This window comes from Photobacterium sp. Alg240-V54 (genome assembly GCF_900537155.1).
Classification (GTDB): domain Bacteria; phylum Pseudomonadota; class Gammaproteobacteria; order Enterobacterales; family Vibrionaceae; genus Photobacterium.
Map to the genome: position 1 here is coordinate 57,672 of NZ_UNRL01000006.1, position 57,671 is coordinate 115,342.

57 protein-coding genes and 1 other RNA gene (2 of these 58 cut by a window edge) are annotated in these 57,671 nt (G+C 43.8%); 21 read left to right on the forward strand and 37 right to left on the reverse strand.

The genetic code is table 11. The features are described from left to right. From aceF to ampD, 4 genes are all read right to left on the reverse strand, one after another. A protein-coding gene (aceF, locus tag G6R09_RS14825) for a pyruvate dehydrogenase complex dihydrolipoyllysine-residue acetyltransferase (RefSeq protein WP_163923273.1) crosses the window boundary here: on the reverse strand, positions 1-1,317 show its 5' portion. Its footprint begins 567 nt before the window's first position; only the first 1,317 of its 1,884 coding nucleotides appear in the window; the start codon lies at positions 1,315-1,317; the stop codon falls past the left edge of the window. A gap of 12 nt (positions 1,318-1,329) precedes the next feature. After that, positions 1,330-3,996, reverse strand: coding sequence for a pyruvate dehydrogenase (acetyl-transferring), homodimeric type (gene aceE, locus G6R09_RS14830; protein ID WP_065168067.1), 2,667 nt, complete (start codon positions 3,994-3,996; stop codon positions 1,330-1,332). 78 nt (positions 3,997-4,074) lie between these two features. Continuing rightward, a complete protein-coding gene (pdhR, locus tag G6R09_RS14835) occupies positions 4,075-4,848 on the reverse strand; it encodes a pyruvate dehydrogenase complex transcriptional repressor PdhR (protein WP_065168066.1) in 774 nt (257 codons plus the stop codon). A 307-nt stretch (positions 4,849-5,155) separates the two neighbouring features. Further along, the gene (ampD, locus tag G6R09_RS14840) at positions 5,156-5,701 is read right to left on the reverse strand and encodes a 1,6-anhydro-N-acetylmuramyl-L-alanine amidase AmpD (RefSeq protein WP_065177354.1); all 546 of its coding nucleotides are present in this window, start codon (positions 5,699-5,701) and stop codon (positions 5,156-5,158) included. Between the two features lie 207 nt (positions 5,702-5,908). Here ampD and nadC point away from each other — a divergent pair, with 207 nt between their 5' ends. The 10 genes from nadC to mutT all read left to right on the forward strand — a co-directional run bounded on the left by nadC (position 5,909) and on the right by mutT (position 13,985). Next, positions 5,909-6,796, forward strand: a complete 888-nt coding sequence (nadC, locus tag G6R09_RS14845; protein ID WP_163923371.1) for a carboxylating nicotinate-nucleotide diphosphorylase — start codon at positions 5,909-5,911, stop codon at positions 6,794-6,796. A gap of 329 nt (positions 6,797-7,125) precedes the next feature. Further along, on the forward strand, positions 7,126-7,509 hold the full coding sequence (locus G6R09_RS14850; protein WP_163923275.1) for a prepilin-type N-terminal cleavage/methylation domain-containing protein: 384 nt from the start codon (positions 7,126-7,128) through the stop codon (positions 7,507-7,509). 9 nt (positions 7,510-7,518) lie between these two features. Next, positions 7,519-7,920, forward strand: coding sequence for a prepilin-type N-terminal cleavage/methylation domain-containing protein (locus tag G6R09_RS14855; protein ID WP_163923278.1), 402 nt, complete (start codon positions 7,519-7,521; stop codon positions 7,918-7,920). Then, the gene (gene pilB / locus G6R09_RS14860) at positions 7,920-9,605 is read left to right on the forward strand and encodes a type IV-A pilus assembly ATPase PilB (RefSeq protein WP_065177356.1); all 1,686 of its coding nucleotides are present in this window, start codon (positions 7,920-7,922) and stop codon (positions 9,603-9,605) included. Before G6R09_RS14855 ends, pilB begins: the two co-directional genes overlap by 1 nt. 75 nt (positions 9,606-9,680) lie before the next feature. Continuing rightward, positions 9,681-10,901 carry a type II secretion system F family protein gene (locus tag G6R09_RS14865; RefSeq protein WP_163923281.1) on the forward strand — a complete coding sequence of 407 codons (1,221 nt, stop codon included), beginning with the start codon at positions 9,681-9,683 and terminating at the stop codon, positions 10,899-10,901. A 63-nt stretch (positions 10,902-10,964) separates the two neighbouring features. Then, complete coding sequence (locus G6R09_RS14870) at positions 10,965-11,843, forward strand: A24 family peptidase (RefSeq protein WP_163923284.1); 879 nt, start codon at positions 10,965-10,967, stop codon at positions 11,841-11,843. A 3-nt stretch (positions 11,844-11,846) separates the two neighbouring features. Next, positions 11,847-12,452 (forward strand): dephospho-CoA kinase, encoded by a 606-nt coding sequence (gene coaE / locus G6R09_RS14875; RefSeq protein WP_065167011.1) that lies wholly within the window; start codon positions 11,847-11,849, stop codon positions 12,450-12,452. 49 nt (positions 12,453-12,501) lie between these two features. Next, entirely contained in the window at positions 12,502-13,239 is a 738-nt protein-coding gene (gene zapD, locus G6R09_RS14880; RefSeq protein WP_065167012.1) for a cell division protein ZapD, read from the forward strand. 7 nt (positions 13,240-13,246) lie between these two features. Continuing rightward, a complete protein-coding gene (yacG, locus tag G6R09_RS14885) occupies positions 13,247-13,447 on the forward strand; it encodes a DNA gyrase inhibitor YacG (protein WP_065167013.1) in 201 nt (66 codons plus the stop codon). A 130-nt stretch (positions 13,448-13,577) separates the two neighbouring features. Then, on the forward strand, positions 13,578-13,985 hold the full coding sequence (gene mutT, locus G6R09_RS14890; protein ID WP_163923374.1) for an 8-oxo-dGTP diphosphatase MutT: 408 nt from the start codon (positions 13,578-13,580) through the stop codon (positions 13,983-13,985). 203 nt (positions 13,986-14,188) lie between these two features. On the opposite strand, the gene secA is transcribed toward mutT, so the two are convergent. Further along, entirely contained in the window at positions 14,189-16,924 is a 2,736-nt protein-coding gene (gene secA, locus G6R09_RS14895; RefSeq protein ID WP_065167014.1) for a preprotein translocase subunit SecA, read from the reverse strand. A gap of 448 nt (positions 16,925-17,372) precedes the next feature. Here secA and G6R09_RS14900 point away from each other — a divergent pair, with 448 nt between their 5' ends. Then, complete coding sequence (locus G6R09_RS14900; RefSeq protein ID WP_065167015.1) at positions 17,373-17,831, forward strand: DUF721 domain-containing protein; 459 nt, start codon at positions 17,373-17,375, stop codon at positions 17,829-17,831. 71 nt (positions 17,832-17,902) lie between these two features. On the opposite strand, the gene lpxC is transcribed toward G6R09_RS14900, so the two are convergent. From lpxC to rsmI, 17 genes are all read right to left on the reverse strand, one after another. Further along, on the reverse strand, positions 17,903-18,820 hold the full coding sequence (gene lpxC, locus G6R09_RS14905) for a UDP-3-O-acyl-N-acetylglucosamine deacetylase (RefSeq protein ID WP_065167016.1): 918 nt from the start codon (positions 18,818-18,820) through the stop codon (positions 17,903-17,905). 224 nt (positions 18,821-19,044) lie between these two features. Beyond that, a complete protein-coding gene (ftsZ, locus tag G6R09_RS14910) occupies positions 19,045-20,175 on the reverse strand; it encodes a cell division protein FtsZ (RefSeq protein WP_065167017.1) in 1,131 nt (376 codons plus the stop codon). Positions 20,176-20,207: 32 nt separating this feature from the next. Further along, complete coding sequence (gene ftsA, locus G6R09_RS14915; protein ID WP_065167018.1) at positions 20,208-21,464, reverse strand: cell division protein FtsA; 1,257 nt, start codon at positions 21,462-21,464, stop codon at positions 20,208-20,210. Between the two features lie 12 nt (positions 21,465-21,476). Beyond that, the gene (locus G6R09_RS14920) at positions 21,477-22,262 is read right to left on the reverse strand and encodes a cell division protein FtsQ/DivIB (RefSeq protein WP_065177358.1); all 786 of its coding nucleotides are present in this window, start codon (positions 22,260-22,262) and stop codon (positions 21,477-21,479) included. A gap of 273 nt (positions 22,263-22,535) precedes the next feature. Next, entirely contained in the window at positions 22,536-23,999 is a 1,464-nt protein-coding gene (gene murC / locus G6R09_RS14925; RefSeq protein WP_163923377.1) for a UDP-N-acetylmuramate--L-alanine ligase, read from the reverse strand. A 15-nt stretch (positions 24,000-24,014) separates the two neighbouring features. Then, positions 24,015-25,079, reverse strand: coding sequence for an undecaprenyldiphospho-muramoylpentapeptide beta-N-acetylglucosaminyltransferase (gene murG, locus G6R09_RS14930; RefSeq protein ID WP_163923287.1), 1,065 nt, complete (start codon positions 25,077-25,079; stop codon positions 24,015-24,017). Beyond that, on the reverse strand, positions 25,066-26,394 hold the full coding sequence (ftsW, locus tag G6R09_RS14935) for a cell division protein FtsW (protein WP_065167021.1): 1,329 nt from the start codon (positions 26,392-26,394) through the stop codon (positions 25,066-25,068). Before ftsW ends, murG begins: the two co-directional genes overlap by 14 nt. After that, positions 26,394-27,731, reverse strand: coding sequence for a UDP-N-acetylmuramoyl-L-alanine--D-glutamate ligase (gene murD, locus G6R09_RS14940; RefSeq protein WP_065177359.1), 1,338 nt, complete (start codon positions 27,729-27,731; stop codon positions 26,394-26,396). Before murD ends, ftsW begins: the two co-directional genes overlap by 1 nt. A gap of 1 nt (position 27,732) precedes the next feature. Further along, positions 27,733-28,815 (reverse strand): phospho-N-acetylmuramoyl-pentapeptide-transferase, encoded by a 1,083-nt coding sequence (gene mraY / locus G6R09_RS14945; protein ID WP_065167023.1) that lies wholly within the window; start codon positions 28,813-28,815, stop codon positions 27,733-27,735. Then, the gene (gene murF / locus G6R09_RS14950) at positions 28,815-30,197 is read right to left on the reverse strand and encodes a UDP-N-acetylmuramoyl-tripeptide--D-alanyl-D-alanine ligase (RefSeq protein WP_163923289.1); all 1,383 of its coding nucleotides are present in this window, start codon (positions 30,195-30,197) and stop codon (positions 28,815-28,817) included. Before murF ends, mraY begins: the two co-directional genes overlap by 1 nt. Further along, entirely contained in the window at positions 30,194-31,717 is a 1,524-nt protein-coding gene (murE, locus tag G6R09_RS14955) for a UDP-N-acetylmuramoyl-L-alanyl-D-glutamate--2,6-diaminopimelate ligase (protein WP_065177361.1), read from the reverse strand. The genes murF and murE overlap by 4 nt, the downstream gene beginning before the upstream one ends. An 8-nt stretch (positions 31,718-31,725) precedes the next feature. Continuing rightward, a complete protein-coding gene (locus G6R09_RS14960) occupies positions 31,726-33,465 on the reverse strand; it encodes a penicillin-binding transpeptidase domain-containing protein (RefSeq protein WP_065167026.1) in 1,740 nt (579 codons plus the stop codon). 3 nt (positions 33,466-33,468) lie between these two features. After that, positions 33,469-33,786 (reverse strand): cell division protein FtsL, encoded by a 318-nt coding sequence (gene ftsL, locus G6R09_RS14965; RefSeq protein ID WP_163923291.1) that lies wholly within the window; start codon positions 33,784-33,786, stop codon positions 33,469-33,471. Continuing rightward, positions 33,783-34,730, reverse strand: a complete 948-nt coding sequence (rsmH, locus tag G6R09_RS14970) for a 16S rRNA (cytosine(1402)-N(4))-methyltransferase RsmH (RefSeq protein WP_065167027.1) — start codon at positions 34,728-34,730, stop codon at positions 33,783-33,785. The genes ftsL and rsmH overlap by 4 nt, the downstream gene beginning before the upstream one ends. Positions 34,731-34,744: 14 nt before the next feature. Next, positions 34,745-35,203 (reverse strand): division/cell wall cluster transcriptional repressor MraZ, encoded by a 459-nt coding sequence (gene mraZ, locus G6R09_RS14975; protein ID WP_060998297.1) that lies wholly within the window; start codon positions 35,201-35,203, stop codon positions 34,745-34,747. Between the two features lie 271 nt (positions 35,204-35,474). Continuing rightward, positions 35,475-35,863: RNase P RNA component class A (rnpB, locus tag G6R09_RS14980), an RNA gene on the reverse strand. Positions 35,864-36,017: 154 nt separating this feature from the next. Then, on the reverse strand, positions 36,018-36,878 hold the full coding sequence (rsmI, locus tag G6R09_RS14985; RefSeq protein WP_065167028.1) for a 16S rRNA (cytidine(1402)-2'-O)-methyltransferase: 861 nt from the start codon (positions 36,876-36,878) through the stop codon (positions 36,018-36,020). A gap of 61 nt (positions 36,879-36,939) precedes the next feature. Between rsmI and G6R09_RS14990 the strand changes: the two genes are divergently transcribed. Genes G6R09_RS14990 through G6R09_RS15005 form a run of 4 tightly spaced genes read left to right on the forward strand, consistent with a single transcriptional unit; the run spans position 36,940 to position 40,290 of the window. After that, entirely contained in the window at positions 36,940-38,799 is a 1,860-nt protein-coding gene (locus G6R09_RS14990) for a penicillin-binding protein activator (RefSeq protein WP_163923293.1), read from the forward strand. Next, positions 38,780-39,151 (forward strand): YraN family protein, encoded by a 372-nt coding sequence (locus G6R09_RS14995; protein ID WP_082955661.1) that lies wholly within the window; start codon positions 38,780-38,782, stop codon positions 39,149-39,151. The genes G6R09_RS14990 and G6R09_RS14995 overlap by 20 nt, the downstream gene beginning before the upstream one ends. 2 nt (positions 39,152-39,153) lie before the next feature. After that, positions 39,154-39,744 (forward strand): phosphoheptose isomerase, encoded by a 591-nt coding sequence (locus G6R09_RS15000; RefSeq protein WP_065167029.1) that lies wholly within the window; start codon positions 39,154-39,156, stop codon positions 39,742-39,744. 3 nt (positions 39,745-39,747) lie between these two features. Continuing rightward, positions 39,748-40,290: a BON domain-containing protein gene (locus G6R09_RS15005; protein WP_065167030.1), complete on the forward strand. Its 543-nt coding sequence runs from the start codon at positions 39,748-39,750 to the stop codon at positions 40,288-40,290. A 107-nt stretch (positions 40,291-40,397) separates the two neighbouring features. Here the strand turns inward: G6R09_RS15005 and sspB are convergent, their stop codons facing one another. The 8 genes from sspB to zapE all read right to left on the reverse strand — a co-directional run bounded on the left by sspB (position 40,398) and on the right by zapE (position 46,898). Next, a complete protein-coding gene (sspB, locus tag G6R09_RS15010; RefSeq protein WP_065167031.1) occupies positions 40,398-40,904 on the reverse strand; it encodes a ClpXP protease specificity-enhancing factor in 507 nt (168 codons plus the stop codon). Between the two features lie 2 nt (positions 40,905-40,906). Beyond that, positions 40,907-41,545: a stringent starvation protein SspA gene (gene sspA, locus G6R09_RS15015; RefSeq protein WP_065167032.1), complete on the reverse strand. Its 639-nt coding sequence runs from the start codon at positions 41,543-41,545 to the stop codon at positions 40,907-40,909. Between the two features lie 85 nt (positions 41,546-41,630). Further along, positions 41,631-42,368 (reverse strand): cytochrome c1, encoded by a 738-nt coding sequence (locus G6R09_RS15020; RefSeq protein WP_163923295.1) that lies wholly within the window; start codon positions 42,366-42,368, stop codon positions 41,631-41,633. Beyond that, positions 42,365-43,630 carry a cytochrome bc complex cytochrome b subunit gene (locus tag G6R09_RS15025; RefSeq protein WP_065167034.1) on the reverse strand — a complete coding sequence of 422 codons (1,266 nt, stop codon included), beginning with the start codon at positions 43,628-43,630 and terminating at the stop codon, positions 42,365-42,367. The genes G6R09_RS15020 and G6R09_RS15025 overlap by 4 nt, the downstream gene beginning before the upstream one ends. Beyond that, on the reverse strand, positions 43,630-44,220 hold the full coding sequence (gene petA, locus G6R09_RS15030; protein ID WP_163923297.1) for a ubiquinol-cytochrome c reductase iron-sulfur subunit: 591 nt from the start codon (positions 44,218-44,220) through the stop codon (positions 43,630-43,632). The genes G6R09_RS15025 and petA overlap by 1 nt, the downstream gene beginning before the upstream one ends. Positions 44,221-44,645: 425 nt before the next feature. Next, positions 44,646-45,038 (reverse strand): 30S ribosomal protein S9, encoded by a 393-nt coding sequence (rpsI, locus tag G6R09_RS15035; protein ID WP_060998307.1) that lies wholly within the window; start codon positions 45,036-45,038, stop codon positions 44,646-44,648. A gap of 15 nt (positions 45,039-45,053) precedes the next feature. After that, a complete protein-coding gene (gene rplM / locus G6R09_RS15040) occupies positions 45,054-45,482 on the reverse strand; it encodes a 50S ribosomal protein L13 (protein ID WP_060998308.1) in 429 nt (142 codons plus the stop codon). Positions 45,483-45,770: 288 nt separating this feature from the next. Then, positions 45,771-46,898, reverse strand: a complete 1,128-nt coding sequence (gene zapE / locus G6R09_RS15045) for a cell division protein ZapE (RefSeq protein ID WP_163923380.1) — start codon at positions 46,896-46,898, stop codon at positions 45,771-45,773. 195 nt (positions 46,899-47,093) lie between these two features. Between zapE and zapG the strand changes: the two genes are divergently transcribed. From zapG to degS, 3 genes are all read left to right on the forward strand, one after another. Further along, positions 47,094-47,555, forward strand: coding sequence for a Z-ring associated protein ZapG (gene zapG / locus G6R09_RS15050; RefSeq protein WP_065167087.1), 462 nt, complete (start codon positions 47,094-47,096; stop codon positions 47,553-47,555). Between the two features lie 105 nt (positions 47,556-47,660). Beyond that, on the forward strand, positions 47,661-49,031 hold the full coding sequence (locus tag G6R09_RS15055) for a Do family serine endopeptidase (protein ID WP_163923299.1): 1,371 nt from the start codon (positions 47,661-47,663) through the stop codon (positions 49,029-49,031). Positions 49,032-49,171: 140 nt separating this feature from the next. Continuing rightward, a complete protein-coding gene (gene degS, locus G6R09_RS15060) occupies positions 49,172-50,248 on the forward strand; it encodes an outer membrane-stress sensor serine endopeptidase DegS (protein WP_065167037.1) in 1,077 nt (358 codons plus the stop codon). A gap of 113 nt (positions 50,249-50,361) precedes the next feature. Here degS and murA read toward each other — a convergent pair whose 3' ends face one another. The 7 genes from murA to mlaF form a co-directional block, all read right to left on the reverse strand. Further along, a complete protein-coding gene (gene murA, locus G6R09_RS15065) occupies positions 50,362-51,621 on the reverse strand; it encodes a UDP-N-acetylglucosamine 1-carboxyvinyltransferase (RefSeq protein ID WP_065167088.1) in 1,260 nt (419 codons plus the stop codon). Between the two features lie 11 nt (positions 51,622-51,632). Continuing rightward, positions 51,633-51,887, reverse strand: a complete 255-nt coding sequence (gene ibaG / locus G6R09_RS15070; protein WP_065167038.1) for a BolA family iron metabolism protein IbaG — start codon at positions 51,885-51,887, stop codon at positions 51,633-51,635. Positions 51,888-51,906: 19 nt separating this feature from the next. Further along, positions 51,907-52,218 (reverse strand): lipid asymmetry maintenance protein MlaB, encoded by a 312-nt coding sequence (locus G6R09_RS15075; protein WP_065167039.1) that lies wholly within the window; start codon positions 52,216-52,218, stop codon positions 51,907-51,909. Between the two features lie 2 nt (positions 52,219-52,220). Then, on the reverse strand, positions 52,221-52,856 hold the full coding sequence (gene mlaC, locus G6R09_RS15080) for a phospholipid-binding protein MlaC (protein ID WP_163923301.1): 636 nt from the start codon (positions 52,854-52,856) through the stop codon (positions 52,221-52,223). A 14-nt stretch (positions 52,857-52,870) separates the two neighbouring features. Next, complete coding sequence (gene mlaD, locus G6R09_RS15085; protein ID WP_060998314.1) at positions 52,871-53,347, reverse strand: outer membrane lipid asymmetry maintenance protein MlaD; 477 nt, start codon at positions 53,345-53,347, stop codon at positions 52,871-52,873. 53 nt (positions 53,348-53,400) lie between these two features. After that, a complete protein-coding gene (gene mlaE / locus G6R09_RS15090) occupies positions 53,401-54,183 on the reverse strand; it encodes a lipid asymmetry maintenance ABC transporter permease subunit MlaE (RefSeq protein WP_060998315.1) in 783 nt (260 codons plus the stop codon). 64 nt (positions 54,184-54,247) lie between these two features. After that, positions 54,248-55,048 carry a phospholipid ABC transporter ATP-binding protein MlaF gene (mlaF, locus tag G6R09_RS15095; RefSeq protein WP_065167041.1) on the reverse strand — a complete coding sequence of 267 codons (801 nt, stop codon included), beginning with the start codon at positions 55,046-55,048 and terminating at the stop codon, positions 54,248-54,250. A gap of 528 nt (positions 55,049-55,576) precedes the next feature. On the opposite strand from mlaF, the gene G6R09_RS15100 reads away from it, so the two are divergent. The 3 genes in view from G6R09_RS15100 to lptC are tightly spaced (at most 58 nt apart) and all read left to right on the forward strand, a layout consistent with a single transcriptional unit that may run on beyond the window. Continuing rightward, positions 55,577-56,536, forward strand: a complete 960-nt coding sequence (locus tag G6R09_RS15100) for a calcium/sodium antiporter (protein ID WP_065167042.1) — start codon at positions 55,577-55,579, stop codon at positions 56,534-56,536. A gap of 15 nt (positions 56,537-56,551) precedes the next feature. Beyond that, a complete protein-coding gene (locus G6R09_RS15105; RefSeq protein ID WP_065167043.1) occupies positions 56,552-57,523 on the forward strand; it encodes a KpsF/GutQ family sugar-phosphate isomerase in 972 nt (323 codons plus the stop codon). 58 nt (positions 57,524-57,581) lie between these two features. After that, on the forward strand, positions 57,582-57,671 hold the 5' end (the start) of the coding sequence (gene lptC, locus G6R09_RS15110; RefSeq protein ID WP_065167044.1) for an LPS export ABC transporter periplasmic protein LptC. Its footprint extends 474 nt past the window's final position; the window shows 90 of its 564 coding nt (coding positions 1-90); it begins with the start codon at positions 57,582-57,584; the stop codon falls past the right edge of the window.

The window sequence follows — 57,671 nt, forward strand, 5'->3', positions numbered from 1 at the left end:
TTTACGGAATGCTTCTAGCTCTGTGATATCTGCGTTATCCCACTGTGTAACGTGCGGGATCATTACCCAGTTACGGTGCAGGTTAGCGCCAGAGATCTTCTTAATGCGAGACAGCGGCTTAACTTCTGTGTCACCAAACTTGCTGAAGTCAATCTTCGGCCAAGGTAGTAGACCTAGAGCTGCGCCATCGCCTTTACCTGAAGCCGATGCTGCTGCACCAGATTCAAGACGCTTAAGTGCATCTTTAACGAAGCTTTGTACGTCTTCTTTAAGAACGCGGTTCTTACGGCCAGTACCTTTAACTTTCGCAAGGTTAACGCCAAACTCACGTGCTAGACGACGAACAACAGGTGATGCGTGTGCATAATCGTTGTTTTCTTCAAAGTCGCCCGTTGTTGCAGCAGCTGGAGCTGATGCAACAGGTGCCGCTGTAGATGCAGGTGCCGCTGCTTGAACAGGAGCAGCTGCAACCGCAACCGGTGCTGCGCCAGCAACTTCAAAGATCATGATCAATGAACCAGTAGAAACCTTGTCGCCAGCGGCGATTTTGATTTCTTTGATAGTACCAGCGAACGGTGCCGGTACTTCCATTGATGCTTTGTCGCCTTCAACAGTAATTAGCGATTGCTCTTCTTCTACTGTATCGCCAACAGCAACCATGATTTCAGTTACTTCAACTTCATCACCGCCGATATCAGGCACGTGAACATCTTTTGCTGCTGCAACAGCAGGTGCCGCCGCAACAGGTGCTGCTGCTTGAGCAGGAGCCGCTACTGGCGCAGAGCCAGCAACTTCAAAAATCATCACTAATGAGCCAGTTGATACTTTATCGCCAGCTGCAATTTTGATTTCTTTTAGCACACCAGCAAACGGTGCTGGTACTTCCATTGACGCTTTATCGCCTTCAACAGTAAGTAGTGACTGCTCTTCTTCGATGCTGTCGCCGATAGCAACCATGATTTCAGTTACTTCAACTTCATCACCGCCGATATCAGGCACGTGTACTTCTTTAAGCTCAGCAGCTGCTGCTGCCACAGGCGCGGCAATAGGTGCAGCTTCTGCTACAGGTGCAGCAACCGCTGCGCCTTCAGCTTCAAAGATCATGATCAATGAACCAGTAGAAACTGTGTCACCAACCGCGATTTTAATTTCTTTAACGATACCCGCTTGTGAAGCAGGCACTTCCATTGATGCTTTATCGCCTTCAACAGTGATCAGTGATTGCTCTTCTTCAACCTTGTCGCCAACGCTAACAAGAATCTCAGTTACTTCAACCTCATCCGCACCGATGTCAGGTACATTAATTTCGATTGCCATTATATTTGCCTCTTACGCGTATAGCGGGTTGATCTTGTCTGCGTCAATGTTGAATTTAGCAATTGCATCTACAACTACAGAATTCTCGATGTCACCACGTTTTGCCAATTCAGAAAGTGCTGCAACAACAACGTAGCCAGCATTAACTTCAAAGTGACGACGTAGGTTTGCACGGCTGTCTGAACGACCAAAGCCATCAGTACCCAGTACTTTAAATGACTCAGAAGGCATGAACGCGCGAACTTGTTCTGCGTAGTTCTTCATGTAGTCAGTCGCAGCGATTGCAGGCTCAGAACCCATAACCGTCGTGATGTAAGGTACTTTCTGCTCAGCTTGTGGGTGCAGCATGTTGTAACGCTCAGCATCTTGACCGTCACGAGTCAATTCGTTGAATGATGTTACCGAGTAAACATCAGACGCTACGCCGTAGTCATCACTTAGGATTTGAGCAGCAGCACGGACTTCGTTCATGATAGTACCAGAGCTCATTAACTGAACCTTAGACTTATCACCCGCGTAAGACTCAAGCTTGTAGATACCCTTACGAATACCGTCTTCTGCGCCTTCTGGCATAGCAGGCATCGCATAGTTTTCATTCATTACTGTTAGGTAGTAATAAATGTTCTCTTGCTGTTCACCGTACATGCGACGAATACCGTCTTGCATGATAACCGCTAGCTCGTAAGCAAACGTTGGATCGTAAGAGATACAGTTAGGTACAGTGTTAGCCATGATGTGTGAGTGGCCATCTTCGTGCTGTAGACCTTCACCGTTCAGGGTAGTACGACCTGCAGTAGCACCTAATAGGAAGCCACGTGCTTGTTGGTCACCTGCCATCCACGCCATGTCGCCAACACGTTGGAAGCCGAACATTGAGTAGTAGATGTAGAATGGAATCATTGGTAAATCGTTGGTGCTGTATGATGTTGCAGCAGCTACCCAAGATGCCATTGAACCTAATTCGTTGATACCTTCTTGCAGAACCTGACCTGAGTTTGCTTCTTTGTAGTAAGAAACAACGCCACGGTCTTCTGGAGTGTAAGTTTGACCCGCTGGGTTGTAGATACCCACTTGACGGAACAGACCTTCCATACCAAATGTACGTGCTTCATCACAGATGATAGGTACGATGTTCTTACCGATATTCTTATCTTTCAATAGAATATTTAGGGTACGAACGTAAGCCATAGTGGTAGAGATTTCACGCTTTTGCTCAACCAGCAATGGTGCAAACTCTTCTAGCTCAGGTACTTTAAATTCTTGAGTGAAGTTAGGGTTACGCTTAGGCGTATAACCTAGTAGTGCTTCACGACGAGCGTGCAGGTAGTTGTACTCTGCAGAACCTTGTTCAAGTTCTAGGTAAGGCAATGATTTAATTGCTTCATCAGAGATAAGATCTTGTAGACCTAAACGATCACGTAGGTATTGAACATGGGTCATGTCCATTTTCTTCACGCCGTGAGCGATGTTCTTACCTTCAGCTGCTTCACCCATGCCGTAACCTTTAACAGTTTTAGCAAGAATAACAGTTGGTTTACCTTGAGTGTCTTTCGCATTAGTAAATGCTGCAAATAGCTTAGATGAATCGTGACCGCCACGCTTCAGTTCAAAGATTTGCTCATCAGTCATGTCAGCAACCAGTGCTGCAGTCTCAGGGTACTTACCAAAGAAGTGTTCACGTACGTAAGCACCATCTTTAGATTTAAATGTCTGGTAGTCACCATCGATAGTTTCGTTCATTAACTGAAGTAACTTACCTGTAGTGTCTTTTGCTAGTAGTGAATCCCAGTTGTTACCCCAGATCACTTTAACCACATTCCAGCCAGCACCTTTAAATAGGCCTTCTAGCTCTTGAATGATCTTACCGTTACCCATAACCGGGCCATCTAGACGCTGGAGGTTACAGTTGATAAGGAAACATAGGTTATCTAGCTTCTCACGCGCAGCGAAAGAAATCGCACCACGTGATTCTGGCTCATCCATCTCACCGTCACCTAGGAACGCGTAAACACGTTGCGCTGAAGTGTCTTTAAGACCACGGCCATCTAAATATTTAAGGAAACGCGCTTGGTAGATCGCAGAGATAGGACCTAGACCCATAGATACCGTCGGGAACTGCCAGAATTCAGGCATTAACTTAGGGTGTGGGTATGAAGGGATACCTTTACCATCAACTTCTTGACGGAAGTTATCAAGTTGTTCAGCTGTTAAACGACCTTCAACGAATGCACGCGAGTAAATACCAGGAGAGATGTGACCTTGGTAATAAACCAAATCGCCGCCATCAACGTCATTAGGTGCGCGGAAGAAGTGGTTAAAACATACTTCGTAGAAAGCTGAAGCAGACTGGTAAGACGCCATGTGGCCGCCTAGGTCTAAATCTTTCTTCGATGCACGCAATACGATCATGATCGCGTTCCAACGGATGATAGAACGGATACGACGCTCTAGCGTAATATCACCTGGGTAAGCAGGTTGCTGCTCTGCAGGGATCGTATTAATGTAATTAGTGTTGATGCCTGTTGCCATATCAACACCATCTAAACGTGCTTTATCCAATACTTGCTCTAGTAAGTACTGGGCGCGTTCAACACCTTCTTCACGGACTACTGATTCAAGAGCTTCTAACCAATCTTGAGTTTCCAGTGCATCCACGTCACTCTTCATGACTTCAGACATGCGATCTATCCTTTCGTTATAATCTACTAAACTAACAATGTCGCGACTTGCAAAGGCCTTTGGCTAATAAAAAGAACCCTAGTCAAGCCCGTCCTTGCGTTGTTGAATTCGACGGAGAGAGCGTTCACGTCTGCTATCTTCTCGCGATAAATCCAACAAAGTCTCCTCAATGTAAGCCAAATGTGCATGGGATGCTTCACGTGCCTTTTCAGGCTGCCTAGAAACAATCGCCTGCACAATATTGGCTCGATGTTTACTCACCTTATCCACCACCTCTTGGCGACGATTAAGGTGTTCAAAATTCTGTAATACGTTTTGCTCTAACAATGGCGCTAAACTGCGAATAATGTGCAGTAACACCACATTATGCGCCGACTCTGTGACCGCAATAAGATATTGCATCACTGCCGTTGCTTCAGCAGCTAAATCGCCTTGCTGCTGAGCCTGTTGAATTTGCACATGACAATCTTTAATACGATTGAAATCATCATCATTACCACGCAGGGCCGCATAATATGCCGCTAATCCCTCTAGCGCATGGCGCGCTTCAACTAAATCTAATTGTGTTTCTGGGTGGGCTGCTAATAAATCCAGCAGTGGCTCAGAAAAACTTTTCCATAAATTATCAGTAACAAAGGTGCCGCCACCTTGACGACGCGTCAGTAAATGTTTGGCTTCTAAGCGTTGAATCGCCTCGCGTACCGACGGTCGAGAAACATCAAATTGTTTTGCCAATTCACGCTCTGGCGGCAATTGTTGCCCAGGCGATAATGTTCCCTCGACAATCAAACACTCCAGCTCTTGTTCGATAGCGTCACAAAGTTTAGGTTGGCGAATGCGTTTATACGTCATTATAATGAATGCTTCTTATAATCAATCTGCTTCATAACAAAACTAACAATACGGGTAATTGGTATTACCAATTTGCTGACGTGGAAAGTTTACAGAAATAATCTCAAAAGTCCACATTCAACTTGATTGAAATCATAGAACCAGAATCGCTTAACAAAAAATACACATTCAAACCAACTAACACCAACATTCACCACCAAATAAAGCTACAGTTAGCCGCAAAAAGCACCCTATATGCCACTATGACTAATGCGATATTTGCGCTTTTTATCAACAATATAGTTAGTAGTTAATAATAAATAACCGCTTAAAGCTGACTTTTATAGCATTGCCAATCAAACACCAATCCGGGATCGGTTTTACGTCCTGGCGCAATAAATTCATGCCCGGTTACTCGCTGGCGAGTGATCGCTGGATAGTGCTGCATGATTTTCTGGGTGAGTGTGGCTAGGGTTTCATACTGACAATCGGTGAAGGGTAAATAATCACAACCTTCAAGCTCAATTCCGATTGAATAGTCGTTACATTTATCCCGTCCTTCAAAGCAAGAAACACCCGCATGCCATGCGCGCGCATTAAACGGCACGAACTGAATAATACTGCCATCACGACGGATCAGGCAGTGAGCAGAGACTCGAAACTGATGAATTAATGCGAAATAAGCATGTTCGTTAGGATCAAGTTGCCCGGTAAATAGTTGTTCGATGTAAGGCCCACCAAATTCACCCGGTGGCAAGCTAATGTTATGCACCACCAGCAAAGAAACCTCATCATCAGGGCGCGCATCACAAAAGGGCGATGGCACACGTTTAACGTTATCAAGCCAATGGTCGCTGTTAATGGTTAAAGTCATATCAATCTCAAAGTAAATAATAAGTATTGAGTATCGTAGAAAAAACTAAAACTCCCCTCCTGTAAATAGTTACGGAAAAAAAGATCCCACACGCGTCCTGCTCTTCCTCGCCCCTCGAAAACTGAATCTATTCCCTGTATGCTTTAATTATCACTCGCGGTAATTTATTTACCGGCAAACTCATGCAATGGATACGACATGACAGCTATGGAAAACAGACACGACAGCACTGCCCGCCTCGCTTACCTTAAGCAACAATTACCGCTAGAAATCACCCGCGCTGTGGCTGATACCCTGCGTGAAGATTTAGGTGGCGAGATTGATGCTAGCCGCGATATTACTGCCAATTTAATTGCCGCGGATAGTTACAGCACTGCCACTATTATCACTCGTGAATATGGCGTTTTTTGTGGTCAACTGTGGGCTGATGAAGTGTTTGCTCAATTGGGCGGTGAAGTGGTGATTGAGTGGCATGTTAGCGATGGCGAGGTGGTCAAACCCAATCAAGTGTTATGTAGCCTAAGTGGCCCATCACGGGTTTTGCTGACCGGTGAGCGTAACGCAATGAATTTTATTCAAACCTTATCAGGCTGTGCGACCCTTACCGCCGAATATGTTAACCAATTGCAAGGCACTAACACTCGCCTATTAGACACTCGCAAAACCATTCCGGGGCTGCGCAGTGCACTTAAATATGCGGTCAGTTGTGGTGGTGGTTTTAACCATCGCATTGGGGTGTTTGATGCCTATTTGATCAAAGAAAATCACATTATGGCTTGTGGCGGCATTGAAAAAGCGATTGCCACCGCTAAGCAATTAAACCCTGGTAAACCAGTTGAAATAGAAACCGAATCGCTCGCAGAGTTAGAACAGGCGATTGCCGCCGGCGCCAATATTATTATGCTGGATAATTTCAGCCTCGAGATGATGCGTGAAGCGGTAAAGATTAACGCTGGCCGTGCGGCACTGGAAAACTCAGGTGATATTACCCTCGCTAATATTCGCCAGTGCGCGTTAACTGGGGTCGATTATATTTCCGTCGGCGCGCTAACTAAACATGTGCGAGCAATGGATTTGTCGATGAGGTTCATCTAGAACATAGGTTTCGAGGGGCGAGGTTACTAGTTTTCGAGGAAGAGCTGTTTTTATCTCGTAACTCTTGATCTCGTCACTTGCTACTCGCCCCTGCAGTCCCTCACCCCTCTAATCTCGCAACTATTTATCTCGCTACTCACCCCTAATACTTTTGCGCCTTAACTCCCGCGCTATTTTGCAATTTATGCAACAACTCAATAAAAAGTTCAAACCGCACCCAGCAATTTTTCAGCCCTTATTCAATCAATACCTTAAGCCACCTATGCTATAGCTATTGCACTATCCCTTTTGATTCGCACAGTGCGAATTACACTTTCAAGGAATGGAAAATGAAAAAGCAACAAGGCTTTACGCTCATTGAATTGATGATCGTAGTAGCAGTAATCGGTGTGTTATCAGCAATTGCTGTTCCTAAATATCAAGAATACGTAAAAAAAGCAGCCATTGGTACTGCACTAGCTTCAGTCTCAGCCTATAAAACAGATGTCGAAGATACAATTGCCAGTAGTGGTGATTTTACCTCTGCTGCGAATGCTACTTTTGGGATTGGAACAATTGAATTTAATCAAGAAGCTTCATCAGCAGGAAAGATAATTGCCACGATAAATGAAGGTTCAGCTAATGGAGCAAAAGTTACTTTAGCTAGAGACTCTGCTGGGAAATGGACATGTAGCCATTCCTTAAGTGCAAGTGTTAGTTTAACTGGATGTTAAGGAATAATAATGAAAAAGCAAAACGGATTTACACTTATTGAATTAATGATCGTTGTTGCAGTAATTGGCGTACTCTCAGCAATTGCAGTACCTCAATATCAACAATATGTAAAAAAAGCAGCTGTTGGTACAGCGCTCGCTTCTGTATCAGCTTATAAAACAAATATTGAAGACAATATCGCTAATGTCGGTAATTTCCCGGCTGTTTCAGCAGCTTTTGGTATAGGAAAAATAACCGCCACATCTGCAGCTATAAATACAGATGGAAACAAAATAACCGCAGAAATTTTAGAAGGATCGGCTAAAAACACCAAAGTACAGCTACTAAGAAAAAACGATGAATGGACATGCGTTCAAAATAGTGGCTTGAAGATTACAGGCTGCGATGAAAATAGCTCAATAACAAACTAATGCAAACCAACCTCGCCTCGATCCTGTTCCAAGCAGAGCTAATCAGCCGCGAACAGGAACAACAAATCGTCGAGTCGGTACAGGCGGAAGGGATCAATGTCCCGACCGCCATTACCCGTTTGGGGATAATGGAAGATGATGAACTGGCGCGTTCGTTGTCACACCTGTTCAATCTTGATCGGGTTGATGTCCACCACTATGACTTTCAAGGTTGCTGCCAAAGTGTCTACCAACGTGAGCTGGTATTACGCCATCGTATCCTGCCACTGGCACAAGACAACAGTACCCTTTTTGTTGGCCTGAGCGATCCTACCAATGTCGATGCTCAAGATGAGTTTCGCTTCGCCATTGGTAAGAACGTTGAACCGTTATTATTAGAAAACAAACAACTAGAATCCGCGATTCGACGGGTTTATGGCAGTGACATTGGTGATGTTGGCAGCAGCCGTCAAATCAGCGATGAAGATCTTGGTAACCTCATTGATATCAATGAACTTGAAGTTGATGAGGCCACCGATTTAAGCCAAGACAGCGCTCCAGTTACTCGCTATATCAACCAAGTGTTAATGGATGCTTTGCGTCGTAAAGCGTCAGATATTCACTTTGAACCCTATGAAACCAGCTATCGCATTCGATTTCGCTGTGACGGTATTTTACATCAGCATGCCACGCCACCTGCGACCCTTTCGCGGCGGTTATCAACCCGTTTAAAGGTGATGTCAAAGCTCAATATTGCCGAGCGTCGTCAACCGCAAGATGGACGGATCAAGCTTAAGTTATCTGACGCACTGGCAATTGATCTGCGGGTTTCAACCCTACCGACCTTGTGGGGTGAAAAAGTGGTGCTGCGAATTTTAGACAGCTCCAGCGCCAGCTTAAATATTGATATTTTAGGTTACAGCGATGCGCAAAAGCAGGCGTATTTAAACGCACTCCAGCGCCCGCAAGGGATGATTCTCATGACGGGCCCCACGGGAAGCGGTAAAACAGTATCGCTATATACCGGACTCAGTATTTTAAATACCGATGAGCGTAATATTTCCACCGCCGAAGATCCGGTTGAGATCAACTTGCAAGGCATCAACCAAGTTCAGATCAATAATCAAGCTGGACTCGGATTTGCCGAAGCACTGCGATCATTTCTGCGCCAAGATCCCGATGTAGTAATGGTCGGCGAGATTCGCGACCTTGAAACCGCTGAAATTGCAGTGAAAGCCGCCCAAACTGGCCACTTGGTGTTATCAACCCTGCACACCAACTCCGCCGCTGAAACCATTACCCGTTTAACCAATATGGGAGTCGAAGATTTTAACCTCGCCTCATCATTAAGTTTGATCATTGCTCAACGGCTAGCGCGGCGGTTATGTAGCCACTGTAAGCAACCACACCCATTAGATGATCTCACCTGTGAGCGGCTACAGCTGCCACTAAATACCAGCGTCTATCAGGCCCATAAAGAAGGCTGTGATGATTGCAACAAAGGCTATGTCGGGCGGGTCGGTATCTATGAAGTTATGCAATTTAGCCGTGAGATCGCCGAAGCATTAATGCAAAACGCCACCAGCTTACAACTTGAAGATATTGCCGCCAGCCAAGGCATGCAACGGCTACGAGAATCAGGCATCGATAAACTGGTTGCTGGCATTACTAGCCTGACCGAACTGCAACGGGTGCTACAACTTTAATCGCGTCAACAGAGCTCGCTATCATATTCAAGCCAGACGTATTTCGCTTTCCTTGCTAACTAAAGAGAATTTATTATGGTTGCAGCCACTAAAATTCGTTACTACCAATGGCGTGGCGTCAATCAAGCCGGACGTAAAGTATCTGGCGTCACCATGGGCTTTCAAGAACAAGAAATACGGCATCAACTTACCGAGCAGATGATCAATGTTAAAAAGATCAAACGCACCACCCCCGGCACGTTAAGCCGCCTGCGTAATCAAATGAAGCCTGAAGATGTCACCATGGTCACTCGGCAGTTATCAACCATGGTGGAATCTGGCGTGCCCGTGGTACAAGCATTAACTTTAATGGCTAACAGTCATCATAAAGCCGAAATGCGCGCCACGCTAAATCAAGTTACCACTCAAGTTGAAGCTGGATCGTCACTGTCAAAAGCAATGCGTTCAAGCTCACCGCTGTTTGATAAATTTTATTGCGACTTGGTCGATACTGGCGAGCAAACTGGTCATTTAGGCCAAGTGTTCGCGCGAATTGCGGTCTACCGTGAAAAAGCTGAAGCGATGCGTAAAAAGATCATTAAAGCGATGATCTACCCATCAATGGTATCGATCACCGCCATCTTGGTGACGGTGCTAATGCTGGTATTTGTGATCCCGCAATTTGCGGCTATTTTTAGTGGCTTTGGCGCTGAGCTGCCGTGGTTTACTCGCCAAGTAATGAAAGCCTCTGATTTTCTAGTCAACTACGGTACTTATCTGGGGATTGGGATTGTGGTTTTCATCTTGCTGTATCGCTATTGCTATAAGCATTACTATCGCTTTCATTATCGCGCCGATAAACTCAGCCTTAAATTACCCATCGTCGGCGATGTATTACTCAAAGCCACTATCTCGCGCTTTGCTCGTACTCTTGCGACCACTTTTAATGCTGGTATTCCATTATTAACCGGCATTCAATCGGCGGCTAAAACCAGTAATAACCTTTATATCGAACAAGCGATTGATGAAGTCTATAACAGCACCGCAGCGGGAATGCCATTGTACTTAGCCTTACGCCAAGCAGATGTTTTTCCAGAATTAATGTTACAAATGGTGATGATAGGTGAAGAATCTGGCTCACTTGATGATATGCTCAATAAAATGGCGCAATTGTATGAAGATGATGTCGATAATACCGTCGATAATCTCGGTCAAATTCTTGAGCCATTTATTATTATCATTCTTGGTACCATTATCGGTGGTTTATTAGTCGCGATGTACATGCCTATCTTTACGCTAATGAGCGTTATAGGGTGATCACAACTCAATCAATAACCATCACGCTAAGGTTAACCGACGACTTTTTTTAGAGAGCACTGCATGGCTGTATTGAGTTATTACCCGTGGCTATATCCGCTGTTTGCCACCATTTTGGGGTTATTGATTGGTAGTTTTCTGAATGTGGTCATTTATCGACTGCCGATTATGATGGAGCGACAATGGCGTCAAGAATGCCAAGATTGCTTTTCAGAACTGGATAATGCTCAAGCCGATGATGCTACTACGCCGTTTAATTTAAGTGTGCCACGTTCGCGTTGCCCGCATTGTAATCATGCTATTTCTGCACTGGAAAATATTCCGCTGCTTAGCTGGCTAGTATTAAAAGGCCAATGCCGCCAATGCCATGCGCCGATCAGTAAACGCTACCCTGCGATTGAATTACTGACCGCCATCATTAGCTTAACTGTCGCGTTAGTATTACCGCCAACATGGTGGGCTGTTGCTGTCCTTGGTTGCAGTTTTGCCCTGATCGCACTGACCTTTATTGATATCGACAAAATGCTGTTGCCGGATCAAATCACACTGCCATTAATGTGGGCAGGAATTTTATTGGCTGTCATCGGTATCAGTCCACTGACATTAACCGATGCCGTTATTGGTGCGATGGCGGGTTACTTATCACTGTGGTCGGTATTTTGGGCGTTTAAGCTGCTGACTAAAAAAGACGGCATGGGCTATGGTGATTTTAAACTGTTAGCCGCCATTGGCGCTTGGGTTGGCTGGTCGTTATTACCGTTTGTGGTATTGCTGTCTTCATTTGTCGGCGCAATCTGTGGCATTATCATGCTGCGAACCAAAGGCGAAGATCAACAAACGCCATTCTCTTTTGGACCATACCTTGCCGTCGCTGGCTGGATTGCTATTCTATGGGGCCAACCAATTTTACATTGGTATGTTAGCTCATATTTAGGATTTTAATTAATGGCGGTAGTGATCGGTTTAACGGGTGGTATTGGCAGTGGTAAAACCACAGTGGCGAATTTATTTGGCGAGTATGGCATTGATTTGATCGATGCCGATATCATTGCTCGTGAGGTCGTGGCGCTCGGCAGTGTCGGCTTAGCGCGCATCGTTGAAAAATTCGGCGCAAGTATACTGCTGGCAGACGGTAATCTCGATCGCAGCCAATTAAGAGCAGCAATATTTAGTGATCCGCAACTTAAAAACTGGCTCAATCAACTGTTACACCCACTGATTAGAGCCAAAATGTTAGCCGATATCGATCGCGCTACCTCGCCGTATTGCCTGCTGATCGTGCCGTTAATGGTAGAAAATAACCTTCAAACCCTCACTGATCGGTTACTGGTGGTTGACGTTGACCAACAAACACAGATAATGCGTACCCAACAACGTGATAATGTATCGCTAGAGCAAATAAAAAATATTCTCTCAGCGCAAGCAACACGTCAACAACGCCTCGATGCTGCCGATGATATCATTTGTAATAACGGTGATAATCAGGCACTGTTGATGCAAGTCGCTCAGCTACATCAGCGTTATCTCGCTCTGGCACAAGCCGCGAAATAACGCTCAGCGTGCATTCATTATTCTTTTTTGGCTTCCACTGGTTTCCGTTATGCAAATACACCGCTATGAACACCCACTGAATGAAAAGGTGCGCCTTTACCTGCGCCTTGAACACTTACTTAAACAATTACATCACAGCAGCGAACTTAGCGACCCATGGCAATATACGATTTTCTTTAATGCCTTATTTGATCTGCTTGAACTTATTGAGCAGATCCCAGTTAAGACCGATCTTGCTAAAGCGCTTGATAAGCAAAGTACTAAATTAAAAGCATGGTTAGATTATGACGGTGTTGATCCCACTGCGATCCAATCATTACTTGATAGCATGAGCCATGCTCAGAAAAATCTATTAGCTGCACCACGCCTAGGCCAAAGCCTGCGTGAAGACCGTTTTCTAAGCTCGATTCGCCAACGTTTTTCTATTCCTGGTGGCACCTGTAGTTTTGATCTACCGGCATTGCATTACTGGCGCCAATTACCGCTAGAAGAACGTCAGCAAACCTTGCAAGCATGGCTAGATCAATTAGCTGAAGTCGATCAAGCATTAACCCTGTGGCTGCATTTAGTGCGTCAATCGGCACAATACCAGCCGCAAGTAGCACATAATGGTTTTTTCCAAAATGATGCCAGCTTATCGTGTTTACTTCGTATTGAAATCGATGCAAGCTATGGCGTTTATCCTGTGGTATCAGGCCACCGTAGCCATTTCTCAATTCGCTTTTCGCCTTATGAAGACGGATCGACAGTGGCAACCAATATCGACTTTAAATTAGCTATTTGCTGAGGTGACTATGTCGCAATCTCAACCGACTGTGGTGAAATGCCCAACCTGTAAAACTGATGTGGTCTGGGGCGAACAAAGCCCTTACCGTCCTTTCTGCTGTAAGCGCTGCCAATTGATTGATCTTGGTGAGTGGGCGGATGAGGAAAAATCCATTGCAGGCGCACCCGATATGTCTGATGGCGATGGTTGGTCGGAAGATAACTATTAACTCTTCAGCATCGATTTAACACGCTATTACTGCTTAAGGGCGAGTCAATGTTCACATTAGCTCGCCCTTTTTTAATACCATTATTTTAGTCTTCGATTTATCTAAGGACGAGCTTATGACCCAACCAGCTATGCTCAAAAAACGGCTTTGGATCGCGGCCGGGATCATTTTAAACCCCGCCCAAGATCACATCTTTATTACTCGCCGTAATGCCAATGCCCATCAAGGTGGATTATGGGAATTTGCCGGCGGTAAAGTTGAAACCCATGAAACGGCACAGCAAGCTGTTATTCGAGAGCTACACGAAGAAGTGGGCATTGAAGTCACTGCGCTAACCCCGTTGATTAGCCTTAATCATGATTATTCAGATAAAGCGTTAAAGTTTGATTTCTTTGCGATCACCAAATTCAGTGGTGAAGCTCGCGGCAATGAAGGTCAAGCGGGACTGTGGGTTGCAATTAACGATCTTCACCAATACCCATTTCCTGAGGCAAATGCGGCGGTATTAGCCAAGATAATTGAGGTATATGGGGAATAAAAAAAGGTCGCTCAGAGCTAATGCTGTTCACTTAAGCCCGAAATCCTTATGGATAAAGGCTTTTGATAATTAAAGAACCTAGCTATAGCTGGATTCTTTGCTATCTGGGATATTCTGTTTTGTACATAAAACAAACAAAATATCCTTAAGTGAACGGCATTATCGCTCAGAGCGACCTTTTTTATTACAGCTTAACAGCGATCTTAGTCGATCTTACCGTGACACTGCTTGTATTTCTTACCTGAACCACATGGACAAGGCTCATTACGACCTACTTTGCGCTCTTCACGCTCATAAGTACCTTGATGGCTGTCGTCTTCTGTTTGAGGTGCTTCATCGACAATTTGATTGTCAGCATCCTGATGTTGGAACTGTTGACGTCGGGCTAGCATTTCTGCCATTTGACGACGTTCTTCTTCCATACGATCAACTTCTTCCTGCTGTTGTACGCGCACCTTACTTAGGATCGCAATAACATCACTCTTTAAGTTATCTAACATCTCTTCAAACAGTTCAAACGACTCGCGCTTGTACTCTTGCTTAGGGTTCTTCTGAGCATAACCACGCAGGTGAATACCTTGACGCAGGTGATCCATCGCCGCTAGGTGCTCTTTCCATAACGTATCAAGGTTTTGTAGCATGACCGTTTTTTCAAAGTTGCGCAGTACTTCAGCACCAACAACCGCTTCTTTTTCACGGTAAAGCTCAAATGCTTTTTCGATAATACGTTCACGTAACGCTTCTTCGTAAAGCTTATCTTCAGTATCTAACCAATGTTGAATTGGTAGTTCTAAGTCAAAGTCTTCTTTCAGACGCGTTTCTAGACCTTCGATATCCCACATTTCTTCTAGCGATTGCTGTGGAATATAGTTATCAATAATTGCGTTCAACACGTCTTCACGGTTGTGCTCAATCATTTCACTGATATCGTTAGCATTCATTAGCTCATCACGTAGTTCATACACTACCTGACGCTGGTCGTTGGCAACATCATCAAACTCAAGCAATTGCTTACGAATATCAAAGTTACGCCCTTCAACTTTACGTTGTGCGTTTTCGATAGCTTTTGATACCCATGGGTGTTCAATCGCTTCGCCTTCTTCCATTCCCAGCTTCTTCATCATGCCAGAAACACGATCAGAGGCGAAGATACGCATTAGGCCATCTTCCATTGAAAGATAGAAGCGTGAAGAACCAGCATCACCTTGACGACCAGCACGACCACGTAGCTGATTATCGATACGACGAGATTCATGACGCTCAGTACCAAGAATGTGCAAACCACCCGATGCAAGTACCGCATCGTGCTTAAGTTGCCAATCAGCACGGATCTTCGCGATTTGCTCTTCAGTTGGATTAGTCAATTTTTCAACATCGGTTTTCCATGAGCCGCCCAACATAATATCGGTACCACGACCGGCCATGTTGGTGGCGATAGTTACCGCACCTGGCGCACCCGCTTCAGCGATAATGTCAGCTTCTTTTTCGTGGAACTTCGCGTTTAGTACGTTGTGCTTGATACCGGCTTTTTTAAGTGCGTTTGATAGCATCTCTGATTTTTCAATCGACACTGTACCGACTAGACATGGCTGACCATTCTTAACACGCTCGGTAATATCTTCACTGATCGCTGCGAATTTCTCCGCTTCAGTCATGTAAACTAAATCACCGTTATCGATACGCGCCATTGGACGGTTAGTTGGAAGTACTACCGTATCAAGGTTGTAAATAGATTGGAATTCAAACGCTTCGGTATCAGCTGTACCTGTCATACCCGATAACTTCTCGTATAAACGGAAGTAGTTCTGGAAAGTAATTGAAGCCAAGGTTTGGTTTTCATTTTGAATCTTAACGCCTTCCTTCGCTTCGACAGCTTGGTGAAGACCTTCAGACCAACGACGACCTGGCATAGTACGACCAGTGTGCTCATCGACAATGATAACCTCATCATCTTGCACGATATAATCGACGTCTTTTTCAAACAACACGTGAGCACGTAAACCGGCATTAACGTGGTGTAATAAACTGATATTAGCCGGAGAATAAAGAGTATCGTTCTCAGCCATAATGTCATTTTTGATCAACAACTCTTCAATGAATTCTTGACCTGTTTCAGTAAAGTGCGCTTGCTTAGATTTTTCATCAACGGTGTAGTGACCTTCACCACGGTAATCGGCGCTATCTTCTTTATCTTGACGCACCAATAGCGGGATCAGCTTGTTCACTTTGATGTACATTTCTGAGCTATCTTCGGCCGGGCCAGAGATAATCAACGGTGTACGCGCTTCATCGATTAAAATCGAGTCAACTTCATCGACTACCGCAAAGAAACGCTCACGCTGAACGCGATCTTCTGGACGGAACGCCATGTTGTCACGCAGGTAGTCAAAACCAAATTCGTTATTGGTACCGTAAAGAATATCTGCCGCGTAAGCTTCTTTCTTGGCTGGCGGTGACATATTCGGTACGTTAACACCCACGGTCATACCGAGGAATTCAAATAACTCACGGTTTGTTTCGGCATCACGCGCTGCAAGGTAGTCGTTCACGGTAACAATGTGAACACCTTTACCGGTCAAAGCATTAAGGTATGAAGGCAATGTTGCTGTAAGAGTTTTACCCTCACCGGTACGCATCTCAGCAATTTTACAGTCGTTTAAAACCATACCGCCAAGTAGCTGCACGTCAAAGTGACGCATGCCATAAACACGTTTTGATGCTTCACGAACAGTCGCGAAGGCTTCTGGTAGTAGTTGATCTAGCGTTTCGCCTTGATCTAAACGCTCACGAAATTCAGCTGTTTTTGCTTGCAGCTCATGATCTTGTAGGCTTTCAAACTGAGGTTCTAGCTTATTGATTTGATCAACAATTTTGCGCATACGACGCAGAGTGCGGTCGTTACGGCTACCGATAACTTTAGTGAGTAGTTTTGATAACATGGTGATGCCGTTTTCTCTTTGTTATATCAGCGTTTCTATTGCTGAATCGCTTAATTCGGGTTTCATTCCTCGGGGGACCTAAGCCATCCTTATCCCACTGGAATCGTCACAACGGTGACTAAGAGGTTAATCCTGAAACATGTAATACTGATATTGTGTCGTGCTCATCGCTTTTCAAGGGCTAACATTACTATCCTAACAAAAAGCACCTTACTCAATGCTAAACTCATGGTCTTTATTGCTATTGCAGCACAAAAAAAACCATGGTCACTGTCGCTTGGCAGACATATCACTCAACATATATTAACCTATATGTCTGATATGATAAGTCATATTAATGTCATCGCCTATGATAAAAGCCACAGCAATGGCGTTTATCTATCAAAAATTAAGATCATATTCGCAAAAGTAACATTTTTATGCTGTTGAATATTCAGGAACTAAAATCATGAGAGATCATCGCCCACAAACCCCAGCTCATCTGCTCGACAGTGATGGTCTAACGTCAATTCAACAACGCGCAGCGGCATTAAGCCAACTTGATACTGCAGTCAAAACGCATTTAAATTGTGCTGAACACTGTCGTGTCAGTAATTATCGTCAAGGGGTACTGATCATTGAAACCGCCTCAGCGGCATGGTCGATGCGACTTAATTATGAACGCTACCAATTAATGATCAAATTACGCGAGAAGTTATTGCCTAAATTGCGTGATATTGAGGTCAAGGTAAACCCAGCACTGGCAGCAGTTGCGATTCGTAAGCAAGATAAAATTCCTGATATTATTCAAAAACCGATCAGCGATGTTGCTGCTCAGCACTTGTTAGCCACCGCAGCCAATGCACCTGATAAAGTCAAAGCTTGTTTAGAGCGCTTAGCAAAGTTGGCGAAAAAGAAAACCAGCTAATCACAACCAACAGATACAAAAACGCCGAACATAAATGCTCGGCGTTTTTTAATACAAGGCTATTGCGTGATTTACGCCAATACCATACCCGGTTGCGCAAAAGTGACTGGCACTTCACGCTCATCTTCAAAGGTTGACCACTCATAGGCTTCTTGGTCAGCCAATACTGCACGCAGTAGTTGGTTGTTAAGCGCATGACCTGATTTATAAGCACGCATCTCACCAATGATATTATGACCACACATGTAAAGGTCGCCAATGGCATCCAATACTTTGTGAGTAACAAGTTCATTGTCAAAACGCAAACCATCATCGTTCAGGATACGGTAGTCGTCCAATACAATCGCGTTATCAAAGCTACCACCAAGACACAAATTTTGTGACTGAAGGTATTCGATATCACGCATGAAACCGAAAGTACGCGCACGGCTAATCTTCTTAACAAAAGACTGGCTTGAAAAATCTAACACTAGACGCTGCTGATCTGAATCAATCGCAGGGTGGTTAAAGTCGATAGCAAAATCCAGACGGAAACCGTTAAAAGGCACGAGTTCCGCCCACTTGTCGCCATCTTCAATGCGAACAGGCTTTTTAATACGTAAAAAACGCTTCGGCGCATTTAGCGTATCAATACCTGCTGATTGAAGCAGGTAAATAAATGGGCTTGCGCTACCATCCATAATTGGAATTTCGGGCGCATCAACTTCGATAATTACGTTATCGATACCCATACCGGCTAGTGCAGCATTCAAGTGCTCAACAGTTGAAATGCGCACGCCTTGCTCATTAACAAGAGCAGTACATAACATGGTATCGCGCACTGAGTCTGCGTTCGCAGGAAAATCCACAGGTGGATTAAGGTCAGTACGGCGATAAATCACGCCAGTATTTGCGGCTGCAGGACGCAGAATAAGCGTCACTTTACGTCCAGAGTGGAGGCCCACACCAGTCGTCTGCACAATGCTTTTAAGTGTACGTTGTCTGATCATCTGCTTTATATCTCAACGGTTAAACAAACTTTTGTTTGCAAACTAATTAGGTGAATAGAAACTATTCGCAACGCCAAAGTGGCGAATCGAATACTTATCATACCATAACCCAAAAAATATCCAAAATAATTCACTGTGGTGAAACAATGCACCTTTTGCGGTGAAACAAAAGATGCATGGCTCACTTAACTAAAATTAGTACCACAATCAATATGATGGCTATTTTAGTCCGCTTGCTTACGCAAGAATGCTGGAATATCTAGGTAGTCATGATCAGCACCTTGAGATTTAGCTTGCTGAGTTTCAGCAGGCTTCTCTTCAGCAACTGCAGCAGGTTGTTCCTGTGCAACAACTGGCGCTGGCTTAGATGACGTTACTAGTGTGATATCAGGCTTGCACTCTTTACCAATACCTGTTGCTACTACGGTTACACGTAGTTCATCAGTCATATCAGGGTCAAGTGAAGTACCAATAACCACTGTTGCGTTATCAGACGCGAATGCTTTAACTGTGTTACCCACAGTTTCAAACTCGTCTAGACGCATATCCATACCGGCAGTGATGTTAACAAGTACACCACGTGCGCCCGCTAGATCAATATCTTCTAGTAGTGGGCTAGAAATTGCCATTTCAGCAGCTTCTTCTGCACGGTCGTCACCAGCAGCAACACCACTACCCATCATTGCATGACCCATTTCCGACATCACGGTACGTACGTCCGCAAAGTCGACGTTGATCATGCCTGGGCGAGTAATTAGCTCGGCAATACCTTGAACCGCATTCTTAAGTACGTCGTTTGCTTTCGCAAAGGCATCAAGTAATGTGATACCACGACCAAGTACTTTAAGTAGCTTTTCGTTAGGAATAGTGATTAATGAGTCAACATGCTTAGAAAGCTCATCAATACCTTGCTCTGCAAATGCCATACGCTTCTTACCTTCGAAGCTAAATGGTTTAGTCACAACAGCAACAGTAAGAATACCAAGCTCTTTAGCCACTTCAGCAATGATTGGCGCAGCACCAGTACCGGTACCACCACCCATGCCCGCTGCAATGAAGATCATGTCAGAGCCTTCAAGCTCTTTCTTGATTGCTTCACGATCTTCTAACGCTGAATCACGACCCACTTGTGGGTTAGCACCAGCACCCAAACCTTTAGTGATATCACCACCGATTTGAATAACAGTACTTACGCTTGTTTTACGAAGAGCTTGTGCATCAGTGTTAACACTAATGAACTGCACGCCTTCAATAGACTCACGTACCATGTGATCGACAGCATTACCGCCGCCGCCGCCAACGCCAATGACCTTAATTACAGCTTCATCAGACATTTCCATCATCGGTTCAAACATTTGTTCTCTCCGTTATCCTGTTCGCATCAGGTTTAAAAATTCTTTTCGAACCAACCACTGATTCGTGAAAATATTCCTGTTACCGAGCGTTTCGGCTCAAGAGCATTTTCATCAAATGATTGACTATCCTTTCCGTAGTGCAGTAATCCTACTGCGGTAGCATAAGGTGGAGCCTGAACATAGTCAGTCAATCCACTTAGCTCAAGAGGCTGTCCTATACGTACTTGATTGCGGAAAACGCGCTCAGCACATTCAGTTAAACCTTCCATTTGTGCAGCGCCCCCGGTAAGGACGATGCCCGCTGCTAGGTGGTGTTTAACACCAGCCTCTCGCAATTGATCTTGTACGGTTAGTAATTTTTGATTTACTAACCCTAGCAATTCACTATATCGAGGCTCGATCACTTCTGCGAGTGTTTGACTTTGCAAGCTCCGCGATGGACGGCCACCTACACTAGGTACGTCCACTTTAGCATCTTTGCTCACCAACTCACTCAGTGCACAACCGTATTTCACTTTAATTTCTTCAGCGTCACCCGGCGGTGTACCAAACGCATAAGCAATATCACTAGTAACTACATTACCCGCATAAGGAATCACTTCCGCATGACGTAATGCACCACCAGACCAAATAGCAAGATCCATTGTACCGCCGCCAATATCGACCACGCATACGCCGAGCTCTCGCTCATCTGGGGTCAGTACAGCTTGGCTTGCTGCTAATCCTGAGTAAATCAGATGATCAACGGTCAAACCACAACGCTCTACTGCTTTAACGATGTTGCGCGCCATGTCGTTATGGCAAGTGATCAAGTGAACACTTGCTTCCATACGAACACCAGATAAACCAACTGGGTTTTTAATCCCTTCTTGGTAATCAATCGCAAATTCTTGTGGAATCACATGCAACGTACGTTGCTCATCGCTTATTTTTACTGATTTCGCCGTATGAATAACATTATCGACGTCATCTTGAGTTACTTCTTTATCAGAAATAGGCACCATGCCTTTTTCTGTTTGGCAACTAATATGTTTACCTGATAGCGACAAACACACGGAACCAATTTGGCAGTCAGCCATAAGTTCAGCCTGATCAACAGCACGCTGAACTGACTTTACTACTGACTCAAGGTCATTAACCCCACCTTTATCCATTCCGCGTGACGGGCTGCTACCTACACCGATAACATTAACATTGCCATCGGGAAGGACTTCCCCTACCAAAGCACAAACTTTGGAAGTGCCGATATCAAGACCAACTATGAGTTTTTTATCTGCAGCCTTAGTCATCAGTGCACGCTCTTATTTTTTAGCCGGCGCATGGTTTTCATACTCCGGTTTTGTTTTCCAACCCACAGCAGCGCCAGTATCATAACGCAAATCTACATAATTAATCGGCTTATCCTGCTTCAATAACTCAGGATAAATCTCGATAAAACGCTTTATACGTTGCATTCGAGCTTCATGCCCTAACTCAAGTATAATTCCGTTTTTTAATACCACGCGCCAAGAACCACGTTCATTAAAGGCTAATGATGCAATTCCAAAACCCGCTTTTTTCAGCACTGGACGCATTTCACGCAATCCAGCTAAAACCTTTTGACTACTATCTTCAGGACCAATCAGATTGGTTAACCCTAATCCTGCCACTTGTAATGCCGGCGCCTTAAAAACGTTACCAGAACGATTAACTAAATAAGTACCATTCCACTCGGCGACAGGTTGGTTTTCAACCAAAAAGACTTTAATAGTATTCGGCCATTGTTTACGTACAGCAGCTTGAGCAACCCAAGGTAGAGTATCTACCGATGCTTGAATACTATTTACATCTTGGGTCATAAAAGTACCCAGATGATTTAAATGTAATATTGACTGTCTAACATCATCTTTAGTCAGATAATGCAACTGCCCCTGAATCACTAAATTTGACAAGGGTAATCGGTTTGCATCCGTCATCCAGTCTTTGGTAGCACTGACAAGCCAAACCGTAAAACCTATGACAAAGAGAAAAAATGCCAATCCTCCCCAGCGTTTTAAACCACGAGGAGAGGATGATATATGCTCTTTATTTACGACTTCTTCAGTCATCGCGTGTCTATTTACCTTACCATTTCAGCCAAACCATTCCATAAAAGTATTTTACGATGGTGCGCTCAGTCAGGTATAACGAGCAAAGTTAAACGATTATACCGAGCAACTCGACCCACTCCAACACTCATTAGGCGTTTTCCGAGCATAACCTGACAATAAATTTGTCTATTTATCGAGAAATCGCAAAAAATAGCAATCACTGGCGATGGAATATCCAATTTTCAGCCAGTGATCTGTATTTACGATACCATTGGTAGCAATAAATGCCTTCTAAGTATCATTACGCATAGCGACGACATTTAACTGCAACTCTGCTAACTGGCGAGCTATTTTGCCAACATCACCTGCACCTTGTGTCAGAACTAAATCATCATTTTGGATAATATTGGCTAGAATTGCAGGCAAATTCTCTGCTTGTGGCACAAAGATAGGATCTATTTTGGCGCGAGAACGAATCGTGCGACATAGCGAACGGCCGTCAGCACCTGCAATCGGTGTTTCACCAGCAGCATAAACATCCAGCATCACCAATACATCGACTTGTTCAAGTACATTGGCAAAATCATCATATAAATCGCGAGTACGACTGTAACGGTGTGGTTGAAATACCATCACTAAGCGTTTATCAGGCCAGCCAGCACGTGCTGCCTGAATCGTTACATCAACTTCGCTTGGGTGGTGACCGTAATCATCAACCAGCATCACGTTACCGTTACCGGTTTCAAACTCACCCAAATGATCAAAACGACGACCAGTACCTTCAAACTCAACTAAAGCCCGCATAATGGCATCATCACTAACACCTTCTTCGGTCGCAACAGCAATCGCCGCGGTTGCATTTAATGCGTTGTGTTTGCCAGGAATATTAAGGGTAATGTTCAGCGCCGGCTTATCATTACGTAATACCGTAAAGTGACCTTGCTGACCGGTTTGAGTGTAATTGACTAGGCGTACATCAGCATCTTCAGCAAAACCGTAAGTCAGCATTGGACGACCGACGCGTGGCAACAATTCACGTACCACAGGATCATCAATACACATCACCGCTAAGCCATAAAATGGTAGGTTATGGATAAAATCAATGAAGGTCTGTTTTAGCACTTCAAAATCGCCACCATAAGTATCCATATGGTCAGCTTCAATGTTAGTGACTACACACACCATTGGCTGTAAGTGTAAAAACGAGGCATCGCTTTCATCTGCTTCAGCAATTAAATAACGGCTACAGCCTAAACGAGCATTGGTGCCTGCACTTTTAACTAAGCCACCATTAACAAATGTTGGATCAAGCCCTGCTTCAGAATAGATTTGCGTCGCAAGTGCTGTGGTGGTGGTTTTGCCATGGGTTCCTGCAATCGCAATACCATGACGGTAACGCATGAGCTCTGCCAACATTTCAGCACGACGTACCACTGGAATACGTAATTCTGTTGCCGCTAATAATTCAGGGTTTTGCTTGCTGATAGCCGTTGATGCCACGACCACACTTGCGCCTTCAACATTTTCAGCCGCATGACCAAAAAAGATCTCAGCCCCTTTGGCTGTCAAACGATTAGTAACCGCATTAGGTGCAATATCCGACCCACTAATACGATAACCTTCATTAACTAATACTTCTGCGATGCCGCTCATGCCAGCACCACCAATACCAACAAAGTGGATCCGTTCGACTCGGCGCATCTCGGGCACCATAGTTCGAATCTTTGCTAATTGCTGGTTATCCAGTTTACTCATCACTTTTGTTCCTGTTTAATTCTTTGCTAGTGATTTGATCACATCAGCAACCCGTTGGTCTGCGTCAATGATAGCGGCATTACGCGCAGCACAAGCCATGTGCTCAAGCGCAATACGATTTAATAGATTAATTTGTTGTGCTAAACCATCAACGGTTAATTGCGGTTGCTCAATCATTTTAGCGGCACCACACGCCACTAAATGTTCGGCATTTAAGGCTTGTTGACGATCTTTGTGCATAAAAGGAATAAAGATCGCGCCAACGCCAGCGGCTGATAGCTCAGATACCGTTAATGCGCCAGAGCGACAAACCACTAAATCAGCCCAACCATACGCGGCAGCAACATCATCAATGAACTCCGTCACTTTATGCGCTGTTTGAGTATCTTTAGCATAGGCTTGCTGCGTCGATTGCTGATTGCCCTTACCGGCTTGGTGCCAAATCGTAACGTTATCACCTAACAACGCTGCTACTTCAGGCATGGTCTGGTTTAAAATACGCGCACCTTGACTGCCGCCCATCACCAACACGCGAATCGGGCCACTACGCTCAGCAAAACGTTGCTTAGGTGATGACAATAGCGTTACATCTTGGCGAACAGGATTACCCACGACTGGCTTATTCTTAAATGCACCTGGGAATGCTTGCAATACTTTGGTGGCGATTTTAGCGAGCCATTGATTAGTAAGACCTGCGACAGCATTTTGTTCATGCAACACCACCGGAATACCAAGCGACCAAGCAGCTACACCGCCAGGACCACTGACATAACCGCCCATGCCAAGCACGACATCAGGCTGCCATGCTTTAATGTATTTGCGGGCTTGAAAAATAGCTTTGATAATTTTAAATGGCGCGCCAAGTAACGCTACAATGCCGCTACCGCGTAGGCCTTTTACTTTAATAAAATCAATATCAATACCATGCTTTGGTACTAATTCTGCTTCCATACGATCCGCGGTACCTAACCAGCGAATCTCCCAACCTTGTTGCTGTAATTGGCGTGCAACGGCAAGTCCAGGAAATACGTGACCGCCAGTACCACCAGCCATCACCAATAAACGTTTATTCTTTGTCATTAGAATGCTTTTTATCTTGTTCTCGTTGTGAATGTTCAGCAGTGGCTAGGCTCTGTAAACCTAAAGATCCTTGCTCAACCGCTATGTCCATATTATCTAATGCTTCATCATCAACATCAGCTGGTTGCTCTGATGAGAATTTAGCGGCAACCCGTTGTTCAAAATCAATACGAATCAAAATTGCCACCGCGGCAGCCATAATAAATAAGCTCGAACCACCATAACTGATCAACGGTAGTGTTAAGCCTTTAGTCGGTACGATTCCGATTGCTGCGCCAACGTTAACTAAGGTTTGGAATGCAAACCAAATACCAAATCCAGATGCCAGATAGCCACCAAAAAGCAAGCCATCTTCAAGACATTTACGGCCAATAATGATCGCTTTAAACACTAACGCAAATAACAGCGTCAATACCACGATAACCCCAATCAAACCTAATTCTTCGGCTAATACCGCAAACACAAAGTCAGTATGTGCTTCAGGAAGGTAAGCCAGTTTTTGAATCGAGTTACCTAAACCTTGACCAAACCAGTCTCCGCGACCAAATGCCATTAATGACTGAGTTAACTGATAGCCACTACCGTATGGATCTTGCCATGGATTTAAGAACGAGGTCACACGTAGCAGACGATAGGGTTCAAACGCGATCAGCATGCCGATACAAGCCAATGCCAAAGCCAGCATCATTAAGAACTGCCATAAACGCGCACCAGCAAGAAACAGCATGCCAATGGTACCAACGAACATTACCACGAACGAACCTAAGTCAGGCTGTTGCAGCAATAGAAAACCAATAATACCGAGTACGCAAAGCGGTTTAAAAAAACTTATAAAACTAACTTTAAGTTTATTAGACCTAATTTCATCCTTTTTACGAACTAAATAGCCCGCTAGAAACACAAATAATGACAGTTTAGCAACTTCGGCAGGCTGCAAGTTAAACACCCCAAGTGGAATCCAGCGTGCCGCACCATTAACCGAGCGACCAATGACTAATACCACGACCAACAATAAGATCGAGGTGAGTAACATTGGTACGCTATACTTTTCCCACCTTGCTAATGGAACCCGCATTACAATCGCTGCAATCACTAATGAACACACGAGAAAAAACGCATGTCGAAGTGCAAAGAAAAAAGGAATACCAGTAAGACGAGTAGCGATAGGTATGGATGCTGAGGTTACCATGACTAAACCGGTAATCATTAAGGCTATTGCTATCCACACTAATTGGCGATCATACAGAATCGGTTTAGCTGGCTTTAAAAACCAGCCAGATACTACCGATAATCCGTTACGGGCCATTTTTAACATTACATATTTCCTGAGACTGAATCTTGAAGCCGAATGGCTTGTTCAACAAAAGCATCACCGCGTGCCATAAAGTTGGCAAATTGATCCCAACTGGCACATGCCGGTGATAATAAAACCATATCGCCAGCGTGTACTGCTGCTGCTGCACGATCCATTGCTTCACTCATAGTGGCGACATTTATCGCATCCTCTACCAGTTCGCTAAATAAATGGCCATCACGCCCAAAACAATAAAGTTGTACATTTAAGTCAGCCAAAACAGGTTTAAGTTCACTGAAATCAGCACCTTTACCATCGCCGCCCATTAATAAATGCAGTTTGCCTGCCAATTGCAAGCCAGTTAATGCCGCCACCGTGCTGGCAAGGTTGGTTGCTTTAGAGTCATTAACCCATTTAACACCATGCTGATTAACCGCAAGTTGGCATCGATGAGCAAGTCCGGTGTAACGACGCATTGCTTGGCACGCCGCGTGGCGATCAATGCCGACCGCGTCAGCTAACGCTAATGCCGCTAAACAGTTAGCCACATTATGGCGTCCAACTAAAGCGATCTCACTCACCGCCATTAATGGCTCACCGGCTATAGCGAGCCATTCTGCACCATCAACGCTAACTAAACCATAATCGCCACTATCAAAACCAAAACTGGTCATGGCACCGTTAAATAACGGCTTAGTAGCAAGATCATCACGGTTATAAACGGCTAATTTGGCATGATCAAAAATGCGCATTTTGGCGTTACTGTAATCGGCTAAACCGCCAGGATAGCGATCCATATGATCTTCAGATAAATTTAAATATACCGCCGCTTCAAGCGCTAATGATGAAGTAGTTTCTAACTGAAAACTTGATAGTTCTAACACATAAAGATCATGATCTTGCGCCAACATATCCAGCGCTGCAAAACCAATATTGCCGCCAACACCAACATTGATGCCAGCTTCTTTAGCCATTTCACCAACTAAACTGGTGACGGTACTTTTACCGTTAGATCCAGTGATCGCAACCACGGGCTTATTAACTGCACGGGCAAATAACTCGATATCGCCGACAAGCTCAATTCCTGCTTGTGCGGCTAACAATAACTCAGGAGTTGCTAATGCAATACCTGGGCTAGCTACAATCAAATCAGCATCTAACAGCCATGTTAAATTCCACTGCCCAGCACACATCGCAACGCCTGCGGGCAATTGGTCTTGGCCTGGTGGATTATCGCGGGTATCAATCACTTTAATATCCAGCGATTGTGGTAATCGTACTAAATGGTTAACGACAGATAGACCTGTCATACCAAGTCCTATCACTACCACCTTATTAATACCAACCAAGCCATTCATATTAACGTACCTTCAATGTTGCTAATGCAATCAATACCAGCATCAACGTGATGATCCAAAAACGGACGATAACACGTGGTTCTGGCCAGCCTTTTAATTCGTAGTGATGGTGAATCGGTGCCATACGGAAAATACGTTGACCACGCAATTTAAACGAGCCAACTTGTAGAATTACCGATACGGTTTCCATCACGAATACACCACCCATGATCACCAATAAAAACTCTTGGCGAACTAATACTGCAATCGTACCCAGTGCGCCACCTAATGCTAATGAGCCTACATCGCCCATAAATACTTGCGCAGGGTAAGTGTTAAACCATAAGAAACCTAAACCGGCACCCACAATTGCGGTACACAAAATAACTAACTCACCGGCATTACTTAAATAAGGGATATGCAGGTATTCGGCATAGTTGTAGTTACCTGTTGCCCATGCAATAAAGGCAAAACCACCAGCAACCATCACTGTTGGCATAATCGCTAGGCCATCAAGACCATCGGTTAAGTTAACCGCATTACTGGTGCCAACAATGACAAAATAAGTCAGTACGATATAAGCCAGACCCAATTGCGGCATCACATCTTTAAAGAACGGCACTACGAGTTGGGTTGCTGCAGTATCTTTACCGTAAGCATAAAGCACAAAAGCCACCACAAGTGCGATGGCTGATTGCCAGAAATATTTCCAACGCGCAATTAAGCCGTCGGTGTTTTTATGGACAACTTTACGGTAATCATCAACAAAACCTACTGCGCCATAACCTAGCATGACAGCCAATACCGCCCACACATAAGGGTTGCTCAGATCACACCACAATAATACCGTTAAGGTAATTGCAGCTAAAATCATGATCCCGCCCATGGTTGGCGTACCACGCTTACTGAAGTGTGACTCAGGGCCGTCATGACGTACCACTTGGCCAATTTGCAACATTTGTAAACGCGCAATCATGCGCGGACCCAGCCACAATGAGAACAGTAACGCTGTTAAAATACTCATGATGGCGCGAAACGTCAGGTATTCAAACAGACGGAAAAAAGGGATTGAGGACTGAAAGTGGTCAGCTAACCAGTAAATCATTATTTATCTTCCTGCAAGGCAATAATAACATCTTCCATATGTGAGCTACGCGCACCTTTGGCAAGCACAGTCACTTGTGAAGTATGATGTTGGCTAAGTTGTTGATGTAATTTTTGTTTAAGTTCATCGATCAATGCAGTTTTATCGCTAAAATGCTGACCATTATTTAATTGACTAACAACAGCGCTGGCACGACCAAATGTCATCACACCATCAAACTGTTTTTCACGCGCATATTCGCCGACTTCACGGTGTAAACTGTCGCTTTCTGCGCCCAGTTCAGCCATATCACCAAGAATAAAGTAACGTTGACCGCTAAAGCTAGACAGCACATCAATCGCAGCTTTAACAGAAGCAACGCTAGCATTATAAGTATCATCAATTAACCGTAACCCTGACCGTGGTTCAGTGATCGCTAATCGACCTTTGACATTAGTGACGGTTTCTAAACCCAGTTTAACTTCGGTTAAGGTTGCCCCTAATGCCATGGTTAATGCTGCCGCAGCCAAAGCATTACTGACATTATGCATTCCAGCAAGCGTTAAGCTGATTTCAATAGCACCTTGTGGAGTTTGCATCATAAAACACGCTAAACCTTGCGGGTTAATCTTGATTGCAGTTGCAAAATAGTCGCTATTATCACTGGTAGCAGAAAAGCTTGCCACAGTATGCCCAGCCAGTAACGGTTGCCACATCTCAAGTCGATTAGAATCAAGATTAATCACCGCTTGCCCTGCTGCGGTTAACCCTTTAAAAATTTCACCTTTGGCTTTGGCAACGCCTGCTAACGAACCAAAACCTTCAAGGTGAGCTGCTGCCAGATTATTAATCAATGCCACATCAGGTTTTACCAATGCCGTGGTGTAGGCTATTTCACCTAAGTGATTAGCACCCAGTTCGATCACGGCAAAGTTATCGGCAGGTGTTAAGCGTAATAATGTTAGTGGTACACCAATATCATTATTAAAGTTGCCTGCGGTTGCGAGCACTTTACCTTTAGTAGCTAAAATAGCTGCCGCCATTTCTTTGACGGTAGTTTTGCCACAACTTCCCGTTAAAGCAAGAGTTTTTAAACCATGCTCAGCGGTCATTTTAGCTTTTAGCCATGCCCCTAGCTGACCCAAGGCTTGATGGGTATCAGCGACCACTAATTGCGGAATATCTAACGCTAAGCGCTTACTAACCAATAATGCTTTAGCACCGTTTTCAACCGCATTATGACAAAAGTCATGGGCATCAAAACGTTCACCAATAAGCGCAATAAAAAGAGTGTCGTCATCAATCGCACGGGTGTCGGTTGATACCACAGCAATCTCAGTATCATCTCCGATTAATTCAGCCGCTAATACTGCTTGTAACTGACTCAATTGAACCTTGATCATCGCTGTTCTCCAAAAAGTGCTGCCACGGTTTCGCGGTCTGAATAGTGGATCGTACGATCGGCAAGGATCTGGTAGTCTTCATGACCTTTACCAGCAACCAAAATAATATCGTTCGCGTTGGCTTGTGAAAGCGCATAAGCACAGGCTTGAGCACGATCATGAATCACGGTTGCAGCCGTGGCTATGGTTAACCCCGCTTGCATGTCTCGCATGATTTGCTGCGGATCTTCACTGCGGGGATTATCATCAACCAGCACAATATGATCGGCAAATTGCTCGGCAATGGCAGCCATCATTGGTCGTTTACCGCTATCGCGATCACCACCGCAGCCAAATAAACACCATAACTGACCATCACAATGCACTCGCAGTGCTTGCAATGCTTTTTCTAATGCATCAGGAGTATGCGCATAATCCACCACCATCATCGCTTTGGAGGCGGTCGAATCTTGAAACACTTCCATACGACCAATCACAGCTTGCAATTGTGGTGCTACCGCCAACAATGCTGCCATGTCATGACCAGTCGCTAATAGTGTTGCCAAGGCTAATAACAAATTAGTCGCATTAAATGAACCAACTAACGGCGCGGTGAATTTACCGTTACCCCAGCTTGATTCAAAGCAAATCGTCACCCCTTGAGTACTAAAATCGACAGCAGTCGCCCACAATTTTGGTCCTGAGTGCGCAACCACAGCCTCAGCATTCATCGCAACAGCAACCGCTTGAGGTAAATCAGCTAACCACTGCTGACCCACGCTATCATCGGCATTTATTACTGCAATTCCGCTGTCATGGCCTGTAAATAAGCTTTTTTTCGCTGCCGCGTAATGCGCCATATCACCATGATAATCAAGGTGATCACGACTAAGGTTGGTAAAAATACTCGCCACAAAATGCAGCGCGCTCACACGGCCTTGTACTAAACCATGCGAAGAAACTTCCATCGCTGCAAAATTGGCCCCTTGAGCGACTAATTCCGCCAAGGTTTGTTGAATTTCAATCGCACTACCGGTGGTATTTAGCGCAGGTTGCAGATCAGCTAATAAACCGTTACCTGTCGTCCCCATCACTCCAGCACGATAACCAATCAGATCTGCCCACTGTGCTAATAACTGGCTAATGGTGGTTTTACCATTGGTGCCCGTTACCGCATACAATTTAAGCTGACTATCAGGCTCAGCATAAAAGCGCCCTGCAATAGCAGATAACTTATGCCCTAAATCGTGCAGATAGATAATGATGATGCCATTCTGAAACTGAATCTCGCCATCAGTGGCGATAGATTCAGCTTCTGCCACAATTGCACTCGCACCAGCAGCAATGGCATTTGTTATAAAACGACGCCCATCAACGGTGTGGCCTTTCACCGCCGCAAATAAACAGCCCGCAGTGACTTGGCGACTATCCAATGTCATCGACGTTAACAACAATTGTGCATATTCAGCAGGCACATTATCCACTGTTAACCAAGGCGCAAGCAGCGCGCCTAATTGTACTTCCTGTTTAACCAATGCCATGATCACACTCATTTATCTATTTTTAGCGTATCAGCATCTGGCGGCACGTTTAAAATCTGTAATGCACCACCAAGTACTTTGGATAAAATTGGCGCAGCAACTGCACCGCCATAGAATTTATCGCCCTTCGGCTCGTTCACCATCACCACTATTGCTAAGCGGGGGTGACTAATTGGTGCTACACCAACGGTATATGAGAAGTAATCATTACCATAGCCACCTGCAACGGCTTTTTTAGCAGTACCGGTTTTAACACCAACACGGTAACCAGGAATAGCAGCACGCCAACCACCGCCACCACCGGCTTTATCGGTTACTGACTCAATCATTAACAGAATTTTCTTGGCTATTTTAGGATCGAGTACTTGCTCTCCCGGTACCACTTTTTCTGTTTTCAATATAGAAAGTGGACGTTTAATACCGTAAGCACCTAAGGTGGTGTAGGCATGCAATAATTGAATCGGTGTTAACGAAATACCGTAACCATAAGCTAATGTCGCGCGGCCAATGTCAGACCAACGATAACGATTAGGAAAATGACCGGTTGTCTCACCAATTAAGTTAATACCTGATGGCTCATCAAAGCCGACCTTACGGTAGGTATCAAGAATGTCTTCCACTGGCATTGCCAACGATAATTTACTCACGCCGATGTTACTCGATTTTTGTAAAATACGTTGTACCGTTGCTAGTGGCTCAATGCGTGATACGTCAGTGATCACCTTAGTGCCAACACGAAAATGCTTACTTTGAGGAATATTAATCAACGTATGTTCATTAACAACGCCATTTTTAAGCGCGGTATATACCACAAATGGCTTCACTGTTGAGCCGGGTTCAAAGGTATCGGTGATCACGCGGTTACGCATTTTATACGGCTGGCGATCATTGCGATCATTAGGGTTAAATGATGGCGCATTGACCATCGCCAGAATTTCACCAGTGCGTACATCTGAAATAGCAATACTGACCGATGTCGCTGGAATATCCATCACCCCTTCTTTCGCGGCACGATAAGCTATCGCTTGAATGCGCTGATCAATACTTAACTCTAACGGTTTACCCGGTTGACGGCTTTGTTGGGAAATATTTTCAACCACACGCCCATAACGATCTTTACGTACCGTTCGGCGGCCAGGTTCACCCGTTAACCAACCATCATAGGTTTTTTCGATACCATCAAGTCCATGACCATCAATACCAGTAAAACCAATTAATTGGGCGCTAACTTCACCTGAAGGATAAAAGCGACGCGACTCGGCACGTAAACCAATACCTTTTAATTTTAATTTTTCGACATAATTAGCCATCGGTGGGCTAACTTGACGCGCAAGATAAATGAATTTGCGGTTTTTATTTTTTTCGATGCGTTGCAATAACTTGGCACGATTTAAATTCAACACGTCAGCCAGCGCATTCCAACGGTTAGTATCACTAAGGCCACCGTGTTTAAATATATCAACCGGGTTAGCATACACCGCTTGTACTGGCACACTTACAGCCAGTTGCTCACCATTACGATCTGAGATAATGCCACGTGCAGAAGGCATTAACTGCACTCGTAGTGAACGGGCATCTCCCTCTTGAATAAGACGACCAGGTTCAAGTACCTGAATATAGGCAGCACGCGCAATTAGGCCAAAGAAACCTAATAAAATACAACCGCAGATGATGGCAAAACGCCATTTTAAAAATGGCGTGCTCTTAGAGGATTGAGTCTTTTTATTTGGACGATTAAATAATTTCATCTTTTAATGTATGACTATTTCATTATCGACAGATGGACGTTGCATTTTGAGTTCAGTTTCAGCTAATCGTTCAATACGACTGTGCTCGGCAAGCGAGTTTTCTTCAAGAATTTGATTTCGCCACTCAATATCATAGTTCTCACGTTGCATTAGCAATTTTTCTTGCTGAGCAATTAATTGGCGAGATTCATGAGTAACATAAACGACAGATAAGGCAGAAATAAGGATAGCGAAGGCTAGAATCAGCGGCACTAACCCGACCGTGACGAGGTCTCGTCCGATCAGGCTAGCCAGATTCATTGAAGATTCTGTTGGTTTCATAGACGCTCGGCCAAACGTAGCACAGAACTACGAGCACGAGTGTTATAACCAAGTTCATTTTGTGATGGTTTGATTGCTTTACCAACAGGCTTCATATCAGCACAACCTAGCGCTTTAATTTGATCTTCTGTTAGCGGTAAACCTGCAGGTACATCAGGTCCTTTACTCTGCTTACGAATAAAGCGTTTTACCATCCGATCTTCCAATGAATGGAAACTGATCACTGATAAACGGCCACCGCTAGCAAGGGTGTTCATTGCGCCGTGCAACGCAGTGTCGATCTCTTCTAATTCACTGTTAATGTAAATACGAATCGCTTGGAAACTACGCGTAGCAGGATGTTTATGTTTATCTCTAAACGGTGACACCTCAGCAATTAGACTCGCTAATTCACGCGTACGTGTTAACGGCTCTTTTTCAGGGTTTTCACGGTGGTCAACAATGCCACGCGCAATACGCTTAGCGAAACGTTCTTCACCAAACTCTTTTAATACCCATGCAATATCATCAGCATCCGCTTCTGCTAACCATTCAGCAGCAGACATACCTGATGTTGGATCCATACGCATATCTAGTGGGCCGTCACGCATGAAGCTAAAGCCACGCTCGGCATCATCAAGCTGCGGAGACGACACACCTAAATCAAGTAACACACCATCAACACGACCAATCAGATCACGTTCTTGCATGTATTTTTCCATGCCTGAAAACGGGCCATGGATAATTTCAAAACGTGGGTCATCAATTTTTTGCGCTTCAGCAATGGCTTGAGGATCGCGATCGATGCTGTAAAGGCGACCGTTGTCACCTAATTTTGATAAAATTAAACGGCTATGACCGCCGCGACCGAAAGTACCATCGATATAGATACCATCGGGTTTAATCGCTAACCCGTCTACTGATTCATTAAGTAAAACGGAAACGTGCTCAAATTGCTCAGACATAAATATAATTTCAGCTAAAGTGAAAGCTCACTAAGGCGCGGGGAAGGTTCCGGCGCATCCTCAGCCTGAAGGTCGATATCATGTTCAATTTGCTGTTGCCACAAAGGCGCAGACCAGATTTCAAATTTATTTAACTGGCCAACGACCATAATTTTATTCGCTAACTGAGCATATTGTCTTAACGTCGGTGGAATTAATATCCTTCCCTGCGCATCCAATTCACACTCACAAGCATGCCCAAGCAATAATCGTTGCAAGCGGCGCTCTGCGGGATGAAGGCTGGATAGACGTACTAATTTAGCTTCAATTCGTTCCCATTCATCGATGGGATATAGCAACAAGCAACAAAACTGGTGATCGATAGTACAAACAAAGTGTCCCTGACATTGTTCAATTAACGACGCTCGGTAACGCTTAGGCATTGCCCAGCGGCCTTTATCATCAATAACAACGCTCGTGGCACCTCTTAACATTGGGGGATCTCGGTCAGATTACACGATAAAAGAGTAGATTAATTACTCACTTTAGCAGAATAACAACAAAGATAATGAGACAACACCACTTTTCCCCACAAATTCCCACCACAAAGTGTACGTATGAGACAAAAACGATGTCAAGCAATAGGCAGTAATTCAGACACACTTCTAACAGTGGCTAAGAAAACCTGATTGCGAAATGTAATTTTGGCGGAAAATAAAACGCAAAAAAGGTGGTGCTTGTAATCAAACACCACCTTCTCTAAATGTAGGGAGTCGGTCGATAAGCCGGGTTTTGTTCCGCTTTCGCGGCGGCAATCATTCGTCTAGGTCTGCAATCGCTCACAGACTCAAGCAACCTACCCGTCCCCAACGCGGGCCGCGCCATTAGGGACCTATTTGGTCTTGCTCCGGGTGGAGTTTACCCTGCCACAAACTATTACTAGCCGTGCGGTGCGCTCTTACCGCACCCTTTCACCCTTACCTGTGCACCACTGCAAGCAATGGGCCATCGGCGGTTTGCTCTCTGCTGCACTTGTCGTAGGCTTGCGCCCCCCAGACGTTATCTGGCACCCTGCCCTGTGGAGCCCGGACTTTCCTCCCCTCCATTGACTTCCCGAAGGTTACCAACGAAGCAGCGATTACCTGACCAACTCCGGCGCGAATTGTATAAGACAACGCTCACAGTTACCAGTGAAAAAATCACCAAAATTACAGCTTGAACAAAAAATCAGCGTCTGATTTTAATTCGGTGATAAAAACCACGCTCTCAAGCTTAAATTGGCACAGTCACCGGCGCTGGATAGCGCTATTACTCTAGATTTTCAAGACCCCATTTATAAAGCGCATTTTTCTTACCACCGTGAATTTCAGCGGTTAACGCCGCCGCTTTTTTAAGCGGTAGTTCTTTCGCTAGTAATGTTAGCGTGCGTAGAATCTCTACCGATAACTCATCTTTTATAGCACGGTGTCCAGCCACTAAAATAACCATCTCACCACGAACACGATTACTGTCTTCTGCTAGCCAGTCAATGAGCTCACCAAGTGGTGCGCCGTGGATAGTTTCATAAGTTTTTGTTAACTCACGCGCTAATACTACTTGGCGTTCAGGGCCAAGCACGGCTAACATATCACTTAGGGAATCATTAATACGATGTGGCGATTCATAAAAAATCAATGTTCGTGCATCGTCTGCTAATGCTTGAAAACAATCGCGGCGACCTTTGCTTTTCGGAGGAAGAAATCCCTCAAAACTAAAACGGTCAGAAGGTAAACCAGAACCGCTCAAGGCTGTAATTACAGCACATGGACCCGGTAATGGCACAACTTTAACACCCGCATGACGACAGCGATTAACAAGATGATACCCTGGATCACTGATCAGCGGCGTACCAGCATCCGACACCAGCGCAATGCTAGTACCTGCCTGAAGTTTCTCAATCAAAAAGTCAGCTTTTTGCTGTTCATTATGATCGTGAAGCGCAAAGGTGCGGGTCGAGATAGAGAAATGGGACAACAATCGCGATGTATGACGTGTATCTTCAGCAGCAATTAGATCTACGTTTGCTAATACGTCTAATGCGCGCTGCGTTATATCAGCAAGATTACCGATAGGTGTTGGTACGATGTACAACGTTGCGACATCTACCATGCCTGAATTGCTCTCACTCATTTGTCTAAGATCTCATCTGCAGTTAATATCAAAAGTAATTTGTCACAGTTGAATAAATTCAATGCCCAATTTTACCCATAAGCGTAAAAGTGTATCACGACTGATGGCGCCTGTAGCCCTTGCTGTTGCTTTAGCAGGGTGTAGCACGCCAAACCTGTACAACCAACAGCAGGTACCATTAACGGATATCACTGCGGTAGCCGCTCAAAGCTCAGCCGCCTATTTAAGTAAAGCCAATACCAGTGATGGCGCTGAGCGCATTAACTGGGAGATCATGGCTGTTAAAGCGATGATCCTCGAAAATAAATGGCAACAAGCCGATCAATGGATTGCTAAGTTATCTCAACAGTCCATGAACCCGACTCAAATTGCTGAATGGCAACTTGCGCGCGCCATGGTACGTGAGCATCAAGGTCAACCACAAGCTGCACTCAATAGCTTAAATTTTCAGCCATCATGGCAGTTAACTAAAAGCCAGTATCAGCGTTATTACACCCTACGTGCTAACTTATTGGAACAGTTAAACCACCCGTTCCAAGCTGCACGTGAACGTACTAAGCTTGATTACTATTTAGATCAAAGTCAAAAAGCCGCTAACTGGCAACAAGTTTGGCATGATCTAAACGGTTATACCAATGCTCAATTAGGCAGTGTTAAGCTGACTGATAACGACAATGTGCTTAAAGGCTGGGTTGAACTTGCGATGCTGAAAAACAGCGCGACTTTACCACCAATGCAACTTAAGCAAGCGCTTGAGCAATGGCTTCATAGCCATCCTTATCACCCTGCGAATCAATATCTACCCGCAGATCTAAAAGCATTGATCGATATGAAGGCGGTTAAGCTCGATAATATCGCGTTATTATTACCACTTTCTGGTCGTTTTGCCGCACAAGGTAAAGCAGTTCGCGATGGTTTTATTAACTCAATGATGGATGATAAAGGTCGCGATACCAGTAATGAGCTCAATATTTATGATACTGAAGCTCAATCAATGCCAGATATCATGGCAAAGCTGCAACATAACGGTACCCAGTTTGTTGTTGGCCCACTACGTAAAAATATTATTACTGAGTTTCAGCAAGATAACACCACTCATATCAATATGCTGGCGTTAAACATGCCGTCACAAATCAGCAATAATAAACCTAATGCTTGCTATTTTGCTTTGTCTCCAGAGCAAGAAGCACAGCAAGCTGCAGAACGTATTTACGCCCAAGGCCACCGTAGCCCAGCCATCCTAGTGCCATCAAATGGCTTTGGACAGCGTGTTGCACAGGCATTTAATCAACAATGGTTACAGCTTGATAATCAACCAGCATTGATCGTAAATTTTGGTAATAAAGCTCAAATACCTCAGCAGATTAAGCAGGCTTTCAGTACTGGTGCTGGCAGTCATGTTGATGCGATTTATATGGTTGCTAGTCGTAACGAAGTGATGATGCTAAAGCCTTTCATTGAAGCATCAATGCCGCCAAGTGGTGATCCGGCTCAGATTTACGCTAGCTCACGCAGTAATCCAGATAAACATAATGGTAATCGTGAATTACGCGGTATTGAAGTCAGTGATATTCCACTACTGATTAACCCGCAACCAGGTTATATGGAGCGCTTTAATCAACTGTGGCCAAACCAAGGGAATACCAGTATTCGCCTGCATGCCTTTGGTATGGATGCTTACTTAATTGCCAAGAAGCTACCTGAAATGCGTGCTAATAGTCATTACAGCGTACAAGGGGAAACTGGCGATTTATCAGTTAATAATCAATGTGTTGTTCAGCGTGAAATCGATTGGGGCAAGTTTAGTAGTCACGGTATAACACCGCTGACTGCAACCCATATGCCAACAGCACCTATCTCTAATGCGCCGAGTGCAGCCGATAACATAAGCCTTATCAGCGGTGAGCCTTCTGCCCAATAATCGTCAGATTGGCCAAGCCTATGAACAGATGGCGGAACAGTATTTGTGCCGCCATCATCTGACGCCTATTGCACGAAATTTTAGCTGTCGTAGTGGTGAAATTGATTTAATCATGCGACAAGGTAAATGTTTGGTGTTTATTGAAGTAAAATACCGAGCTCAAGCTCACTACGGATCAGCAGCTGAAGCCGTAAATTGGCGCAAACAACAAAAACTCAAACGAGCCGCTTTTTTTTGGTTACACAAAAATGGCTACTCGATTGAGCATTGCCAATTTCGATTTGATGTCATTGCTATCCAGGGCCATCATCACCACATTGAGTGGTTTACTAACATATTAGTTGAAGGTTAGTCATGCTAGATAGCATTCGAGAAAGTTTCACCGAAAGTATTCAAACCCAAATCGCTGCTGCTGAAGCCCTGCCTGATGCGATTTCTAAAGCTGCTCAAGCAATGGTACAAAGCCTATTAAATGGTAATAAAATTTTAAGTTGTGGTAATGGTGGTTCTGCTGCTAACGCCCAACAACTGGCTTCATGCTTAATCAATCGGTTTGAAATTGAGCGCCCGAGCCTACCAGCATTAGCTTTAACTGCTGATACCACCGTATTAAGTGCTATCGCTAACGATTATCACCACGATGAAGTATTTTCAAAGCAAGTGCGTGCCCTTGGTCAAGCGGGTGATATTTTGTTGGTACTCTCGACCAGTGGTAACAGTAAAAACATCATTAAAGCAATGGAAGCTGCGCTGACTCGTGATATGACCATCATTGCTTTAACTGGTAAAGACGGCGGTGAAATGGCAGGCTTACTTGGTGTGCAAGATGTCGAAATTCGTATTCCATCACAACGCACAGCACGTATTCAAGAAGGCCATTTATTAACAGTTCATTGCTTATGTGATTTAATTGACCAAGTTTTATTTCCTCATCACGAAGGCTAATTAATGAAGTGGTTAGTGGCATTTGTCGTTATTTCAAGCTTATCTCTAACTGGGTGTTCTGTTTTTTCAACTCAAGATCCACGCAATAGTGGTCAGCACTGGCAAGATCAGAAAATAGAAATGGATATTGCAGGCGTTGCTCATACTCGTGAGTATACCAAGCAACTCAGTGTTGATAGTGTTGCCCTTGATGGCACGGTATTGTTAGTTGGCCAAGCGACATCGCAACAGCTTAAACAAACATTTGTTGACCAAATTCGTGGTATCACTGGCGTTGATCGTATTTACAATCAAATCCAAGTGCGACCATTGTTGACCATGACAAGTATTAGCCGTGATGCATGGTTAACCACTAAAGTGAAATCACAGTTAATTGCCAGTAAGCAACTGACTAATGTGGTAATCAAAGTGATCACTGAAAATAAGCGTGTATTTTTACTTGGTTATGTCGCTCCCGAACAAGCTGCAATCGCGACTAATATTGCACGCAATGTTTCTGGAGTTGAGCACGTGATTACGCTGTTTGAAAAACCACAACGCTATTAAGCAATAATGTTATTAAGCAATAATGTTATTAAACCGTAGCGTTATTACAATCATAAAAAAACGCAGCCAATGGCTGCGTTTTTATTTTCGGTTCGTTAACGGCTACGTTATTTAACCACACGTAAGCTTGGACGACCACGAGGACGTGGTGGCTCATCATCTGGCTCATCACCATCAACCGTTTCTGTTACAACGGCAAAGGGAGAAGCTGTAGGAGACACAACATCATCGGCGTTTTCTTCTGCTAACGCGTGTTCATCATCATAGATAGCGGTTTCAGTATCGTATGCAGCTTCAGGCTCAAACATCGTTCCAGCACCGTTTTCACGCGCATAGATAGCCAACACTGCATACATTGGTACGATAACTGAATGTGGACGACCACTAAAACGAGCACTGAAGCTGACCGCTTCATTACTTAATTCTAGATTGCCCACAGCCATAGGAGCAATATTGAGGATGATTTGACCATCACTCACAAACTCCATTGGTACTTTTACTCCAGGTAACATCGCATCAACGACGAGATGTGGAGTAAGATCATTATCAACCAACCAATCATAAAACGCGCGTAACAAATAAGGGCGACGCGGCGTCATATTTTCCATATCCATAATTACTGGCCAGCTAAACGCATTTCACGCTCAGCTTCAGTTAAAGAAGCAAGGAATGAATCGCGTTCAAATACGCGCGTCATATATGCCTTCACTTCTTTAGCGCCTGTACCACTTAGCTCAATACCCATTTCAGGTAAACGCCATAATAGTGGTGCAAGGTAGCAATCAACTAGGCTAAATTCGTCACTCATAAAGAATGGGTATTCAGCAAATACAGGTGCTAGTGCTAATAACTCTTCGCGTAATTGCTTACGTGCTTTATCAGCTTCATCAGCAGTGCCTGAGTTAATTTTGTCAGCCAGTGAGTACCAGTTACGCTCAACACGGTACATCATCAGACGACTATTACCACGAGCAACAGGATAAACAGGCATTAGAGGTGGGTGAGGGAAACGCTCATCCAAGTACTCCATGATAATGTTAGCTTGGTATAACGCTAATTCGCGATCAACCAATGTTGGAACTGAACTGTATGGGTTCAATTCTAACAGATCTTCCGGCAGGCTCATTGGATCAACCAGCTCAATTTCAACACTAACGCCTTTTTCGGCTAGTACGATACGCACCTGATGGCTGTAGATGTCTGAAGCATCAGAATACAGAGTCATCACAGAGCGTTTATTGGCAGCAACAGCCATCAACCCCTCCAGTATATTTAATACACAAAAAGCAATGGAGGCTCAAGCCCCCATTGCGAGATTCTTAACCCACTAGATTACCTTATCAGTGGACATCACGCCAATATTCTTTCTTCAACAGCACTGTTAATACTAAAAATAAGCTAATAAACCCCATTACCCACAGCCCTAACCGCTGCCGTTCAAGCTTCATTGGCTCGGCAGAATAATCTAAGAAGTTAACCAAATCACGTACGGCAACATCATATTGCTGCGGGGTTAACTCGCCACTGCCATCAGTTTCGATCCCCATTAATACTTGAGTCGGACTGCCGTCGATCATCTGAGTCTCATAGATCTTACGCGGTACCCCTTGAAGTTCTTCAAGTACATGTGGCATACCAACACTTGGAAAAAGGCTGTTATTAACCCCAAATGGACGGCTAGGATCAGCATAAAAAGAATGTAAGTAAGTGTATAACCAGTCGGTACCACGCACTCGCGCCACCATCGTAAGATCTGGTGTTGGTGCGCCAAACGAGGCTGCAGCATATTGTTCAGACATCGCATTCGTCATTAAATCACCAATTTTAGCTTGGGGATTAAACATTAAATGCTGCTGCATAAGTTCAACAGGAATGCCTAAATCAGTGGCTACACGCTCATAACGTTGATATTGGGTTGAATGACAACCTGCACAATAATTGGCAAACAATTGTGCTCCTCGCTGCAACGAGGCTTTATCTGTCAAATCATTATTCGCCGCTTGCAAACTGACATTGCCTCCACCCGCAATGGCCAATGTCGGCAGCCAAACCAGTAATGCTACAATCCATTGTTTCATTTGAATGTCACCCTCTTTGGTAGCGGTTGAGTCGCTTCATTTTTACTGTAGAAAAACAACACAATAAAGAACATGAAATAGGTAAAACTAAATATCTGCGCCAACAAGGTGAATATCGGTGTAACAGGTAAAGATCCCAGAATACCTAAGCCTATAAAACTGATGGTAAATTGAACTAAATTAGCCAAATGCAATTTGCTACGATAACGAAATGAGCGCACATTACAGCGATCAAACCACGGTAATAAGAACAAAAACACGATCGCAGCGCCCATTGCTGCAACCCCTAACAATTTATCGGGTACTGCACGCAAAATGGCATAAAAGGGAGTGAAATACCAAACCGGAGCGATATGTTCAGGGGTCTTCATTGGGTTAGCGGCTTCAAAGTTTGGCGCTTCTAAAAAATAGCCGCCCATTTCTGGAGCAAAAAAGATCACGTAGCTAAAGAACAACCCAAATATTGCAATTCCAATCAGATCTTTAACAGTGCCGTAAGGATGAAACGGAATCGAATCAATAATGTCGTATTTTTTAGTGTAGTCTTGATGAAAAGTAAACTGGGTTTGATGATCATCACCTTGGCTACCTTTGGGTAATTTAGTGTCGATACCATCGGGGTTATTTGAACCTACTTCATGCAGTGCTAATACATGTAACACCACCAACAGTAACAGTACTAACGGCAATGCAATCACGTGTAGAGCAAAAAAACGGTTTAAGGTTGCGCCAGAAATAACATAGTCACCACGGATCCATAAAGTAAGATCATCGCCAATCACAGGGATCGCACCAAACAGTGAGATAATCACCTGCGCCCCCCAATAAGACATTTGTCCCCATGGCAATAAATACCCCATAAAAGCTTCAGCCATCAACACTAAAAATATTAGCATGCCAAATAACCACAATAGTTCACGCGGTTTTTGATAAGAACCATAAATTAAGCCGCGAAACATGTGCAGGTATATCACCACAAAAAAAGCTGAGGCTCCGGTCGAATGCATATAACGCAGTAGCCATCCATACTCAACATCTCGCATTATGTATTCAATCGAGGCAAAGGCACCTTCAGCTGATGGCACATAATTCATGGTTAACCAAATACCGGTAATGATCTGATTAACTAGGACTAACATCGCCAAAGAGCCAAACACATACCAAAAATTAAAGTTCTTTGGCATTGGATATTGAGATAAGTGTTTACGATATGCATTTACGATAGGTAGACGTTGATCAATCCAATTAACTAAGCCAGCCATTACACCGTCTCCTTATCAAGTCCAACCAAAATAGTGTTGTCGTCTAGAAATTGATATGGCGGTACCACCAGATTAAGCGGTGCTGGCACTCCTGCAAACACTCGCCCAGCCATATCAAAGGTTGAACCATGGCAGGGGCAAAAAAAGCCAGCAGCAACACCGCTCACTTGATCACTAAAACTGGTGGGTAGATAGGTCGGCGAACAGCCTAAGTGGGTACAAATACCAACAGCTAAAAATATTTCAGGTTTTAATGAACGATGTGAATTCTGCGCATATTGTGGTTGTTGTGGCTCTTCAGAGGTAGGATCACGAAGCTGAGCATCATGAGTAGCTAATTGCTGTAATACTGCTTGGCTGCGACGTACTATCCATACAGGCTTGCCGCGCCATTCCACTCGAATCATTTGCCCATCAGCTAATTTGCTGATGTTTACTTCAACGGGGGCACCTGCCGCTTTGGCTTTCTCACTTGGGTTCCATGATTTAATAAAAGGCACAGCAATCGCTATTGCCCCTATACCGCCGACGATCGAGGTTGTTGCCGTTAGAAAGCGACGTCTTCCATTACTTATTCGCACATTGTTCATCCGTTTTCTCCAATAGCTCCTGCTTGGATTGTTATTTTTATATATCCCTAACGCTTAGATACAAATCTATCCAAACATACCGCAGTAACAATATTGCTATAGTTTCAATTTATCGCCAACATTTTAAGAATATGTAAAGCTCAATATATTCACAAGTTCACATCATTGTTTAGCGGTAAATATCGAACACAGGCAAGTTATCGTTATTATGCATCAAGCATTAGTTAAAAACGTGATGGAAGATATGGATATGAGGTGCGAGGTGCGAGGTGCGAGGTGCGAGGTGCGAGGTGCGAGGTGCGAGAAAATATATTATTAACAATAATGAACAATACTTTCTAAAAAATACTCAAAAAAAAAGCCCAACCCGAGGGCTGAGCTTTTTCTGTACACAGTAAACCAGATAAAAATCTGGAAGCGTAATATTAACGCTTAGAGAACTGTGGACGACGACGTGCTTTACGTAGACCAACTTTCTTACGCTCAACGCAACGAGCGTCGCGAGTAACGTAGCCAGCTGAACGTAGAGCAGGACGTAGAGTTTCATCGTATTCCATAAGAGCACGAGTGATACCGTGACGGATAGCACCAGATTGACCAGTGATACCACCACCTTTAACAGTGATGTATAGGTCAAAATTCTCAGTCATGCCAACAAGCTCAAGAGGCTGAAGAACTACCATGCGCGCTGTTGGGCGGCTGAAGTACTCTTCGATGCTACGCTTGTTGATTACGATGTTACCAGTACCCGGTTTGATGAAAACGCGAGCTGCTGAGCTTTTACGGCGACCAGTGCCGTAGTATTGATTCTCTGCCATTGTCATAATTCCCAATTAGATGTCTAGTACTTTAGGCTGTTGTGCAGCATGGTTGTGCTCAGTACCCGCGTAAACTTTAAGCTTACGGAACATAGCACGGCCTAGAGGACCTTTTGGAAGCATGCCTTTAACAGCAGTTTCAATAACCATTTCTGGTTTCTTAGCAATTAGCTTATCAAAGCTGATTGACTTAAGGCCGCCGATGAAGCCAGTGTGGTGGTGGTACATTTTATCTGTACGCTTTGCACCAGTTACTGCTACTTTCTCAGCATTGATAACTACAATGTAGTCACCAGTGTCAACGTGTGGAGTGTACTCCGGCTTGTGCTTGCCACGTAGACGAGAAGCGATTTCAGTTGAAAGACGACCTAGAGTTTTACCTTCAGCGTCAACAACATACCAGTCACGTTTTACAGTTTCTGGTTTAGCAACGAAAGTTTTCATGCTAATTAATACCCATTATTTAAATAGTTTCACTTACTAGAACCATCAAATGATGATCCCTCTGTTAAGAGCCCAGTCATCACCCCTTCGAGTGGGTGGCACTCCTGGCTTTCGCCATACAGGTACGGTGGGTCGCAAGATTATAGAGAAGGGTGCGGAAAAAATCACCTTTTTTCCCAAAAAAAATGGTTTTTTTTCATATTAACCGTCTGAAATTGATAATTAGGCCAACAAATCACAATCAAAACTGTGTTAATCGGCTCAAATTGCATGGCTAAGTCGTATTCGTCATTCATCAATTAAATGAGGTTTTGCTAAATATTGTTCACTTTGCATTTCAATTAAACGTGAACAACAACGTTTAAATTCAAATAATAACCGCCCTTCGGTATAAAGTTCAGTTAATGGCGCTGCTGCAGAGATAATTAATGTCACGTTACGCTCATAAAACTCATCAACCATGGCGATAAAACGCCGCGCGGCATCTTGCTCTGTTATTAGCGGTACATCGGCAAGCAATACCGTATGGTACAACTGTGCAATTTCAATATAGTCATTTTGACTGCGCGCTGTTTGGCATAGCTGCTGAAAGCTAAACTGTACCACCCCTGTTGCTTCACGTTGTGCAATCACCGAGCGCTGATTAATGATGATGCTTTTATTATGCTGGCGTGGCTCCGTTGTCAATTGCTCAAAATAATGTGCTAAATTAGCATTCGCTTGCTGCCCTAATGGCGAGTAATAAATTTCAGCCTGAACCAATGTCCGTAGTCGATAATCCACCCCAGCATCAACATTGACTACTTGGCAATATTGCTTAATAAGCTCAATCGCAGGTAAGAATCGTGCACGTTGCAAACCATTTCGATATAAACCATCGGGCTCGATATTGGATGTTGCCACCAGCGTAACGCCTCGTTTAAACAAAGCATCAAGTAATGTTGCTAAAATCATTGCATCAGTAATATCGCTGACAAAAAACTCATCAAAACAAATAATATCAGTGTGCTGTTTAAAATTATCCGCCACATGCTCTAATGGATTTTCAGTGCCATCAAGCTGTTGCAACTGCTGATGGACACGGTACATAAAACGATGAAAATGAATCCGCAATTTTCGTTCGGTCGGTAAACACTCATAAAAGGTATCAACCAGGTAAGTTTTACCCCGTCCAACACCGCCCCAAAAATACAGCCCCGTAACTGGCACGATTTCTGCTTGAGTTGTTGTGGTTTTAAACAATGATTTAGTCATTAACCATAACCGTTGCCATTCCGTCGTGGCTGGTGATGGAGCAGCAGGGGCAATTAATCGATGGTATAGATCATCTAAATGAGCAACCGCCTGGGCTTGAGCAGGATCGGCAAAAAAATCGACACGTTGTAGATCTGCATGGTATTTGTCGAGCGGCGTCAGCTGATTCATTTGATGTTATTCCTTTACATCTTAATTGCCATAAAACTGCAGCATAAATAGTCATAATATATGATTGAATCAGTATCATGCGCAACCTGCTCAAGGTATAGTAATAGCGTTATTACTTATAAATAAACAGTACTCTGACTAAGAAAACACGTATTAACACCCAAATTACAAGGAATTATCATGGCTATGAGTTGGATTATTGCAGTTGCTATTTTCATTGTTGGAATTTTTGTTGGCTCCCTAGTAAGTCGCGTTACCAACAAGAACCAAAATCAACAAATATCACTAAAAAAAGATCTTGATAAATCAAAATATGAACTTGAGCAATATCGCCAAGAATTGGTCGACCATTTTGCTCGTAGTGCGGAGTTATTAGATAACGTATCTAAGGATTACAGTAAGTTATATGAGCATATGGCGAAAACGTCCGCCGAACTTATGCCAAATTTACCGACCCAAGATAATCCATTTGCACAACGTATTACCAGTCTAGAGTCGGTTAAAAATACTCAACCGATTGAAGATGAAGTCATGGATCACCAACCCCGTGATTATGCTAACGGTGCAACAGGGCTATTTAACGATAAGCCAGCAACGGTTCGAAGTGATGAAATTCCCACAACAGAAGCTACTGCAAAAGTCAGTTAGCGCCTCATCTCAATACTAAGACTTCCCCCCCACAAACCATCATAGTGGGGGAACTTAATTCCAGCAAATAAGTCATACTTTAACTTATTAAGTTGGAGTTACATCATGCGTAAAAAAAACCTTTTTGTTATTAGCGCATTAGCATTAACGATTAGCGCTCTAATGCCGCCAGTCACTGCCAATGCTGCGTTACCTGTTGCTGTTAATAATCAACTGATGCCTAGCCTAGCGCCAATGCTTGAGCAAGTAACACCTGCTGTGGTGAGTATCGCAATTGAAGGCAAGCAAGTTTCAAAGCAACAACTACCTGAAGCTTATCGGTTTTTCTTTGGTCCCAATTTTCCTGCCGAACAAGTTCAAGAGCGCCCTTTTCGCGGCTTAGGTTCTGGAGTGATCATTGATGCCAACCAAGGCTATATTGTTACCAACCAGCATGTAATCAATAATGCCGATAAAATACTAGTACAACTCTATGACGGTCATGAAGTCACGGCTAAATTGATTGGCAGTGATAAAGCATCGGATATTGCCTTACTGCAAATACAAACCCCTCAAAAACTGACCGCGCTTAAATTAGCTAATTCAGATAAATTACGAGTAGGTGATTTTGCGATCGCGATTGGTAATCCTTTTGGGCTCGGACAAACGGTGACTTCAGGCATAGTATCAGCATTAGGTCGAAGTGGATTGAACCTTGAAAATATAGAAGATTTCATTCAGACCGATGCGGCAATCAATAGTGGTAACTCTGGTGGCGCATTGATAAACCTTAACGGTGAGCTGATCGGCATTAATACCGCAATACTGGCACCCAATAAAGGCAATGTCGGGATTGGATTTGCCATTCCATCAAATATGGTCAATAACCTTACCTCACAATTAATTAAATTTGGTCGTGTTCAGCGAGGAACCCTTGGCATTCAAGGTCGTGAACTGACACCAGAACTTGCCAAAACCTTTGGTTATAGCACTAATAAGGGTGCGTTTGTAAACCAAGTTATGCCTAATTCAGCAGCACAAAAAGCAGGCTTAAAAGCGGGTGATATTATTACTCAAGTCAATGGCAATCCTATTCGCTCATTCAGTGAGTTACGTGCCAAAGTTGCCACACTTGGAGCAGGAAAAACATTAACCTTACAAGTTATGCGTAATGGTAAGTTACAACAATTTACGGTGACTCTGAGTGCCAGTGAAAATAATATTGTTAAAGCTGATGATATTCACACTAACTTAACCGGCGCCCAACTCACTGATGTTACAGTTAACGGTAAGCCTCACGGCGTTGAAGTAAGTAAAGTCTCTCAAGGTTCACTCGCGGCGCGATCAGGGCTGCGCAAAGGTGACATTATTATTGGGCTCAATCGCACTCCAATTAGTAACCTTAACCAATTGCGTAAACTGTTGCAGCACCCACCGCAAGTGATCGCACTTGAAATTCAACGAGGCAATAATGTGTTATATATTATTATTCGTTAACCATCATTATATTCGCGATCACGACACGAATAATATTGCGTTAATTTAACCATCACAATCGTGCCAAAAGTTGGTCTCGCTCTAGAGGGGGTGCTATTCTGTTGGCACCTTTTTTATTTCTCATTTTATAAGGACAGTTAATGCTGGCATTTCTTGGTCGCTCTATTGCTCTTGGCCTTATTACTGCAATTATAGTGCTGATTGCCGTCCCTGATTTACGTCCAACGACGCCAGTGTCCTTATCATTACCCGATAACGGTTCAACCCCACTCTCTTTTAATTATGCCGTTCGCCGCGCTTCACCAGCCGTGGTTAATATTTATAATCGCCGCTATGACAACAGTAATAGCGAAGAACGTGAGTTACGGACCCAAGGGTTAGGATCTGGCGTTATCATGAGTGATAAAGGCTATATCGTCACTAATTACCATGTGGTTGCCCATGCAGATCAAATCATTGTTGCCCTACAAGATGGTCGTGTTCTCAATGCGCAATTGATCGGTTTAGATCAATTAACTGATCTAGCGGTATTAAAAATTAATGCCGATAATTTACCCGTCATTCCTGTTAACCCGCAATATAAAGCCGCTGTTGGTGATGTGGTTCTGGCAATTGGTAACCCTTACAATCTCGGTCAAACCACGACCTTTGGTATCATCTCAGCCACTGGCCGATCAGGTATGAGTTTCTATGGCCCGCAAGATTTTCTGCAAACGGATGCTGCGATTAATAAAGGCAATTCCGGCGGTGCATTAGTCAATACTCGCGGAGAATTAGTTGGTATTAATACCGCCTCTTTCCAACAGGCAACCAATATCGAAACCTATGGTATTTCATTCGCTATTCCGTATCAGCTAACGATTAAGATCATGCAAAAATTAATTGCTGATGGTCGCGTGATTCGCGGTTGGATCGGTATTCAAGGGCGTGAGATCAATCCATTAATGGCACGGCTTTATGATGTAGCCAAGGTCAATGGCATTATCGTTGATGGTATGGACCCAACCGGTCCGGCATCAAAAGCTGGATTTAAGAAAAATGATATTGTGATTGAAATTGCAGGTAAAGAAGTCACTAATGTTCAAAGTGTCCGTGATATCGTGACAGATATTCGCCCAGGCACGCATATTCAAGTGAAGATATTACGTGACGGTAAACCGATGATGATTCCAGTCACTGTTGCTAATCGGCCGCCAATGGCGAACCCACCCAAATAGCCAATCATTAGCATTAGTAATTGATATCAAATAAATAATAAAAGTAGCAATAAAAAAACCTCGCACAATATGCGAGGTTTTTTATTAACACTTTAGAGCTAAACCAAAATGGTTTATGCAGAAATACGTTCGATATTCATGCCAAGTGCACTAAACTTTTGTTCGATGAACTCATAACCACGGTCGATATGGTAAATACGATCAACAATGGTCTCGCCTTTAGCAATACTACCCGCAATCACAAGGCTTGCTGATGCACGTAAATCTGTTGCCATCACTTGCGCGCCACTTAAGCCATCAGTATCACCACAAATAACAGTGTTACCTTCGATTTCAGCGTGAGCACCCATGCGGATAAGCTCTGGAATATGCATAAAACGGTTTTCAAAAATCGTTTCAGTGATAATACCTGTGCCTTTCGCCATTAGGTTTAATAACGAAAATTGCGCTTGCATATCAGTTGGGAAACCTGGGTGCGGCGCGGTGCGAATATTCACAGCTTTAAGCTCACGATCAGTCATATCAAGACTGATCCAATCAGCGCCAGTTTCAACCAGTGCGCCAGCTTCTTCTAGCTTAGCCAATACCGCTTCAAGCAGTTCAGGCTTAGTATTGCGGCACACAATCTTGCCACCAGAAACCGCAGCAGCAACTAAGAATGTACCGGTTTCAATGCGATCAGCAACCACTTCATGGTAACCACCAGCAAGACGATCAACACCTTCGATCGTAATCGTTGCCGTACCTGCACCGGTAATTTTAGCGCCAATGGCATTTAAGAATGCCGCTGTATCTTCAATCTCTGGTTCACGGGCTGCGTTTTCAATCACCGTCGTGCCTTCAGCAAGTGTCGCCGCAGACATGATAGTTACTGTTGCACCAACACTGACTTTATCCATCACGATATGTGCGCCTTTAAGACGGCCATCGACAGACGCTTTCACGTAGCCTTCATCAAGAGTGATGGTTGCGCCAAGCTGCTCAAGACCCACAATGTGTAAGTCGACTGGGCGGGCACCAATTGCACAACCACCCGGTAATGACACTTGACCTTGACCAAAGCGTGCCACTAAAGGACCTAATGCCCAAATCGATGCGCGCATGGTTTTCACAAGATCATACGGCGCACAAAACTCGTTAACATCGCTAGCATCAATATCAACTGATGAACCATTACGCGACACTTTCACGCCTAAACGTGACAGTAATTCCATGGTGGTATCAATATCGCGTAACTGAGGCACATTAGCAATTTCTACTGGACCTTCAGCAAGTAAAGCGGAAAATAGAATTGGCAATGCTGCATTTTTAGCGCCAGAAATAGCCACTTCACCGCTTAATGGGCCGCTGCCCTGAATACGAAACTTTTGCATCATTTAGCTCTCTATAACGACATTAATTTTTTATCACGCGCCCACTCTTCAGGCGTGTATGTTTTAATACTTAACGCGTGAATGTCGTTTGCAGCAATACGATCCATTAATGGACCGTAAATTGTTTGTTGTTTTTTAACGCGGCTCATGCCGTCAAATAATGTACCCACAGCAATCACTTGGTAGTGGCTACCTTCGCCTGTAACGATGACTTCATCGACATCTAAAGCGGCTTCTAGAATTTGTTTAATCTCAGAGATTTCCACGAGCTATCCTCTCTACAACTTACTCCATGCAAGCTGTTAACATTGGTTCGATATGGCTTAAGCGAAACAGCGTCTTAAGCTCTTGAGGGATATTATGTAACATCACGTTACTTCCCGTTTGCTTAAGTTGCTGGCATAAATGCAGCAACATTACCATGCCAGCCGAGTCTACTCGAGACAAGTCAGCAAGATCGAGTGTTAACTGCTTATTATGTGGCATCCATTGGTTTCTTTGGCGCCAAAAAGCAGGCACTGTGTCACGATCTAACGACCCTGACAAGCGGTATTGCCCATCAGCAATAACTTGCCAACTAATCTGATTAACAGCCATGATTAGTTTTTCTCAATCTGAATCGGTTTTGCAGCCAAATCACGTAAACTTTGTGTCACCGCATCAATACCTTTGGTGCGTAATTGACCACTCCATTCACTTTGCTTCGTTGAAAGCATACTGACACCTTCAGCTACCATGTCAAATCCCTGCCATTCTTTGGTTTTTTTATTCAAACGTAATTTGAAATCAAGACGAATAGGCGGACGTTGCGGATCAATAATATCCACTCGAACCGAAATAATACTTCGATCAGCAGGCACTGGCTTTGGTGATTCTAGCTCAATTTTTTGATCGGTATATTGAGTCAACACTTGCGCATACGACGCCACCAAGTAATCAGTGAAAGCTGCAGTAAAGGCATCACGTTGCTCAGCAGTCGTGTTACGTAAGTTAGCCCCTAACACTTTGTATGCGGCATAACGGGTATTAATATAAGGTAATAATTCTTGCTTAACGATCACTCGAAGTTCTTCAGGATTAGCTTGAATTTTTTTCTGTTCCGCTTTTAGCGTACCAAACAAATGTGCCGATACTTTATCCATCATTTGATAAGGATTAGTCTGATCAATGGTTGCCGCTTGTACCAACATCGGAACAGCAAGTAAACACAGCATTAAGCCACGTATAAATGTCATGGTGGTTCTCCTCATTATTTCTTATCACCGCCAAGGCTATACAGCACTTGACCAATCATATCTTCTAATACTAATGCAGATTTAGTGTCTTCAATTAAATCTCCGTTATGTAGCATTTCAGTATCGCTATCAATAAATCCAGGACGAATACCTAAGTACTGCTCACCCAATAAGCCAGAGGTTAAAATCGATGCTGAACTGGTTTCAGGGAAATAACCAAACTTTTTATTGATCGCTAAAGTCACAATCGGTACATAAGTCTGTTTATCTAACGTAATCGACGTCACTTCACCGACGTTAACCCCGCCAACCTTGACTGGAGAACGTACTTTTAAGCCTCCAATATTGTCAAAGTGGGCTTTTAGAGTATAGGTTTCTGTACTACCAAAACTTTGCACATTAGCGACTTTAAACGCCAATACTAATAAAGCACTGATGCCGGCCAGCATAAACACACCAACCCACAATTCTAATCGTCTATTTTGTTGCATTATCTTTATCCATCTAATTTATGCCGTCGTTATAGATGCGGCTAAGTGAATGTTTAGCTACCAAACATGAGTGCAGTTAACACAAAATCAAGTCCTAATACCGCTAATGATGAATTAACCACGGTACGGGTTGTCGCACGACTGATCCCCTCAGAGGTTGGTACAGCATCATAGCCATTAAAGACAGCAATCCATGTTATTACGATAGCAAATACCACCGATTTGATAATGCTATTACCAATATCAGTACTGAAATCAACCGATGATTGCATCACCGACCAAAAACTGCCGTAATCGATCCCTTTCCAATCAACACCAACTAATTGTGCGCCCCAAAGTCCAATTAAAGAGAACATCAGCGCTAACAATGGCATTGAAATAACCCCTGCCCAAAAACGTGGCGCAATTACACGGCGCAGCGGATCAACCGCCATCATTTCCATGCTGGATAATTGCTCGGTGGTTTTCATTAAGCCAATTTCAGCGGTTAATGCAGAGCCGGCACGGCCGGCAAACAACAGCGCCGTCACCACCGGACCCAATTCACGCAATAACGATAATGCCACCATTTGACCAAGGCTGGTTTCAGCACCGTAACCGGCTAATACCAAGTAACCTTGCAGGCTCAATACCATGCCGATAAATAATCCCGATACTAAAACAATTGCCATTGATAACACTCCAACTGAGTACAGTTGTTTGATCAATAATGGCAACATTTTTATCGGTTGCGGCTTACATACTAGCGCGCCGTATAACATCAAACTTGCACGGCCGCAGGCTTGACACTTTTCGATAGTCGCTCGTCCCAATCGGGAAATCGCATCAATTATCATTTTTTGCTCATATTCTCTGTTGTCATGCACCGCGACGCTAATGCCAATCAGTGCGCTACATTAATTAACCAAATAAATCATCACCTAACGGCTGCGCTGGAAATTGAAATGGCACCGGACCATCTGCATCACCATCTAAAAATTGACGTACTTGAGGGTTGGTATCTGCACGTAATTGATCGGGTGTACCACTACCAATGATCTTACCACCAGAGAGGATATAGACATGATCTGCAATACTCATCACTTCAGGCACATCATGCGATACGATCACAGAGGTAATATTTAACGCCTGATTAAGATCACGAATTAATTTTACCAGCACCCCCATTGTGATTGGATCTTGGCCAACAAAAGGTTCGTCGTACATCATTAAATCGGGATCAAGCGCAATCGCACGAGCCAATGCTGCTCGACGTGCCATACCACCCGATAACTCATTGGGCATCAATTGTGCAGCACCACGTAAGCCAACGGCTTCTAATTTTAGTAGCACTAAGGTTCGTAATAAATCTTCAGGTAACTGAGTGTGTTCTCGCAACGGAAATGCGACATTATCGAACACCGTCATATCAGTAAATAATGCCCCTGATTGAAATAGCATACTCATTCGCTTACGGGCTTGATAAAGTTCGCTGCGACGCAAGGTCGGAATATTCCATTGATCAAACCACACTTCACCATGGTCAGGTGCAATCTGGCCACCAATTAAGCGTAATAAGGTCGTTTTACCGATACCTGATGGTCCCATAATTGCGGTGACTTTCCCACGTGGAATATCAAGGCTAATATCATCAAAAATAGGCCGTTCACCACGAGTGAAGGTCATATTTTTAATCGAAATAAGTACATCATCATTGAGCATTAGATTTAGGTTACCTCTCGCTAACTAGCTTGCATGAGCGATGAATATTGGTGTTATTTGACACAATAGTGCTGTAAGCCACTTGATAATAAATAACTTAAAAATAATCAGTGTCTATCATAAAAAAGAGCGCTGATAATAGGAGGAATTAGCAACCAACTCAACCTAAGCGAGGTTTTATCGCACTTAAATAGCGAATTTTTATTAAAAATAATACATTTACGACAAAAGCGACATTAACTGGACAAATTCAACCGAAAACCAATTAAACCGATGCTAACCGCACACAATAAAACATCGTTTTAAAAGTATAAACAACCACGGCCTAATTTGCAGCCTTAATCCGCTTTAATTCAGTTGCTGTTAATCAAGTCAGTCATCATAAAACCGTTTCAAGATGATAATTAGTATTGGCTTATGCTTCCCTTTTGCATGAGTTAACGTCAAAATTAGCAACTCAAATTGGAAATATCTCATCAATTGATTGAAATTCGCTATTTTAGCGAGTCGTACTGAAAAGGAATTAACATGCTAGAAGCCATTGTATTGCTCTGTGTCGGGTTAGCTTTACTGGTGTGGAGTGCCGATAGATTAGTATATGGCGCGGCTGCATTAGCGAAAAATTTTGGGGTTGCACCACTGGTTATCGGTATGACGATTCTTGCCATGGGCTCCTCAGCACCAGAAATGATGGTGTCGGCGACCGCAGCACTTGCTGATAAAACCGATACCGCTGTTGGTAATGTGTTAGGGTCAAACATTGCCAATATTGCATTAATTCTTGGTATTACAGCCATCATCAAACCATTAAGCATTAGTTCAACCATTATTCGCCGTGAATTGCCGATCATGCTTGGAGTGACGGTTATTGCAGGGGCTATTTTATGGGATAACTATTTAAGCCGTAATGAAGGAATTATTCTCGCGGTTCTGTTTGGCATTTTCTTAATCGTGATGATGAAAATAAGCCGTGATAGCAAAAGTGATCCTTTAATTGAAGAACAACAAGCCGATATTCCAACAGGCGTGAGTAACACCAAAGCAATTATTTGGGTTTTGATTGGCTTAGGGATTTTATTATACTCATCAGACATGGTGGTAGGCTCTGCGGTTACTATCGCTAAGTACTTCGGTATGAGTGATTTAGTGATTGGTTTAACCATTATTGCCGTAGGCACCAGCCTGCCTGAACTGGCAGCATCAGTAGCGAGCGTCTTTAAAGGCGAAGATGACATGGCTGTGGGTAACATCATCGGCTCTAATATTTTTAATATTTTAGCAGTCATGGGTATTCCTGGACTACTCAATCCATCGGCATTAAGCCCATTAGCGATGGATCGTGACTTTTATGTTATGTTGGCCATTTCAATTCTATTGCTGGTAATGGCACTCGGTAAACGCCGCCAAATTAATCGTGTTGAAGGCGGTATCTTGGTCGTTTGTTTTGTCGCTTATCAAGCTTTCTTATTTCTAAATGTTGCCGCATAACAGGAGCGTCCACTGATGTCTGGTCAATTTGATTTTTGCAGCCATGGTAAAAAAGTACTCGATACTGAATTACAAGCCCTTGAAAAAATTCGTCATTACATCGATAACAGCTTTACTCTTGCGTGTGAGTTAATCCTCCATTGCCAAGGAAAAGTGATCGTTATGGGTATGGGGAAATCAGGTCATATTGGACGTAAAATAGCAGCAACATTGGCCAGCACTGGAACGCCTGCTTTCTTTGTTCACCCCGGTGAAGCTAGCCATGGCGACCTTGGTATGATCAAAAAAAGTGATGTGGTAATTGCGATTTCAAACTCCGGTGAAGCGACGGAAATTCTGGCGTTATTGCCGGTGATTAAACGCCTTGGTATTGCAATGATCAGCATGACAGGTCAACCTGAATCAAGTATGGCTAAAATGGCGCAAGTGAATCTTCAAGTAACCGTAGATAAAGAAGCTTGTCCACTCAATCTCGCGCCAACCTCAAGCACCACAGCGACCCTTGTAATGGGTGATGCGGTTGCGATTGCTGTGATGGAAGCACGCGGATTTACTGCTGATGATTTTGCGCTGTCTCATCCGGGTGGTGCGTTAGGTCGCAAATTATTACTTCGCATAGCTGATGTAATGCACAGTGGCGAGTTGCTGCCTATGATTGAAGAACATGCAAGTATTAAAGATGCGTTGTTAGAAATTTCGCACAAAGGCCTAGGAATGACGGCAATTGTTGATCATAGCCAACAATTACGTGGTATTTTTACTGATGGTGATTTACGACGCTTATTGGATAATCATGTTGATATTCACAACACCAGTATTGGCGAAGTCATGTCAAGCAACCCACAAACAATTTCACCACAACTATTAGCCGCAGAAGGGCTAAAATTAATGGAAGATAACAAAATTAATGGCTTATTGGTGACTGAAAACAACCAATTAGTCGGGGCGCTAAATATGCACGATTTGCTTAAAGCCGGTGTCATGTAACGCTATTATATACCTAACAATTATCGGCAACACCTAAAGACAATAAAGGCTTAAGTCTATGACTTTTAAAAAGCTATTCTATGTACTGTTAATGATTATATGTGCATGGCTCGGCTACTACCTACTTGAACAACATTGGCGACAAGAC

Coding starts and splice junctions, on each gene's coding strand:
- aceE (WP_065168067.1), bottom strand. CDS start 3,996: ATGTCTGAAGTCATGAAGAGTGACGTGGATGCACTGGAAACTCAAGAT.
- pdhR (WP_065168066.1), bottom strand. CDS start 4,848: ATGACGTATAAACGCATTCGCCAACCTAAACTTTGTGACGCTATCGAA.
- ampD (WP_065177354.1), bottom strand. CDS start 5,701: ATGACTTTAACCATTAACAGCGACCATTGGCTTGATAACGTTAAACGT.
- nadC (WP_163923371.1), top strand. CDS start 5,909: ATGGAAAACAGACACGACAGCACTGCCCGCCTCGCTTACCTTAAGCAA.
- G6R09_RS14850 (WP_163923275.1), top strand. CDS start 7,126: ATGAAAAAGCAACAAGGCTTTACGCTCATTGAATTGATGATCGTAGTA.
- G6R09_RS14855 (WP_163923278.1), top strand. CDS start 7,519: ATGAAAAAGCAAAACGGATTTACACTTATTGAATTAATGATCGTTGTT.
- pilB (WP_065177356.1), top strand. CDS start 7,920: ATGCAAACCAACCTCGCCTCGATCCTGTTCCAAGCAGAGCTAATCAGC.
- G6R09_RS14865 (WP_163923281.1), top strand. CDS start 9,681: ATGGTTGCAGCCACTAAAATTCGTTACTACCAATGGCGTGGCGTCAAT.
- G6R09_RS14870 (WP_163923284.1), top strand. CDS start 10,965: ATGGCTGTATTGAGTTATTACCCGTGGCTATATCCGCTGTTTGCCACC.
- coaE (WP_065167011.1), top strand. CDS start 11,847: ATGGCGGTAGTGATCGGTTTAACGGGTGGTATTGGCAGTGGTAAAACC.
- zapD (WP_065167012.1), top strand. CDS start 12,502: ATGCAAATACACCGCTATGAACACCCACTGAATGAAAAGGTGCGCCTT.
- yacG (WP_065167013.1), top strand. CDS start 13,247: ATGTCGCAATCTCAACCGACTGTGGTGAAATGCCCAACCTGTAAAACT.
- mutT (WP_163923374.1), top strand. CDS start 13,578: ATGCTCAAAAAACGGCTTTGGATCGCGGCCGGGATCATTTTAAACCCC.
- secA (WP_065167014.1), bottom strand. CDS start 16,924: ATGTTATCAAAACTACTCACTAAAGTTATCGGTAGCCGTAACGACCGC.
- G6R09_RS14900 (WP_065167015.1), top strand. CDS start 17,373: ATGAGAGATCATCGCCCACAAACCCCAGCTCATCTGCTCGACAGTGAT.
- lpxC (WP_065167016.1), bottom strand. CDS start 18,820: ATGATCAGACAACGTACACTTAAAAGCATTGTGCAGACGACTGGTGTG.
- ftsZ (WP_065167017.1), bottom strand. CDS start 20,175: ATGTTTGAACCGATGATGGAAATGTCTGATGAAGCTGTAATTAAGGTC.
- ftsA (WP_065167018.1), bottom strand. CDS start 21,464: ATGACTAAGGCTGCAGATAAAAAACTCATAGTTGGTCTTGATATCGGC.
- G6R09_RS14920 (WP_065177358.1), bottom strand. CDS start 22,262: ATGACTGAAGAAGTCGTAAATAAAGAGCATATATCATCCTCTCCTCGT.
- murC (WP_163923377.1), bottom strand. CDS start 23,999: ATGAGTAAACTGGATAACCAGCAATTAGCAAAGATTCGAACTATGGTG.
- murG (WP_163923287.1), bottom strand. CDS start 25,079: ATGACAAAGAATAAACGTTTATTGGTGATGGCTGGTGGTACTGGCGGT.
- ftsW (WP_065167021.1), bottom strand. CDS start 26,394: ATGTTAAAAATGGCCCGTAACGGATTATCGGTAGTATCTGGCTGGTTT.
- murD (WP_065177359.1), bottom strand. CDS start 27,731: ATGAATGGCTTGGTTGGTATTAATAAGGTGGTAGTGATAGGACTTGGT.
- mraY (WP_065167023.1), bottom strand. CDS start 28,815: ATGATTTACTGGTTAGCTGACCACTTTCAGTCCTCAATCCCTTTTTTC.
- murF (WP_163923289.1), bottom strand. CDS start 30,197: ATGATCAAGGTTCAATTGAGTCAGTTACAAGCAGTATTAGCGGCTGAA.
- murE (WP_065177361.1), bottom strand. CDS start 31,717: ATGGCATTGGTTAAACAGGAAGTACAATTAGGCGCGCTGCTTGCGCCT.
- G6R09_RS14960 (WP_065167026.1), bottom strand. CDS start 33,465: ATGAAATTATTTAATCGTCCAAATAAAAAGACTCAATCCTCTAAGAGC.
- ftsL (WP_163923291.1), bottom strand. CDS start 33,786: ATGAAACCAACAGAATCTTCAATGAATCTGGCTAGCCTGATCGGACGA.
- rsmH (WP_065167027.1), bottom strand. CDS start 34,730: ATGTCTGAGCAATTTGAGCACGTTTCCGTTTTACTTAATGAATCAGTA.
- mraZ (WP_060998297.1), bottom strand. CDS start 35,203: ATGTTAAGAGGTGCCACGAGCGTTGTTATTGATGATAAAGGCCGCTGG.
- rsmI (WP_065167028.1), bottom strand. CDS start 36,878: ATGAGTGAGAGCAATTCAGGCATGGTAGATGTCGCAACGTTGTACATC.
- G6R09_RS14990 (WP_163923293.1), top strand. CDS start 36,940: ATGCCCAATTTTACCCATAAGCGTAAAAGTGTATCACGACTGATGGCG.
- G6R09_RS15000 (WP_065167029.1), top strand. CDS start 39,154: ATGCTAGATAGCATTCGAGAAAGTTTCACCGAAAGTATTCAAACCCAA.
- G6R09_RS15005 (WP_065167030.1), top strand. CDS start 39,748: ATGAAGTGGTTAGTGGCATTTGTCGTTATTTCAAGCTTATCTCTAACT.
- sspB (WP_065167031.1), bottom strand. CDS start 40,904: ATGGATATGGAAAATATGACGCCGCGTCGCCCTTATTTGTTACGCGCG.
- sspA (WP_065167032.1), bottom strand. CDS start 41,545: ATGGCTGTTGCTGCCAATAAACGCTCTGTGATGACTCTGTATTCTGAT.
- G6R09_RS15020 (WP_163923295.1), bottom strand. CDS start 42,368: ATGAAACAATGGATTGTAGCATTACTGGTTTGGCTGCCGACATTGGCC.
- G6R09_RS15025 (WP_065167034.1), bottom strand. CDS start 43,630: ATGGCTGGCTTAGTTAATTGGATTGATCAACGTCTACCTATCGTAAAT.
- petA (WP_163923297.1), bottom strand. CDS start 44,220: ATGAACAATGTGCGAATAAGTAATGGAAGACGTCGCTTTCTAACGGCA.
- rpsI (WP_060998307.1), bottom strand. CDS start 45,038: ATGGCAGAGAATCAATACTACGGCACTGGTCGCCGTAAAAGCTCAGCA.
- rplM (WP_060998308.1), bottom strand. CDS start 45,482: ATGAAAACTTTCGTTGCTAAACCAGAAACTGTAAAACGTGACTGGTAT.
- zapG (WP_065167087.1), top strand. CDS start 47,094: ATGAGTTGGATTATTGCAGTTGCTATTTTCATTGTTGGAATTTTTGTT.
- G6R09_RS15055 (WP_163923299.1), top strand. CDS start 47,661: ATGCGTAAAAAAAACCTTTTTGTTATTAGCGCATTAGCATTAACGATT.
- degS (WP_065167037.1), top strand. CDS start 49,172: ATGCTGGCATTTCTTGGTCGCTCTATTGCTCTTGGCCTTATTACTGCA.
- murA (WP_065167088.1), bottom strand. CDS start 51,621: ATGCAAAAGTTTCGTATTCAGGGCAGCGGCCCATTAAGCGGTGAAGTG.
- G6R09_RS15075 (WP_065167039.1), bottom strand. CDS start 52,218: ATGGCTGTTAATCAGATTAGTTGGCAAGTTATTGCTGATGGGCAATAC.
- mlaC (WP_163923301.1), bottom strand. CDS start 52,856: ATGACATTTATACGTGGCTTAATGCTGTGTTTACTTGCTGTTCCGATG.
- mlaD (WP_060998314.1), bottom strand. CDS start 53,347: ATGCAACAAAATAGACGATTAGAATTGTGGGTTGGTGTGTTTATGCTG.
- mlaE (WP_060998315.1), bottom strand. CDS start 54,183: ATGATAATTGATGCGATTTCCCGATTGGGACGAGCGACTATCGAAAAG.
- mlaF (WP_065167041.1), bottom strand. CDS start 55,048: ATGCTCAATGATGATGTACTTATTTCGATTAAAAATATGACCTTCACT.
- G6R09_RS15100 (WP_065167042.1), top strand. CDS start 55,577: ATGCTAGAAGCCATTGTATTGCTCTGTGTCGGGTTAGCTTTACTGGTG.
- G6R09_RS15105 (WP_065167043.1), top strand. CDS start 56,552: ATGTCTGGTCAATTTGATTTTTGCAGCCATGGTAAAAAAGTACTCGAT.